A 49,263-nucleotide genomic window follows, 5' to 3' on the forward strand; every position below is an offset into this window, starting at 1 on the left:
TCGCTACGCTCCTCATCGGCTCAACCACCAACAGCCCGTGGCTGATTGAGTAGAGACCGAGCCGCCCTGCGCTCCTCATCGGCTCAACCACCAACGACTGCTTGCTGATTGAGCCGGGACCGAGCGAAGCGAGGACCCGAGTCGAAATCTCCGCAGCGTGGGCTGGGTGGTGATGTGTCAGCAGCTGCCGAGAGCCCCGCCCCGCAATGCGACCTCCGTCATGCGGAGGAGCGAGCACCCGGCGGCAGGATCACGCCGGTCGGCGGGTGTGGTGGTCGAGACCGGTCGTATTGCAGGAGTGGGCACCGTCGGAGTGGGCACGGACGCTTCCGTCCTCACCGCGGAGGCGGGTTGCGCCGCCGGGCGTGCGGTGTTCGTACCCCCGCGGGTCGTCGGGGCAGGTTCGGCTCCTTGTCGAGGCGGGTCCAGCGGTACCGTCCATCCCTTCTCGTACCCGTGGGCGGCGCCGATGACGACACCTGCCGCCACCGCGGGGAGGGCGACCAGTGTCGCGACGAGGGCCGTGCCCACCAGGGGTCCCACGACCAGACCGGTGGGCAGGAACGGGATGCCGAACAGCAGTCCGAGTCCACCGCCGACGACGGCCCCGACAGCGAGGGCCACCGGTGCTGCCACCGCGCCACCGATCACACCACCGACCACCGCGTCACCGACCATCTTCTCGGCGACCTTGTCGGCTCGCGCCTCCGGAACCCCGTTGCTGTGCAACACGTCCGAGATCCCCTGGACCAGGACTCCCGACGCCTCACTGACCTGCGTCGCCACTTGCGGGGACACAGCGCCCGGACGGTGCAGGCGGAGATTGCCGATCCGGATTTCGTCCGGGTTCGATGCCGGCGCCACCACGGTGACACGAGAAGCAGTCAGGTCCGGCGTCGGCCAGATCCTCACGGCAGAGGGGTCCGTGGATGCGACGAGCGTCGTCGCCGCATCGAGACGGGCGATCCCGTAGGTGACACCGCTCGCCGTTGCCACCGCGTCCGGCGGCGCGCCAGAGGGTCGGGCATCGGCGATGGCTGTGGCCGTCACCGTGAGGGACGCAGCCATCGCGCACCCCACCGCAGCGGATGTGAGGCGGCGGACGCGGTGATCCCCGGGACGGATGTGGCGGGCGGTGACCGTGGTGCCGGATCTGCTCATGGACGACCTCATTTCTCGATGGTGAAATGGCCATTTCTCCAAACGCTAGCCCCGCAAGGCGTGCTAGCGAGGCTGTTCGGCACCCATTCGCCGCTGGAGGATCTCGGCGATCGTGACGATTGCGTCGTTCTCGGTCATCGACAGGTGATCGCAATCGACATCGACGTTCGAGATGGCACCGCGCACGAACGGTTCCCACCCCGCGTGACCCAACGCGTCGGAACGTCGGTCACGGACCGCGGTGAAGAACTGCAGGTCGACGTCGACAACCGGGAGTTGCCAGTCGCCCGTCGCCCTAAGCAACAGGTTGTAGGCATCGGTCAGTCGCTGGATCGTCGCAGCATCCACCCCGAGTCCCGCGCCCAGATGCTCGGTGATCTGTGCGGCCGCCTGTTCTGCGGTGGCGTCGGAGCTCACGAAGTCGATACCGAGGACCGGACCGAGATTGCTGATCAGCTCACCTGCGGTGATCTCCACGATCTCCGACGTGTCGATCGCGTCGGCCTCCGCGTCGAGCATCGCCAGCATGGCGACCTCCTCACCCGCCGCCCGCATCTCGGCGGCCACGGCGTGCGCGATCACCCCACCCAACGACCACCCCAGCAAGTGATACGGACCTTCCGGCTGCACTGTGCGGATCTCGGCGAAGTAGCGCCGGGCTATCGCAGAAACCGTTGTCGGCCCGGGATTCTCACCGCCGATCTGTGGTGCCTGCAGACCGTAGACCGGCCGGTCGTCGGGGATCTGCCTGCCCAGCGTCTGATAGCACCAGGCCAGCCCCGACGCGGGGTGGACGCAGAACAGCGGCGGCTTGTCACCACCGGCCCGGATCGGCAGCAGGACATCGAGTCCGAGTCCGCCCGGAACACCGCCGGCAAGGTCGTCCCCGCCACCGCCACCACCGGCCTCGAATACCCTGCCGCCGTGTCGAATCCCGGCCTCGATGCGCCTGGCGAGGTCGGCCGGACTCGAGTCGGAGAGCATCCACCGGATCGGGATCTCGACGTGCAGTTCGTTCTTCAGCGAGTTGACCACCCGGACCGAGGTCAGCGAGTTGCCGCCCAGCGCGTAGAAATCGTCGTCGGCCCCGACCCGCGCCACCCCGAGCACGTCCTCGAAGGTGCGCGCGATCTCGCCTTCCAGTTCCGTCGTCGGCGCCCGGAACTCGTCGGTGCGCCGCGCCGTCTTCGGCAGACGGGCCCGATCCAGCTTGCCCGACGCGGTGAGCGGCACCGTGTCGAGCACCAGAACGGCCGTCGGCATCATGTACCCCGGCAGTGCCGTCGACGCGAATGCACTCACCTCGGCGGTGTCGACCGTGGCCCCGGCCGAGGGTACGAGATAGACGACGAGGTACTCGACCCGTTCGGTAGCGGTGACCGTCGCGACCGCCCGTGCCACGCTCTCATGCTCGGCGAATACCGCCTCGATCTCACCGAGCTCGATCCGCAGGCCACGCAACTTCACCTGGAAGTCGCTGCGGCCCAGGTATTCCAGCTCCCCGGTCGCACGACGGCGAACCAGGTCTCCGGTACGGTACATCCGCTCGCCGGCGACGAACGGATCGGCCACGAAACGCTCGGCGGTCAGACCGGGCCGTCCGAAGTAGCCCCGGGCCACCTGCGTACCCGACAGGTAGAGGTCTCCGGTCACGCCGGGCGGCACCGGGCGCAGCCGGGAATCGAGGACGTGGGCCCGGGAATTCCACACCGGGGTGCCCATCGGCACCGCCCCGTGGTCGTCCGTACCCACCTGATGCGACGTCGCATGCACGGTGAATTCCGTGGGGCCGTAGAGGTTGTGGAGTTCCACCGTCGGCAACGCGCGGCGGGCCGCGGTCACCACGTCCGGACCGAACGCCTCGCCGGCCACGAGCAGTGCCCGCAGCGAACCCAACGACCGCCCGGCCCCGCCCGCGGGGGCCACCGCATCGGCGAAGACCGCGAGCATCGACGGCACGAACGAGGTGATGGTGACCTGTTCGGCGTCGATCACCTCGGCGAGGTGGTCCGGATCGGTGTGACCGTCCGGGCGCGCGATCACCAGCCGTGCACCCACCGCCAGGGTCCCGAAGATCTCCCACACCGAGACGTCGAAGGTGGACGGGGTCTTCTGCAGCACCACGTCCGTACCGGTCAGGGCGTATTCGTCGCCGATCCAGCGCACCTGGTTGACCGCCGAACGATGGGAGATGGCAACACCCTTCGGCCTGCCCGTGGACCCGGAGGTGAACAGCAGGTAGGCCAGGGTATCCGGATTCGCGGCGGTGAGCCGGTCGCCGTCGGTCAGTGGCGAGTCGTCCAACCCCGACAACTCGATCCCATCCAGCGACGTCAGCACCACCACCGGGTCGGCGCAGCCGAGCATGTGGCCGATCCGGTCGGCCGGGTGATCCGGGTCGATCGGGACATAGCCACCGCCGGCGGCATGGACGGCGTACATCGCGGTGATCTGATCGAGGGAACGACGCATCCGGATCGCGACCAGGGCGTCCGGTCCGACCCCGCGGGAGATCAGCCATCGTGCGAGTCGGTTGACCCGCCCGGCGAACTCGGCGTAGGTCAGGGTGACGTCTCCGGCCGTGACGGCCGGACGGTCGGCGAACTGGGTTGCCGCGCCGGCGAACAGCGATGCGAGTGTCTCCTCGGGGTCGACGGGATGCTCGGTCGCATTCCACCGCAGCAGAGCCGCCTCGCGCTCCGCGGCGTCGAGGAGTTCGACGTCGTGGATCGACTGAGCGGGATCGGCCGACAGCGCGGTGAGGACCCGCATGAGTCGTTCGGCGAACGTCGACACCGTCGTCGGGTCGAAGAGATCGGTGGCGAAGGTGACCTCGCCGGCGATGCCGGCCGGCGCCCCGGTGTCGTCGTAGCTGTCCGACACCGTCACCTGCATGTCGAACATCGACATCCCGGTCTCGGATTCGACGGCCTCCACCGACAGCGCGGGCAGTTCGATCGCGGTGGTCGAGACGTTCTGGAACGCCAGCATGACCTGGAACAACGGGTTGTAGGCGTCGGACCGGACCGGGTTCAGTTCCTGCACGAGGCGTTCGAACGGGACGTCCGCATGGCCGAAGGCCGCCAGGTCGGTGTCGCGGGCGTCCTCGATCAGTTCGCTGAACGACATGCCCTCCCGAACCTGCGTCCGCAGCACGAGGGTGTTGACGAACATGCCGATCAGGTCGTCGAGTTCACGTTCGCCACGTCCGGCGTACGGGGTACCGATGGCGACGTCGTCGGTGACGGCGAGCCGGGCCAGCAGTGCGGCCAGTGCCGCATGGAACACCATGAACAGCGTCGCGTTGTGTTCCCGGGCGATCCCCTGGAGTGCGGCGTGCAGCTCGGCACCGACGACCAGCGGGACACCGGCACCGGCGAACGTCTGTGTCGCCGGGCGGGGTCGATCGGCAGGCAGCTCGATCAATGCCGGAGCATCGGCGAGTTGTTCTGTCCAGTAATCGATCTGGGCTCGCAATGTCGAGTGCGGATCGTCGGCCGACCCGAGGACCGCACGCTGCCAGATCGCGTAGTCCGCGTACTGCACCGCGGGCGGCACCCATCCGGGGGCGGCACCCTCCGTGCGGGCCACATACGCGGTCATCATGTCCCGGGCGAGCGGGGTCAACGACGAACCGTCACCGCAGATGTGGTGGATCACCACGGCCAGCACCCACTCGCCACCGCCGAGACCGTACAGCCGCACCCGCATCGGTACCTCGGAGGTGACGTCGAACGGCATCCGCATGAGTTCGGCGACCTCTTGGGCCAGAACGGTTTCCGATACCGACGACACGGCCATCACGACGCGGGCGGCGGCGGCCGGGAGGACGAGCTGGCCGGGCTCGCCGGCCACGTACGGGTACACCGTCCGCAGCACCTCGTGGCGGGTGACGACGTCGTCGATCGCCAGTTGCAGCGCATCGGGATCGAGTTCCCCGGACAGGCGCATCACGATCGGGATGCTGTAGGCGGAGGAATCGGGTTCGATCTGATTGAGGAACCACATCCGTTGCTGCGCATAGGACAGCGGGATCAGCTCCGGCCGATCCTGTGCGACCAGGGCGATCCGCCCGGTGTCGGTGTGGGATTCGGCCCGCGCGGCCAACTTCGACACCGTGGACGCCTCGAAGATCATCGAGACCGGCACCGTGGTGTCGAGTGCCGCCCCGATCCTGGCGACGACCCGGGTGGCGGCCAGACTGTTGCCGCCGAGTTCGAAGAAGTCGGCGTCGGCGCCGACACCGCCGGTGATACCGAGGACGTCGGCGAACACACCCGCCACGATCTCCTCGACCGGCGACGCCGGGGCCCGGTAGGCGCGGGTGGTGATCATCGGCGCGGGGAGGGCCTTGCGGTCGAGTTTGCCGCTCGGCGTCAACGGGATCTGATCGAGGACCATGACCGCGGCCGGCAACATGTACGAGGGCAGTGTCTCGGTGAGCAGGGCACGCAGCTTCTCCCCCACGACGACAGCGCCGGGCGCCGGCACCACATAGGACACCAGCCGCACACCGACGGCGTCGTCACGACGGGGCACCGTCGTCGCGAAGGACACGTCGGCGTGTTCTCCGAGCGCGGCGTCGATCTCCCCGAGTTCCACCCGGAATCCGTGGATCTTGACCTGGAAGTCGTTGCGGCCGATGAACTCCAGCACACCGGCGGAGTTGCGACGTACGACGTCACCGGTGCGGTAGACCCGCTGTCCGGGCCGGCCGAAGGGATGCGCCACGAACCGCGAGGCGGTGACGCCGGGCCGGTTCAGGTAGCCGCGTGCGAGGGCCGGGCCGGCCAGGTAGAGCTCACCGGCGACCCCCGCCGGCACCGGCTGCATCCGGGTGTCGAGCACCAGCGCCTGCATCCCGGCCAGCGGTGCACCGATGGTCGATCGCTCCCCCGCCTGCAGGGGTTCGGTCGCGGTGGCGACGACGGTGGTCTCGGTCGGTCCGTACAGCACCCGGAACTGCCGGGCTCGGGCCGGATCGGCCTCCAGCCACCGGCTCACCAGATCCGTCGGCACCTCGTCGCCACCGGACATCACGACACGCAGGTGGTCGAGCCCGTCGGGCTCCACCGAGGCCAGCGCGGCCGGGGTGACGAAGGCGTGCGTGACCCGTTGCGCCCGAAGCAGTTCGGCCAGTTCGTTGCCGCCGCGCAACCCGGTGGGTGCCACGACCAGCGCCGAGGAGGCGCTCACCGCGAGCAGGATCTCCAGCAGGGACGCGTCGAACGACGGTGAGGCGAAATGCAATACGCGGGAGATGGCACCGATCTCGGCATCCACGTGCAGCGATGACAGGTAGTCGGCGACGCCGGCATGGGTGACGGCGACCCCCTTCGGCACCCCGGTGGAACCCGAGGTGAAGACCACCCAGGCGGTGTTCGCGGCGCGCACCGGTTGCACCCGCTCGTCCTGCCCGATCGACGTCGCGGCGAGGCCGCCGATCCGGGCGGCCACATCGGTGTCGCCCGGCACGACCCAGTCGAGGGTGTCGGGGAGCACGGCGCGCGATGCCGATGTCGTGATCCCGAGCACCGCAGCCGAATCCGTGACCATCTGCTCGATCCGTGTACTCGGGTAGTGCGGATCGACCGGCACGTACGGCGCGCCGGTCTTCACCACGGCCCACCAGGCGACGACCGATTCCGCCGACCGTTCGATCGCGACCGCCACCGGCCGTTCCGGCGTCGCGCCGAGGGCGATCAGGTGGCGCGCCAGGCGATTCGACCGACGGTCGAGTTCGGCGTAGGTCAGGACCGTCTCACCCGAGATCACCGCTGCACCCTCGGGATTGCGTTCGACGGCCGCCGCGAACGCCTCCGGCAGCAGCGTCGGCGATGTCGCCGTCCGGGGACCGACCTGGGACAGCAGCATCGCGCGCTCGTCGGCCTCGAGCCAGTCGATGTCGCCGATCGGCGTCGACGCATCGTCGACGACCGCTTCGAGGACGCGGTGCAGGCGTCGGACGAATCCGGCCACCGTGTCGGCGTCGAAGAGGTCCCGGGCGAACATCATATTTCCCGAGATACCCTGCGCGACGACGGGTTTCCCGCTGGAGTCGGTTCCGTACCCGTCGGCGATCACCAGCTGCAGGTCGAACTGGCAGATCCCGGTGTCGGCCTGTGCGCGGGACACGGTCACCTCGGGCAACTCCACGTGCACCTTCGACAGGTTCTGGAGGGCGAGGGCCACACCGAACAGCGGGTGGTGCGCGGTGGAGCGCTCCGGATTGAGTTCCTCGACGATCCGCTCGAAGGGGACGTCGGCGTGCTCGAATGCCTGCAGGTCGGCCTCTCGCACCCGGTCCAGCAGATCGGCGAACGACTCGTCGCCGTCCACGCCGGTCCGCAAGGCCAAGGTGTTGACGAACATCCCGACCAGCTCGTCGAGCCCCGGTTCGCCGCGGCCGGCGACCGGCGTCCCGACCACGATGTCGTCGCCGCCGCTCAACCGTGCCAGCACGGTCACCAGTGCGGCGTGCAGGACCAGGAACAGCGACGCCCCCCGCGACCGCGCCAGGGTGAGCAGGCGGGAGTGCAGTTCCGGCCCGATCTCCACCGGCACCGAACCCCCGGCGAAGGTCGCCACCGCGGGTCGTGGCCGGTCGGTGGGCAGGTCCAGCACATCCGGCGCCCCGGCCAGTGATGTCCGCCAGAAGTCGAGCTGCGCACGCATCAGCGAGTGGGCGTCCTCGGCCGCACCCAGCACCTCGCGCTGCCACAGGGCGTAGTCGGCGTACTGCACCGACAGCGGTTCCCATCCGGGCGCGTGGCCGCCCAGGCGCGCGGCGTAGGCCGTCATCACATCGCGTGACAGCGGCACCATCGACTGTCCGTCACCGGCGATGTGGTGGACCACCAGCACGAGCAGGAACTCGCCCGTTCCGTCCGCGCCAGGACGGGAATCGTCACCGCCGCCGGGCGGTAGGTCGTCACCGATCTCGAACAGCGCCACCCGCATCGGCACGTGGGTGGTCACGTCGAATCCGCCGCGCACGAACTCGCCCACGGTGTCGGCGACCGCGGCCGGCGACACCGTCCGCACGTCCACGGTGATCGGGGTGACGCCGAGGATCTGTTGTCGCGGCTCACCGGCGGTGTCGGGATAGATCGTCCGCAGCACCTCGTGCCGTGCGGCCACATCGGACAGGGCGTCCCGCAGTGCCGGGATGTGCAGCCGTCCGGACAGCCGCAGGATCACCGGGATGTTGTACGCGGCCGAGTCCGGTTCCATCCGGTTCAGGAACCACATCCGCTGCTGTGCCGGTGACAGCGGCACCCGATCCGGGCGCGGCCCGGCGGTCAGGGGGATGCGTCCACCGCCGTGGAGCGAGCCCACCAGCACCGCCAGCGCGGCCACGGTGGGCGCGTCGAACACGGCACGCACGGGAACCCGGGTACCGACGACCTCGCCGAGACGGGCGACCACCACCGAGGCGCTCAGCGAATCGCCACCGAGGGCGAAGAAGTCGTCGTCGGCACCGACGCGCGGGACGTCGAGCACGTGCTCGAATGCCGCGGCGACCGCCGATTCCGTCGGGTTCGCCGGCGCCCGGAACTCGCTCGCGGCGAAGACCGGCTCGGGCAGGCGGCCACGGTCCAGTTTGCCGGTGCGGGTCATCGGGATCTCGTCGAGGACGACGACGGCGGCCGGGACCATGTACGCGGGCAGCTTCTCGGCCAGCGCTGCGCGCAGTCGGGTGCTCGACAGCGTCGTCCCCGGCGCCGCAACCACATAGGAGACCAGCATGTGTCCGGCCCCGGCACGGCTGCGGCCGATGGTGACGGCGTAGTCGACGTCGGCGCGGGCACCGAGGAGGGCGTCGATCTCACCCACCTCGACCCGTGTGCCGCGAACCTTGACCTGGAAATCGTTGCGGCCCACGAACTCCAGCTGGTGATCGGCATTGCGGCGGACGATGTCGCCGGTCCGGTACATCCGGTCGCCGGGGTCACCGAACGGGCAGGGCACGAACCGGGTGGCCGTGGTCCCGGGCCTGCCGATGTACCCGTCGGCGAGGCCGGGCCCGACCAGGTACAACTCGCCGGCGATCCCCTGCGGCACCGGCCGCATCCAGGTGTCGAGGACGGTGATGCCGACCGGGCCCACCGACGTGCCGATCGTGACCGGCCCACCCGGATGGAGGGGTTCGCTCGCGGTCGCCCAGATGGTGGATTCGGTGGGCCCGTACAGGTTGACCATGGTGCGGCCCGGCGCCCACCGGTCGATCAGTTGTGGCCCGACCGATTCGCCCGCGGTGGCCAGCACCCGCAGGGTGTCGAGGCCCGCCTCGTGGATGTCCGCCCCGTGGATGTCCGCCCCGTGGATCCCCGGCTCCGTCGGCACCGTGGCCAGCACCGACGGCGTCAGGACCGCGTGGGTGACGGACTCGCGACGGATCAGTTCGGCGAGTTCTGGACCGCCGTAGACGTCGGCCGGGGACACCACGAGGCGTCCGCCGGAGCCGTGGGCCATCAGCAGTTCGAACACCGAGGCGTCGAATCCCGGGGAGGCCACCTGCAGCACACGCGCGGCGGGGTCGACGCGGAGTACCCGGCGCTGTGCGGCGACGAGGTGGGCCAGTCCCCGATGGCCGACGCGCACACCCTTGGGGGTGCCGGTCGAGCCGGACGTGTAGATCACATAGGCGGTGTCGCCGAGGCGGATCGGACCGCCTCGTTCGGCATCGGTGATCGGCCCGGCCGGTTCGGCGTCGAGGATGCCGGCGGTGCGCTGCTGGTCGAGGAGCAGCCAGTCGACCGACCCGGGGAGATCGTCGCGCAGGTCGGCCAGGGTCAACCCCAGCGTCACGGCGCAGTCGGCGAGCAGGAAGCCGATGCGCTCGGCGGGCAGTCCGGGGTCGATCGGCAGGAACGGTACACCGGCCCTCGCCGCCGCCCAGATCGCGACGACCGCCTGCGGTGACCGCGGCAGCACGCAGGCCACCACGCCCTCCGGTCCGGCCGGGTGCCGCAGGAGGTACCGGGCCAGGCGGTTCGACCGCTCGTCGAGGTCGCGGTAGGACATCGTGGTGTCCCCGCTCCGCACGGCGATCGCATCGGGTGCACGGCGGGCGGTCGCGGTGAGAATCTCACCGAGCGTCGCCGGGTCCGGCACCGCCCGATCGGACGTGGCCGTCCGCGGCCACTCGACGCCTTCCACGGCCTGTGTGAGCATGCCCAGCCGGGTCCCCGGCTCGGCGGCGATGCGGGCCAGGTATTCGACGAACCGGTCGACGATCTCGCGGGCCTGCACGGCGTCGAACTCGTCACGGCGGTACCGCAGGGTGATCGTCAGTGCCGGACCGCGCTCGGGGCCGTCGGGTCCCGACCCGTCGGCCCGGCTGCGGGCGTCGAGATCCGGTGCGACGACGACGCTCAGCGGATATGGGGTGGCGTCGATCCCGCTGATGCCGTCGACACGGAGTCCGGCCGAGTCGACCAGCTGTTGCAGCGCCGCCGCGTGGAGCGGGAAGGACTGGAACGCCAGGGCGGTGTCGAACAGATCCGAGACACCGGCGGCACGATGGATGGCGGGCAGCCCCACGTAGTGGTGGTCGAGCAGCTGCGCATTGCGCTCCTGAACCTGGATCATCAACTGCCGCAACGACAATGCGGGATCTAGCCGGGCCCGGACCGGGACCGTGTTGAGGAACATGCCCAGCGCCTGCTCGACACCGGGCAACGACGGCGGCCGGCCCGATACCGCCGAACCGTGGATCACGTCGGTCTCACCGGTCAGCACCCGCAGGACCAACGACCAGGCGGTGGAGAGTGCGGTTCCGATGGTCACGGCGGAATCGGCCGCCACCGAACGCAATCGACCGAACTCCTCGGTCGGCAGCGCCACGACCACCTCGCCGACGGCGGCATCGGCCATCGCGGCACCGTCGCGCGAGACCCGGGTGGGAGCCTCGACATCGGCGTACGCCTCCGCCCACGCGGCGGTCGACGAGTCGTGATCCCGTCCGGCGAGCCAGACCAGGTGATCGCGGTAGGAGGGTGCGGGCCCGGCCACCGCGATCCGCCCCGGATCGCCGTAGTACTCGAGCAGTTCACGCATCAGCAGCGGCATCGACCACCCGTCGAGGATCACGTGGTGATTGGTGATATGCAGCACGAACGACCCGATGTCGCGACGGACCAGGGTGAACCGGATCAGCGACGGGACGCTCAGATCGAAACCGGTGGCGGCGTTGTCGGCGACGACACGCTCGGCGGTCTCGGTGGGGACGTCACCGACCAGATCGATCTCGCGGAACGCCACCTCGACGTCGGTGACCACGATCTGACGCGGACCCCGAGACGTCTCGGCGAACCCGACGCGCAGGATGTCGTGTCGATCGACGAGGGCCTGCGCGGCCCGGCGCAGCCGCGCACCGTCGACGTCGCCGGACAAGGCGATCGTCGACTGCACGGTGTAGTTGTCGCGGGCATCGGGATCGAGTGACGAATGGAAGTGGATGCCCGCCTGCGTCGGCGACAACGGCCACACCTCCGACAGCGTCGGATGGCGATGCCGGAGCGAGGCGAGATCGGTGTCGTCGATGTCGGCGAACCGTGGGTCCGAGGCCGATACCGACTCGGCGGCGACGGACGCGGCGTCAGTGCTGCGCAGTACCGCGAGTTCGGCGATCGCGGCCACCGTCTTGGCGCCGAACACATCACGCGGAGTGAGGGCGAATCCGGCCGCCTTGGCGAGGGCGACGAGCTGCATGGAGACGATGCTGTCGCCGCCGAGGGTGAAGAAGTTGCTGTCGGCGGTGACGCGGTCGAGCTGCAGGACCTCGGCGAAGATCTGCGCGATGAGCACCTCGGCCGGTGTCGACGGCAGCCGTCCGCCTTCCTCTTCGGAACGGAAGTCCCACGGGGGCAGTGCCTTTCGATCGATCTTTCCGGTCCTGGTGAGCGGCATCGACGCCAGTTCGACGATCGCCGCCGGCGACATGTACTGCGGCAGGGTGTCCGCGAGTCCGTCGTGCAGGGCCCCGACGTCCAGTGCCCGCCCGGGCGCACCGACCACATAGGACACCAGGACCGCCTGTCCCGCCGGTCCCGGCTGGACCACGGTGGCCGCCTGTGCGACCGCGGGATGCCGCCCGAGATGGGCGTCGATGTCCCCGGTCTCGATCCGCAGTCCACGGATCTTGACCTGCTGATCGTTGCGTCCGAGATAGTCCAGTTCGAGTCCGGACCGGCCACGCACCCAACGTACGGAATCGCCGGTGCGATAGATCCGTTCACCGGTCGCCGACCGCGGGTCCGCGACGAATCGCGACGCGGTGGTCCCCGGACGGGCGTGGTACCCCCGGGCGAGTCCGGGACCACCGAGGTAGAGCTCGCCGGCCACCCCCACCGGGACCGGCCGCAGCCAGGCGTCGAGAACCGACACCGACACGCCCCCGATCGGCTGTCCGATGGTCACCGGCTCCCCCGGGGCCAGGTCATCGGACCCGGTGGCCCAGATGGTGGCCTCGGTCGGCCCGTAGTGGTTCATCAGGCGACGGCCCGGTGACCACCGGTTCACGATGTCGGCGCCGGTGGCCTCGCCGACCACCGCGATCGTCCCCGGCGACGAAAGGCGCGTCGGGTCCATCGTGTTGAGCGCCGACGGCGTGATGATCGCATGCGAGATACTCTCTGCCCGAATGAGTTCCTCGAGATCGGTACCGCCGTACACATCGGGCGGAGCCACCACGAGGCCGCCGCCGTTGCCGTGGGCCAGCAGCACCTCGGAGACGCACGCGTCGAAGCCGGGCGACGCCACCTGCAACACCGTCGAACCGGCGCGCACCCCGAATGACTTCGACTGTGCGGCAACACGATCGGCCAGACCACGGTGGCTGACCAGAACAGCCTTGGGCTTGCCGGTCGACCCGGACGTGAAGATCAGGTAGGCGGCGTTGTCCGGCCGGAGCCCGTCGGTCGCGATCGCGGCGGTGACGGTATCGGCATCGGCGGTCCCCACCCGGCCCGGCCCTGGGGTGCCGGTGCGGGTGTCCGGATCGTCGAGCGCGAGCCAGTCGACACCTGCCGGCAGGTTCGGCGTGACGGCGGCCACGGTCACCCCGAGGGTGCAGCCCGCGTCGGAGATCAACTCGGCGAGCCGATGTGCGGGATTCCCCGGGTCGAGGGCGACGAAGGCGGCACCGGTTCGCGCGACCGCCCAGATCGCCACCACGAGTTCCGCCGAGCGCGGAACGGCGAGTGCCACGAACGACTCGGGACGTGCGCCGCGCCGGATCAGTTCGGCCGCCACCCGGTCGGATCGGAGTGCGAGTTCGCGGTAGGTGATCGTGGTGCCGTCGGCACACACGGCCACCGCATCCGGGTATCGATGGGCGGTGTCGGCGAGGATGTCGCGCAGCAGCCGGGCGGGCAGCACGCCGGCGGTCGACGATGGTGCACCTGCCGCCGACAGCTCGGCCTGTTCGTCGTCCCGGCAGGAGATCACCGCACCGACCTTGCGGCCGGGATCGGTGGCGATCTGATGCAGCATCCCGACGAAGCGGTCGAGCAGGGCACCGGCGCCCGCGGAGTCGATGCGGTCGACGGCGTACCGGACGGTGAGCACGTACCCGTCCGGTGTCTCGCTCTCGGACGCCCCGGTTCCCACGGTGCGGGGGCGCGGCGGGGTGACCTGGAGGCTGACCGGGTACGGGGTGGCGTCGTGGGCGACCAGATCGACCCACCGGAGCCCGGCGTCGGCCAGCGTCCGCCCGACCGCGTCGGTGTCGACCGGATAGGACTCGAGGACCGTGACGGTGTCGAACATGTCGGCGACACCGGTGGCCCGCTGCAACTCGGCCAGCCCGACGTGCCGGTGATCGAGCATCGCGGCCTGTTCGGTCTGCGTGCGTGCGAGCAGTTCGACGATGCTCTCGGCGGGATCGAGCCGGATGCGAACCGGGAGGGTGTTGATGAACAGTCCGATCATCCGCTCGATGCCCGGGATGTGGGCCGGACGGTCGGACACCGTGTTGCCGAACACCACGTCGGACCGACCGGTCATGGCCGACAGCACCAGCGCCCAGGCCACCTGGATGGAGGTGTTGGCGGTGACCCCGTGGGTGCGTCCGAGGCCGAGGATCGCATCGGTGGTCACCGGGTCGAGGTCGATCTCGATCTCCCCGACGTCGGTGGTGGCGGTCCCCCCGGGGGCACCGGTCAGCCGTGTCGGGCTCTCGATCTCGGCGAGCATCTCCTGCCAGGCATGCCGGGCGGCGCCGTGGTCGCGTGACTGCAGCCACTGCAGGTGGTCACGGAAGGACCGCGGCTGCGGGAGGTCGATCGGGTCGCCGTCGGCGATGTGGTGCAACAACAGTTCGTGGATCAACAGCGGCGCCGACCAGCCGTCGAGCACGATGTGGTGGTTGGTGAGCACCAGCAGATGCCGGTCGGCATCCCGGTCACCGTCGGCACCGCGCGCCACCCGGATGAGGTGGAAGCGCAGCAAGGGCGGGTGCGCGAGGTCGAACGGTGCCGCCGACTCCGCGACGAGCTGTCGCAGCCGACGCTCCCGCTCGGCGGGATCGTCGATACCGGTGACGTCGGAGTCCGTCCAGTCGACCTCGACGTCGCGCAGGACGAGCTGTCGTGGCCCGGCACCGGTCTCGACGAAGGCCACCCGGAGACTGTCGTGGCGGTCGAGGAGCCGCTGCGCGGCCCGCCGCATCCGAGCGGGGTCGAGCGATCCGCCGAGGGTCAGCTCGGCCTGCACGGTGTAGCCGTCCTCACGCGTGCGGTCCGCCTCGTCGAGGGCGTCGTCGTAGAGCGCGTGGAACAACAGACCGGACTGCAGCGCGGTCAGGGGCCACACGTCGGTCAGCGACGGATGCTCCTGCGTCCAGGCGTCGATCTCCGCCTGCGACGTCGTGACCAGGGCGAAGTCCGACGGGGTGTGCCCGCCGGCGTCGTCGGCCCGCACATGCCGGGCCAGCCCGTCGAGGGCCTGCACCCACAGGCCGGCGAGTTCCCCGACGTCGTCGTGGCGCAACACCAGTGAGGCGAACTCCCACGTCGCGTCGAGTTCGAGCCCGTCGGGTCCGGGTACGGCGATCGCGTTGATGTCGAGGACCGCGGGCAGCGCCATCAGCGGCGCGCCGGTGCCGACCAGGGAGTCGAACTCGCCGGATGGCGCCCAGGGACCCGTGTGCTCACGGGTCCCGGCCCGGCCGAGGTAGTTGAAGCTGATCTGCGGGTCCGGCCGCCCGGCGAGTTCGGCGCGTCCGACCGGGTCCAGATATCGGACCATGCCGAATCCGATCCCGTTGTCGGGCACCGCCCGCAACTGTTCCTTGACCTGTCGGAGCGCATGCCCCGCGGCGACCCCGCCGGCGAAGGCGTCGTCGATGTCGACGTCGTCGAGTTCGAGCCGGACCGGGAAACGGGACGTGAACCACCCCACCGTTCCGGTCAGGTCGGCGCCGGGTACGGCGGTCTCTTCCCGGCCGTGACCTTCGAGTGCGATGAGCTCGTCGATCCCAGGGGTGTCGATCCCGGCGGTCACGCCGTGGCGGTGACGCCACCGGGCCAGGGCCAGGACCAGCGCGGCGAGCAGTGCGTCGTTGGCGCCCCCGTGGAATCGGGCGGGGACGGTGGTGAGGACCGCCTCGGTGACGTCGGCGGGCATGCGCACCCGCACACATCCGGCGGTGTCGAGCACGTCGCGATCGGGGTCCAGCGCACGCTCCCCGAGGAGCCGGTCCCCCGCTGCGAGCACCTCGGTCCACCGATCGAGTTCGGCGGCGGTCCGCTCCGACGAGTGCTCGAGCAGTCCGTGGACCCACCGCCGTACCGACGTGGTCGGGTTCCCGAACCGGGGCTCGACGCCGTCGACGATCTGCTGCCAGGCCTGGGCGAGGTCGGTGAGGAGGATGCGCCACGACACGCCGTCGACGGCGAGATGGTGGATGACGAGCCACATCAGGTCCGGTTGCGTGTCGTCGGGATCGGCCATCCACACGAATCGGATCATCGTGCCGGTGCGGGGATCGAGCTCGTCGGCGGCGACCTGCAGGTGATGGTCGACCTCGTCCGCATCACGCCGGTCGAGCCACACACGGCTCAGCGCCTCGTCGACGTCCACCGTCCCCGGCGCGCGGACCTCGACGTGCACCTCTCCCGGCTGATCGTCGACGAGCTCCGCACGCAGGATGTCGTGATGGTCCACCAGTGCCTGCAGCGCGCGCACCAGGTCGGTGCGGGTGATCCCCGCGGGCAGTTCCACCAGGGCGGACTGGGTGAAGCGGTCGATCGGACCCCGCTCGAGCATCGCGCACATGATCGGCGACAACGGGATCGATCCGACTCCACCGCCGGCGAGTTCGGGCAGCCCCGCGTCGTCGGCGAGGTCGGTCGCCACGGCGGCCAGCGCCGCGACCGTCTTGTGCTCGAAGACGTCCTGGGTCGAGAAGGCCAGCCCACTCGCCTTGGCCCGGGCCACCAGCTGGATGGAGAGGATGCTGTCACCGCCGAGCACGAAGAAGCTGTCGTCGGCACCTACCCGGTCGACTCCGAGGACCTCGGAGAACAGCTGTGCCAGTGCGGTTTCCCGCGGAGTCGACGGCCGGCGTCCACTCGCCACGGAGGCGAAGACCGGGTCGGGCAGCGCCGTGCGGTCGACCTTGCCGAATGCGTTCACCGGCAGGGCGCCCATCATCGTGATGACCGCCGGGACCATGTGCGGCGGGAGGAATTCGCGCGCAAAGCGTTCCAGCTCGGTCGGGGTGACCTGCGCGCCGCGCACCGGCACCACGTAGGACGCCAGCACGGTCGCGCCGATGTTGTTGCGAACCGGGACGGTGACCGATGCCCCCACCCTGTCGTGTCCGGTGAGGGCGGTGTCGATCTCGCCCGGCTCGATCCGGTAGCCACGGATCTTCAGCTGGAAATCGGTGCGTCCCAGCAACTCCAGCGATACTGCCGGTGCATCACCGACCCAGCGGGCGAGGTCACCGGTCCGATACATCCGCTCCCCCGGGGCGCCGTGGGGATGGGCCACGAATCGGGCCGCGGTCGACCCGGGCATGTGGGCGTAGCCGCGCGCGAGCCCCGGCCCGGCCAGATACACCTCGCCGACGGTCCCCACCGGGACCGGCTGCAACAGCGGGTCGAGGATCATCACCGACACCCCACGGATCGGGCCGCCGGCGGTGAGAGCGGCAGACGGGTCGATCACCGCGCTCGACGCGGTGATCGTCGCCTCCGTGGGTCCGTACTCGTTGAGCATCGTGGCGCAGCGGGCCCACCGTCCGACGATGTGCGGCGCGCATTTGTCGCCGCCGACCACGACCGTCCGCAGGTCCGTCAGCGCTTCCGGCTCGACGGTGGCCAGCATGGTGGGGGTCAGGGTCAGGTGGGTGACGCGCTCCTCGGAGAGCAGGCGGGTCAGCTGGTCACCGCCGATCACCTCCGGGGGCACGATCACCAGTGCCGAACCGTTGGCGAAACAGGTGAGCAACTGTTCCATCGACGCGTCGAAACTCGGTGACAGCGCATAGGACACCCGCGAGGCGGGGCCCAGGCCGTAGGCAACGGTCCGGTCGGCGATCAGATCGGCGAGGCCGCGGTGGGTGACCTGCACACCCTTGGGCACCCCGGTCGACCCGGAGGTGTAGGTCATGTAGGCCACGTTGTCGGGGTGCACCGGCCGGATGCGGTCGGCGTCGCCGATCGCCGCCCCGTCCTCGGTTGCCGTCCCGTCCTCGGTTGCCGCCCCCTGCTCGGTTACCGCCCAGTCGTCGACGACCACCGTGCGCGCCGATCCCGGCAGCCGATCGATGTGGTCGGCGATCGTGATCGCCACATCCGCGCCGCTGTCGGCGAGGATGTGCTCGATGCGTTGCCGGGGCTGGGCCGGGTCGACGTGCACGATGCCGGCGCCGGACTTCGCGACCGCCCAGGCCGCGGTGACCGACTGCGCAGAGCGCCGGAGCACGATCGCGACGGCCGTCTCCGGACCACAACCCTCGGCGATCAGTCTGCGGGCCAGCCGGGAGGAGGCGCGGTCGAGTTCGCGATAGGTCATCGTCCCGGTGTCCGACGAGATCGCGACCGCCTCGGCATGCCGGCGGACGGTCTCGGCGAGGACGTCGGGGAGCAGTATCGGTGCCACCCCCGTCCCACCGTGCACGGGCAGCAGTGCCGCGCGCTCCTGCTCGTCGAGCAGTGCCAGTCGTCCCACCTGGCGATCGGTCGGACCGCCCAGGAACTCGTGCAGGAACATCAGGAAACGCCGGTGATGACCAGCGAGTTCGACCTGGGTGTAGATGTTCGGATTGCCCTGGAAGTCGATGTGCGTGCTGTCCTTGCCCGCCCCCGGGTAGATGTTGACGAACAGGTCCGAGGTGGGCCCCGACGTCAGCACGTGCAGCCGGCCGGTCACGTCACCGAGCACGACCTCGCTGTCGATCATCATCAGGTTGACCGCCGGACCGAAGGATGCCGTCTCGTCGCGCGCGATCCCCATGTCGGCGAAGATGTCCTCCTGGCGGTACCGCTGGCGGCGCAGGGCACTCAGCAGCTCGCCCTTCACCCGGGCGATCACCTCGTCGAGGGTGCACCCGGCCACCGGAACCCGCAGGGGCACCACGTTCGCGATCATTCCCCCGGACCTGCGAAGGACCGCCGAGTGCCTGCCCGAGACCGGAAGGCTCAGCAGGACCTCGGCGCTGCCGGTCATCCGGGCCAGGTAGGCGGCGAACGCCGCGACGATCAACGGGGTCACCCCACCGCCCTCGCGCGCGGCGTCGTCGAGGAGCCGGGCGGTGTGGTCGGGGATCGGGGTGCTCACGAGCGCCGGGTGCAGGGTGGGCTTACCGAGCCTGCCGGCGAGGCTGACCACCGGCGGTGCACCGGCGAGGTGTTCGCTCCAGTACTGCCGGTCGTTCTCGTGGCGGGTCGATCCGGGATAGGACGAGTCCTGCGCGATGATCTCGTCGAGCGGGCTCGCCGTCGACGGCGGCGCCGCCTCACCTCGGATACCGGCGTTGTACAGCTCGGTGATGCGCCGCACCATCGTGATCGCGGCGAATCCGTCGAGCGCGATGTGATGCGCACGCAGGTACCAGAGGTGATGGTCGACCCCGACCTGGTACACGATGCTCACCATCAGGTCGTCCACGAGCAGGTCCAGGGGTCGGCTGTAGTCCTCGAGCATCAGCCGATGAGCGGTCGCCACCGGGTCGTCCATGCCGCTCAGGTCGACGATGTACACCGGCGCGCCGTGCTCGTCGTCGACGTACTGCCGCGGTTCTCCATCGACCTCGATGAGGTGCAGGTTCCCGGAACCGAACTCCCGGCCGGTGGTCCGGCAGGCCACCTCCAGGAGCGCGGTGTCGAGCGCGCCCTCGATCTCCACGTATTGGGCCACCGAGATCGGCAGCTCTCCCGCGACGTGCTGGGCGAACCAGATTCCGCGCTGTGCGCTGGACAGGGGCAGGGACTCGACACCCGCCGGCATCCCGGGCGCAGTGCGCTCGTTCGGAATGAAATGCAACGGTGTGGTTGCAAAACTCTTGTCGGAAATGGTCACGTGACCTCCATACGCCGTCATTGAAGCGAAGTGGGTCCATGGAGAGGTGTCGACCCGTCGATAAAACGAGACCCTACCCGCGCCAATATTCACGAACAACGATTTTCAACGTCGCCGACTACGAACGGACTACAAACGATCCGACCTACCCAATTCGGACCCACCTGCCATCACGACGAACCGACAATTCGGAATTCGGAACGTCAGAGATGTTGTTGCAGTTCATATTTCAACCGAGCAAATCGAGCGGCGGCCTCGCCCCGACCCGACCCGAATACTCGGCCCCCGACCGAAACGGTGATGACAATTCTTGCACCACCGCACCAGAATTGAACTCCAACCCATACCGGTGGCCACCCTCCGGATACCACCGGAACCAGTGCATCGCACACTGTTACCGCACACCCACTCTCGCCGGGATCCAGTGTACTTACGGGTAAACCCCGAGATCTCCGGATTATCGATATCTCCGCTATTGCTTTACTAGCAGTACTAAACATATTTGGCGGCACCCCACAACGGATGTCCGCTTTTTCCAATCGAACCCACGAATCCTCGTCGGGATCCCACACCGAATTCAGTTGACACCCCGTCCGCTGTTCATAGGACACCCACAGCAGATCCGAAGGTGACCGCACCGCCTGCCGACATCCGACGACACCGAGCGGGCCCGTTCCCGCGCCCCGCCGCAGCGGCCGGGACACAGCAGAGGAGACGCGTCGGCACGCCGTCGATCGGCGACGACGTCGGCCGATTAGGGTGTTGTCATGGCAGGGCGCAGCATGGATTTCGACCCCATCGCCGAGGCGCGGGACAATTGGACCTCGGCCGGCTGGGGCGAGGTCGCCGACGGCATGGTGGCGGTGACGTCGGTGATGCGCGCACATCAGATCCTGCTCGCCCGCGTCGAGACCGCACTCCGGCCCTTCGATCTCAGTTTCTCGCGCTTCGAGCTCCTGCGGCTCCTCGCATTCTCGCGGCAGGGCGCGCTGCCCATCACCAAGGCCAGCGACCGCCTGCAGGTGCACGTCACGAGCGTCACCCACGCGATCCGTCGTCTCGAGGAGGGCGGACTGGTCACCCGGCTCCCGCATCCCACCGACGGCCGCACCACGTTGGTCGAGATCACCACGCTGGGGCGCACGACGGTCGAGGACGCCACCCGGACCCTCAACGACGAGGTGTTCGCCGACGTCGGGATGTCCGACGACGAGATGACCGGCCTGGTCGGGGCGATCCAGTCGCTGCGCAAGCACAACGGGGACTTCTGACGGGGACGCCCGAAGCAGACCGCCCGAGGGGTCGTCCACAAACCACAGCGCCCGCCCCGAGGTTCGGGACGGGCGCTTCGCGGTCCGAGGGTCTGTTACCGGGTCTGACCGCTCGAATCCGGAGCCGGACTGCCGGGACTCAGTGCAGTGCGGTGATGATCGCGCTGAAGTCCAGATCCGAGTGCTGCTCGGCGAACGCCTTGTACAACTGGGCGGCATGGGTACCCAGCGGGGCGCGGGAACCGGTGTCGGCGATGGCATCCATCGCCAGCCCCAGGTCCTTGTGCATCAGTGCGGTGGCGAAGCCCGGCTTGTAGTCGTTGTTCGCCGGTGACGTCGGCTGCGGTCCCGGGACCGGACAGTTGGTCTCGATGGCCCAGCAGTTGCCGGTCGCCCCGGTGACGACGTCATAGAGCGCCTGATCCGAGAGCCCCAGCTTCTCGGCCAGCACGAAGGCCTCGCCCACGGCGATCTGCTGGACGGCCAGCAGCATGTTGTTGCACACCTTGGCCGCCTGGCCGGCGCCGGTGGCACCGCAGTGGATGATCTTGCCGGCCATCGGATCGAGGGCGCCACGAGCGGCGGCGAAGGCCTCGTCGCTGCCGCCGACCATGAACGCCAGGGTGCCTGCCGTGGCACCCTTGACGCCACCGGAGACCGGGGCGTCGATCTGGGCGTAGCCCGATTGCGCCGCCTTGGCGTTGATCGCCCGGGCGTCGGCCACCGAGATGGTGGAGCTGTCGATGAACAGCGCCCCGGTGGGCGCGGCCTGCAGGATGTCGTCGTAGACCTTCTTGACCAATGCCCCGTTCGGCAGCATCGTGATCACGACCTCGGCGGCGGCGACGGCCTCCACCGCCGTCGGGAAGGTCTCGATCCCGTTGGCCTGTGCGGTCTTCACCGCCTCGGCGACCGGGTCGAACCCGTGCACCGTGTGTCCTGCCTTGACCAGGTTGGCCGCCATCGGCCCGCCCATGTTGCCGAGACCCAGAAAGGCGATCGTCGTCATTGCCGAAACTCCCCTAGTGTGTGTCGAATCCGTGTGATCACTTGCCCGCGAACCTCGACGCGATCGAGCGTCCGAGCACCACGCGCATGATCTCGTTGGTTCCCTCCAGGATGCGATGCACGCGCAGATCCCGGACGATTTTCTCGATTCCGTACTCGTTCAGGTACCCGTAGCCGCCGTGCAGCTGCAACGCCTGGTCGGCGACGGTGAAACACGCGTCGGTGACGTAGCGTTTGGCCATCGCGCACTGCTCCACCTTGTCGGCGGTACCCGCGTCGAGGGCCGACGCCGCATGCCACAGCATGAGCCGCGAGGTCTGCAGCGAGGTGGCCATGTCGGCGAGCGTGAACCGGATGGTCGACTCGTCGATCAGGTTCTGCCCAAAGGCCTTTCGCGACGCGACATAGGCGGCCGCCTTGTCGAAGGCCGCCTGCGCGCCACCGAGTGACGACGCCGCGATGTTGAGTCGGCCGCCGTTGAGCCCGTTCATCGCGATGCCGAACCCGATCCCCTCGGTGGCCCCGAGCAGGCTCGTGGCCGGCACCCGCACCTCGTCGAGGATGACCTGTGCGGTGGGTTGCGCATGCCACCCCATCTTGTGTTCCTGGGCCCCGAAACTCAGTCCGGGTGAACCGTTCTCGACCAGAAACGTGGAGATCCCCTTGGGGCCTGCGTCACCCGTGCGCGCCATGATCACGTACAGGTCGGAGCTGCCCGCACCGGAGATGAACTGCTTGACACCGGTCAGGACGTACTCGTCCCCCACCCGCTCGGCGCGGGTGGCCAGCGCGGCCGCATCCGATCCGGCACCCGGTTCGGTGAGGCAGTAGCTGGCAATGGTGTCCATGCCCGCGAGCCTGGGTACCCAGTGCGCACGCTGCTCCTCGGTGCCGTACCGGTCGACCATCCAGGTGCACATGTTGTGGATGGACAGGAAGGCCGCGACGGCCGGATCGGCATAGGCGAGCTGCTCGAAGATCCGCACCCCGTCGAGGCGGCGCAGACCCGATCCACCGACATCCTCGGAGCAGTAGATCGCCCCCATGCCGAGCTGCGCGGCCTCGCGCAGCTCGGCAACCGGGAAGTGGTTGTCGGCATCCCATGTCAGCGCGAACGGCGCCAGTCGTTTGGCCGCGAAGTCGGCGGCGGTCTCGACGATCACCCGTTCGTCGGCGTCGAGTCCGCCGGCCATGCCGCGGTCGGCGAAGGTCGTCATCGTCTGGACGCCTCAGTCCATCGTCGGGATGACGAACTCGGCGCCGTCCTTGATACCCGACGGCCAGCGAGACGTGATGGTCTTGGTCTTGGTGTAGAACTGGATCGACGCCGGACCGTGCTGGTTCAGATCGCCGAAGCCCGACCGCTTCCAGCCACCGAAGGTGTAGTACGCCACCGGGACCGGGATCGGCACGTTCACACCCACCATGCCCACCTCGACCCGTGCGGTGAAGTCACGGGCGGCGTCGCCGTCGCGGGTGAAGATCGCGACACCGTTGCCGTACTGGTGATCCGACGCCAGCGCGAGGGCCTCCTCGTAGTCGGCGGCACGCACGATCGACAGCACCGGGCCGAAGATCTCGTCGGTGTAGATGACCATGTCCTTGGTGACGTGGTCGAACAGGGTCGGGCCGATGAAGAAGCCGTTCGACAGGTCGTCGTCGTCGAAGGTCTGCTCGTCGGCGACGCGCGCACGGCCGTCGATGACCAGTTCGGCACCCTCCTCGACGCCCTTGCCGATGTAGCCCTTCACACGTTCGAGGGCGGCGGCGGTGACCAGCGGGCCGTAGTCGGCCTTGGGATCCAGGCTGTGTCCGACGCGAAGCGCGTTGACCTTGTCGATCAGCTTGGCGCGCAGCCGCTCTGCGGTCTGCTCGCCGACCGGGACGGCCACGCTGATCGCCATGCAGCGCTCGCCGGCGCTGCCGTAACCGGCGCCGATGAGGGCATCGACGGCCTGGTCGAGGTCGGCGTCGGGCAGGATGATCATGTGGTTCTTGGCGCCACCGAAACACTGCGAACGCTTGCCGTTGGACGCCGCGGTCTCGTAGATGTACTGCGCGATGTCGGAGCTGCCGACGAAGCCGAGTGCCTTGACGTCCGGATGGGTCAGCAGCGCGTCGACGGCCTCCTTGTCGCCGTGGACGACCTGGAAGACACCGTCGGGCAGGCCCGCCTCGGTGAACAGTTCGGCCAGGCGCACCGGCACCGACGGGTCGCGCTCGGACGGCTTGAGGATGAAGGCGTTACCGCAGGCCAGGGCCGGTCCGGCCTTCCACAGCGGAATCATGGCGGGGAAGTTGAACGGGGTGATCCCGGCGACGACGCCGAGCGGCTGGCGCACCGAGTGCACGTCGATCCCGCTGCCGGCACCCTCGGTGAACTCGCCCTTGATCAGGTGCGGGATACCGATGGAGAACTCGATCACCTCGATGCCGCGCTGGATGTCGCCGAGCGCGTCGGGATGGGTCTTGCCGTGCTCGAGGGAGAGCAGGGTGGCCAGCTCGTCGGCGTGCTTGTTCACGAGGTCGACGAAGCGCATCATCACCCGGGCCCGGCGCTGCGGATTCCAGGCGGCCCATTCCTTCTGGGCCTCCTTGGCGGTGGCGACCGCGGCGGCGACCTCGGCGGTCGTGGCCAGCGGGACACGTGAGGCGACCGCGCCGGTGCTCGGATTGAAGACGTCTGCGTGCCGGCCCGCGTCGACGGTCACCTTGGCGCCGTTGAGGTAGTGCGGGATGGTCGGAAGGGAAGATGTTGCGCTCACCGCGAGATCACCTGGACTTCTGTCGGAGATTTCCTGACTGACAGAGCTAATACTAGGACATCCAAGTATTTCTGGGAAGGGGCGGATCCCGGCGGAGTGGCCGCTTAGGATACCCTCATTACCGTTTGCCTCGACTTTTCCCTCAAAGGAGCACCACATGGCCGTCGTCATCCTCTACGGCACCGAGACCGGCAACTGCGAACTCGTCGCCGATGCGATCTCCGACGTTCTCGCCGCCGACCACGATCCGTCGATCTACGACATGAGCGAGTTCGCGGTGGAGGATCTCGACCCTGCCGACTTCCTGGTGGTCGTCTGCTCCACCTACGGCGAGGGCGAGCTGCCCACCGGCGCCGAGCCGTTCGTCGACGAACTCGAGAGCGTCGCCCCCGACCTGACCGGCCTGCGGTTCGCCGTCTTCGGACTCGGCGACACCGTCTACGGCGAGACCTTCAACCGCGGCGGCGAGATCATGGCCGAGAAACTCGGCGCACGCGGTGCCACCCAGGTCGGCGAGCACGCCCGCCACGACAACTCGTCGCCGGTCAAGCCCGGCGTGCAGGCCACCGAGTGGACTCGCGGACTGCTCGCGGTGATCGAGACCGCGAACGTCTGAGGGCCTCCCGGGTCAGGGTCTGATCGACACACCGTCCCCGGCCACCCCGGCCGGTCCCGAGCGGACCGCCGGGGCCGGCAGGTGGCCGCAGCGGACCGCCGACTCCTTGGCGAGTTCGACCACCGAACGGATCATCACCGCGAGCACGATCCCGAGGAACAGCGCGGTGGGCACCGACACCTTGAGGTTCTCGCCGAGCAGGATCACGCCGAGCACCATGGCCACAGCAGGTTCCATCACGTTCATCGCGGGGAACGACGTCTGCAGGTCGCCTGCGCCGAAGCCCTTCTGCTGGGCGACGACCGCCGTCGTCGCGACCACCACGAACAGGTACACCTCGGGGTGCAGCAGCATGTGCGCCGGATGATGGATCAGCTGGTAGACGATCGTCTTGACCAGCAACGCGCTGACGCCGAACAGGGTGCCCGCCGCCAGCCCGTAGAACAGCGCCCGATAGTGCGCGCTGGATCGTCGTGCGCACAACACGCACAGCGCCACCAGGGCGATCACGCACGCCACACTGATCCAGATGACCAGGTCGTCGGGCCGTCGCATCGACGGCTCGGGTCTCGCGATCACCAGGAACGTGCCCACACAGATCACGAGCACCCCGCCCCACACCCACTCCCGCGCCGCCGGGTGACGGTGATCGGCCCACGCCTCCAGCGGCAGGGCGAACAACACCGCCAGCACCACCAGCGGTTGCACCAGCAGGATCGAGCCCAGTCCCAGGGCCGCGGCCTGCAGGGCAAAACCGCAGATCGCGATCCCGGCCCCCAGCCACCATCCGCAGGTGATCGCCCCGGACTCGCGGGACGAACGTTGCCGGAGGACGGTTCCCGACGCGATCAGCAACGCCGCGAGAACGGCGAGCAGCGCGGGAACCCAGGAATGCACGCACACCAGGCTAGAACAGAAATCGGTCACACAAGCGCGTCAGGACACCCTGATCTGTGCCGGATTGTTTGGGACCTGGCGATAATCCACCCATGACCCGCACCCTGATCCTTCTGCGTCACGGCAAGTCCGCCTACCCGGCCGGAGTCGGTGATCACCGACGTCCGCTCGCCGACCGCGGTATCCGGGAGACCGCGTTGGCCGGACAGTGGATGTCCGACGAGGGCCTGAGCGTCGACGCAGTGCTGTGCTCGACGGCCACGCGCACCCGCCAGACCCTCGAATGCACCGGCATCACCGCGCCGACCACCTTCCTCGACGACATCTACGGCGGCACGCCGACCGACATCTTCGAATCACTGCGCATCCATGTCCCGGCCGATGCGTCGACGGTCCTCGTCGTCGGACACGAACCGGGAATGCCCGCCACCGCGCTCACCCTCGACCCCGACGGCGACATCCCACGGTTCCCGACGTCGGCGTATGCGGTGGTGACCGTGGGCAGCGAATGGCCCGAGATCGGCCTGGGCCCCGACCCGCAGGCCCAGCTGCTCGGGGTGCGCATCCCCCGCGCCTGATCGCACCCGGAGCGTCGTCCGGGCCGGAGGCTCCCATCCCCGTGCCCCCCCTGTGTGCTCCTGACGGTGTCCCTCATCCCGGTGTCCCCCATCCCGGTGTCCCCCGTTCAGAGGGCATTCGCGGCGGTGTCCCGCGTTCGGGGGTCCGCCGCGCGGGTGACATCTCCGACCTTTCGGTATCGTGGTTTACGATATTTCTTAATTCGATATTCCGTCATCTACGGTGTGCGGTATCGACATGTCGATACCGCGCGATCCCGACTCCTGGAGTACCCCGTGCCGCTCACCGGTCAGCCGAGCCTCGACCAGCCGCTCTACGAGATCAAGGCCAATCTGTTCAAGGCGCTCGCCCATCCCGCGCGCATCCGCGTGCTCGAAGTGCTCAGCACCAACGACGCCCCCACCCCGGTCAGCGAACTGCTGTCGATCATCGACATCGGGCCGACCACCATGTCGCAGCACCTCGCCGTGCTCAAACGCCATCATGTGGTGCGCGGCGAACGCACCGGCAACGCCGTGTTCTACGAGCTGGCGCACCCCAAGATCTCCGAGCTGCTGGTGATCGCCCGCACCTTCCTGGCCGACACCCTGCAGGCCCACCGCGAGCAACTCGACGCCATCTCGTCGCTGCCGCCGGTCACCCGGCCGTGACCCCGACAGCTGCTGCCGGGGTGGCCACGACCGCCCGGCGCCTGCGTCGGCTGCTGCCCGGTCCCGGCGACTACGCGGGTCTGCGGTCGTCGTGGAAGATCGACATCGTCTCCGGCATCACCGTCGGGGTGGTCGCCCTACCGCTCGCACTGGCCTTCGGCATCTCGTCGGGCGTGGGGGCGGCCGCGGGGCTGATCACCGCGGTCGTCGCGGGCCTGGTTGCCGCGATCTTCGGCGGCTCCCACGTGCAGGTGTCGGGTCCCACGGGTGCGATGGCCGTCATCCTGGCACCGATCGTCGCCGATCACGGCCTGGGCAGCATCGCCCTGGTGTCGGTTCTCGCCGGGCTGATCGTGATGATCGCCGGGGTGGTCGGCCTGGGCCGCGCGGTGACCTTCATCCCGTGGCCGGTGATCGAGGGCTTCACCTTGGGTATCGCGGTCATCATCTTCTTGCAGCAGATCCCCGCGGCCTTCGCGTCGGCCACCCCGGCCGGGGAGCGCACCCTGCCCGCGGCGTGGACGGTGATCGTGCACGCCGACTGGGCGGACGCCGCGGCCACTCTCGGAGTGGTCGCCGCGGTGGCCGTGCTCATGGCCGTCCTCCCCCGCATCCACCGCGCCATCCCCGAGTCGCTCACCGCGATCGTGGTGGTCACCCTGGTGGTGCACTTCGCGCATGTCGACGTGGCCAGTATCGGCGAGCTGCCGTCGTCGCTGCCCGCGCCGGCGCTGCCGCATCTCGACCCCGCGGCCCTGCAGTCGTTGCTGGGTGCCGCGCTGGCGATCGCCGCGCTGGCCGCGATCGAGTCGTTGCTGTCGGCGCGGGTGGCCGCGACGATGTCGCCGACCGGCCCGTACGACCCCGACCGTGAACTGACCGGCCAGGGCCTGGCGTCGATGGCGTCGGGTCTGTTCGGCGGCATGCCCGCCACCGGCGCGATCGCGCGCACCGCGGTCAACGTCCGCTCCGGCGCCCGTACCCGGGTGTCGGCGATCGTGCACGCCGTGTTCCTGCTCGGCGTCGTGTACCTGGCCACCGGTCCCGTGGCGACCATCCCGCTCGCCGCGCTCGCCGGGGTTCTGATGGTGACCAGCTTCCGGATGATCTCGGCGTCGACGATCCGCAAGATCCTGCGGTCCACCCGCTCCGACGCGGCGATCTTCGTCCTGACGGCGGTCGTCACGGTGTGCTTCGACCTGATCGAGGCCGTGCAGATCGGCATCGTCGTCGCCGCGTTCTTCGCCCTGCGGCAGGTGGCGCGCCGGTCCAGTGTGACCCGTGAACCACTGCCCGGACCGCCGCAGCCCGGTGACGAGCACATCGCCCTGCTGCGGCTGGACGGGGCGATGTTCTTCGGCGCGGCCGAGCGTATCTCGACGACGATCAGCGAGGGTGCCGACGCGGCCCCGGTGTCGGTGGTGGTGATCCGGATGTCGCACCTGGGGATGCTCGACGCCACCGGTGCGCACACCCTGGCCGAGATCGTCACCGACCTGGAGTCCCGTGGGATCACGGTGATCATCAAGGGGGTGCGGTCCGAGCACCTCACCCTGCTCACCGGAGTGGGAGTGATCGACTCGCTCCGGCACGAGAATCATCTGATGGATTCACTCGACGATGCCGTCGCGCACGCCCGCAGGCATGTGGCCCTCGCCGCCCGACCGGACTCGTCAGGCTAGGATTTGTCCATCCTGCCCGGCGATCCGGGCGCGGCCATCGGGAGCACACCGACCTGAACGGCCGGGTGTCACCGACCGAAAGGAACAGAAGCATGCGGTTGTCCGTCGCGGAGCGACGCCGACTGACCATCGAGGCCACGCTGCGGGTGATCGCGACCGAAGGCGTCGAGCATGCGACCACCCGGCGGATCGCCGAAGAGGCCGGCGTCCCCCAATCCGGTCTGTTCTACGCCTTCGACAACCGTGACGAGCTGCTCGCCGCCGTGGTCGAGCACGGGATCAACGAGGAGTTGGCCGCACTCACCGCCCGCGTCGAGGCGCTCGAGGCGCAAGGAGCGATCGACGACCTGCGTCCGGAGGACGTGGCCCGGGCCGGGATCGAGGCCTTCGCCACCGACGTCGTCGAGAACCCCACCCGCGAGTACGCGCTGCTGTCGCTGGGCCTGTTCGCCCGCCGGACGCCCGGCCTGGAGCCGCTGGCCATGCACCTCTACAAGGGCTACAACGAGCTGGTCATCCGGATGCTGCACGAGTTCGCCAGGATCGGCGGCTTCCGCTGGTCGGCGCCGGCCGAGGAGATCGCCCCGACCGTCATCGCCGTGACCGACGGCCTGACCATGGGCTACGTGATGACCGCGGACAAGGCCTCGATGGATCGCACCATCGACGCCTTCGTGCGGATGATCAGCACCTACGTCGAACGCTGATCAAGCGTCGGCCGCATCCCCACACGATGATCCAGCCCGCGGCCGCATCCACCACCGATGATCAAGCGCCGGCCGCATCCCCGAACGATGATTGAGCCGGGACCGAGCAACGCGAGGACCCGAGTCGAAATCCCCGCAACCCACGCAGAGTGGTGACACCCCCGACGCGGTCACGTACCCGACATCGGCCGACAGGGGATTCGACACGTCTCGGATCGTGCCACTCACCCGCCCAGTACCGGTGCCACGGGTACGCAGGGCACAGGTCGTGGGTGCGCCGGGTCGAGTGCGTTGAGGACCATGGCCGACGACCGCCGGTTGGCCACGATCGACATGTGGTCGGAGTGGTCGATCGGGCAGCCGTCCTGGACCACGATGTTGCGTACCGACGTTCCCGGCGGACCGGCCAGGATACCGACGTCGTACGGGGTGACGATCTCGTCGTCACGGGTCACGATGTTGGTGTACTGCACACCCGACAGGTAGGGCGTCGGTTCGCGGACCGCGCGATTGAAATCCAGATCTGCGGGCGGTGCAACACAATCCGGGCATGCCGGCCGGGTGGGTTGCGGAAGTCCCAGCAGGGTACGGAATTCCGCGATCGCCCCGCCGCGGGCGTCATCGTCGTCGGGACCCTGCCGCCAGTATGGCGCCAGTGACACGTAGTGGGCGACGTGCCCGCGTCCACCGAGGTATTTCAGCCAGTACGTGGGGATCTCGGTGCCCTGCGAGTGTCCGACGATGTCGACCTGATCGCTGCCGGTGGCGGCACGGACGTGGTCGATGAATTCCTTGAGCTGCCAGGCACTGTCGGGTTTGGGGCCGAGACCGCCGAGCACCGACACCGGCCACACGTCGCCCAGCGCCCCATAGGTGGGGGCATAGACGCAGTAGCCGGCATTGGCGAGGACTGGGGCGAGGGTGCCCCAGTTGGTCTGGCGCCCACCCCCACTGCCGTGGACGAGGATCACCGGCCGCGGATGCTCCCGACTCGGGCGGCAGTCGAAGTCGTTGGTCCCGGGCAGTGAGCCGCCGGGGTGGGCCAACTCGGCCTGGATGCCGGACAAGAAGGAATAGGTGACCGGTTGCGGGGCGGCGTTCGCGCGTGCCGGGGTGGCACTCAGCGCGGCCACCACGGCGATCAACGCGATACCGAACCATCGGGTCATGACGTGGCCTCCCTGTTCTGCTCGTCTACCCTGTTCTGCCCGTCTGCCGGAACCAGGTCGAGGCGCACGCCGAGGAGCCGGATCGGGCGTCCCTGCTCGAACTTCGTCAGCAGACGGGCGACCTCCGGGACGACGGCGTCGCGGTCGGTGGTCGGGGCGGTGAGCTTCTTCGACTTGGTGCGGGTGTAGAACGTCGAGGTGCGCACGGTGACGGCGACCCGGAACGCCACACGCCCTTCGGCACGGACCTGTTCGAGGAGTTCATCGGTGAGTTCGGTTGCGGCTGTCGCAGTCTGATCGGGATCGGTGAGGTCGGCCGGAAAGGTCCGGGATTTGGAGTGCGACTTGGCCTCCCACTCCTCGACGGTGATGGTGGCGTCACCGCCACCACGGCACAGCACATACAACCAGTTGCCCTGGTGCGGCCCGAACCGCTCGATCAGGGCCTCGCGGGGTGTGGCGATGAGTTCGTCGACGCTGCCGATGCCCATGTCGGTGAGTTTGTCGGCGGTGCGCGGTCCGACGCTCCACAGATCGATGGGTGGCGCCGCGCCCATCAGCGGAATCCAGTTGCGGGCGTCGAGCAGGAACACCTTGGGCGGCAGGTCGAGGGCCAGGCCCGATGCAACACCGGTGACATCGCGTTTGGCGAACCCGGTGGCCATCTTGGCGCGCTGCTTGTTGTCGGAGATCCCGACCCGACTCGCCAGGCCGCACCGCTCCGCGACGGCCGCCCGGATGCCGGTGGCGATCTGCAGGATCTGTGTGTCGCCGATCTGGTCCGGCGCCGCGCCGTCTGCCCGGCCGGACGCGTCCAGGTCACCCACACCGGCGTACGCCTCGTCCCAGCCCCACACCTCCACCGGATGTCCGAAGCCGCGCAAGGTGTCCATGACCTGTGCCGACGCCGCGTCATAGGCGGGCATGTCGAGCGGGAGGTACACGGCGTCGGGCAGTTTGCGGTAGGCACTGCGCAGCGGCATCCCCGCGCGCACACCTTGTGCGCGGGCCTCATACGACGCACAGGTGACCACCTTGCGCGCCTCGGTGGGATCTCCGTTGCCGCCGACGATCACCGGCTCGCCGACGAGGTCCGGACTGCGCAGACGTTCCACCGCAACCTGGAACTGGTCGAGGTCGATGTGCAGCAGCCACCGGTATCGGTGTGGGCTGAGCTCGCTCACATCGGCCAGGATACGTCGAGGGCCCGACACCGGTGCCGAACCACCACGCTGGTTCGGCGGATTCGGGAGACATGCCCTAATACAGTTCCGGCCGGCGGTCGGCGAGATAGGTGTGCCCGGCCCTCGAGCGGTCCAGTTCGGCGCGATCGCAGCTGCCGTACAGCACTTCCTCGTCGCGGTCGCCCTGCACCATCACGGTGCCGTCGGGTCCGACGAGTTCACTGAGCCCACCGTAGGCGAGATCGGCTTCGGCACCGACATGGTTGGCATAGGCGAGGAACACCTGATTCTCGAGTGCCCGGGCGGGCAACAGGATTCGCTGCACCTCGTCGTAGGCCGGCATGTTGGCGGTCGGTACGCACACCACATCGGCGCCACGCACCGCGAGGCTGCGCACCATCTCCGGGAACTCCACCTCGTAGCAGGTGAGCAGCCCGAGAGGCCAGCCCCCGAACTCGACGACGGGCGGCGGTCGTGTGCCGGCGGTGACGGCACGGGCGTCGATGTCACCGAACAGGTGCGTCTTGTGGTGGGTGGCCAGGTGGTGCCCGCCGGCATCGACGAGCCTGATCGCGTTGTACACCGACCCTTCCGAACCGTCGGCATCCTCCCCATCCGCCGGGCGGTCGAGCTCCGCGCACCCGTACAGCACGGCGACGCCGTACCAGGTGCACAGTTGGGCCACCCGCGTCGCGATCGGCCCGGCCGCGGTATCGGCGCGGGCCCGCGCCTGCGCGGCGTCGAGGTGGTAGCCGCACACGAACATCTCCGGGGTGATCAGCACATCCGCACGTCCGGCGACCTCGACGAGCACCGATTCGAGACGGGAGAGGTTGTGCTCCACCACATCTGCGTCAGAGATCGTCGGATCGTCGATCGGTGCGCACTGCCACAACGCCAGTCGCAGCGAGTCGGTGTGCGAGTTCATCTACCCGCCCTCACTTCCCGATGTCGATGGGACCGAGCCGGTCGTAGACGTCGCCAGGACCCGGATTGTCGGGGTGGGTGTGCCCGCCGAGGTGCGTCATCACTCCCCACACGGCATTCAGTCCGGTCTGCACGGCACCCTCCACCCAGGCGGGCATGAACGAGACGTCGTCACCGGCGATGAAGATCCCCTGTTCGTCGGACGGGAGGGTGTGCTGATCGTGGAAGTGCCCGTACATGCGCGTGTTGTAGCGGTAGTGCCCGGGCAGGGCGCCCTTGAAGGCGCCCAGGAAGTGGGGGTCGTCCTCCCAGGAGACGGTGATCGGGCGTCCGACGATGTGCTGGGCGATGTCGAGGTCGGGGTAGATCTTGCGTAGCGCCGAGAGTGCCAGTTCCACACGGCGTTCCACCGCGTGCGGCAGCACCTTGAGCGAGTCGCTCATCCACGTGTACGAGAGACAGATGACGCCGGGCCGGTCCGGGCCGTTGTCGAAGAGGTAGGTGCCGCGGGTGAGACGGTCGGTCAGTGTCATGCTGAGCACGTCGCGGCCGGTCACCGGGTGCCGGTCAGTCCAGAACGGACGGTCGACCATGACGAAGGTCTTGGACGACTGCATATAGCGGGTTCGGTCGAGCGCCATCCACAGATCCTGGCTGAACAATGCTTCGTCACAATCGATCTCGGTGGACAGCAGCCACGCCTGGCAGGTGGCGATCACCGCGGGGAACTCGCGGGTGTCGCCCCAGCGGTCGGTGACCTCGATCCGGTTGGGGCCGATCCGGCGCAGGGATCTGACTCCGGCACGCGGCGCCCCGTGATGCAGCGACGACAGACTGGTTCCGACCGGCCAGTGCGTGATCTGTTGTGGCGCATGGGTCCACAACCGGCGTGGCACCTGTTCGGCACCGCCGACGACGAGGTGCTGGTCGGTGTCGCAGTTGGTGAGCACCACTCGCAGGATCTCCAGCATCGAGTTGCCGAAGTCCGAATCCCACCCGCCGGTGCCGAATCCGACCTGCCCGAACAGCTCCCGGTGCCGGAAGGTGAGGGAACCGAATTCGGTTGAGGTGGAGAGGAAATCGTAGAAGCTGCGATCGTCCCACTGTGAGACCAGGGCATTCCAGCGCCGTTTGAGTTCGGCGACGTCCCGGGTGGCGATGGCCTGCTGCAACCCCGAGAACCCGGCGATGCGTTCGAGAGCGGAGTCCCAGGCCTCGGAGATCTCGCGGTAGACCGGCGGCAGGTCGTCGAGGGTCCGCGCGTACAGCGTCTGACCACCGATGTCGATGACGGTGCTGCCCGCGGCCTCCGTGAGCGGATTCGGGAACGGGGCGTAGCGCAGCCCGAAGGTGTCGACGTAGTGGAAGAACGTGCGCGACGAGATCGGGAACCGCATGCCGCCGAGTTCGGCGATCTCCGGTTCGCCCTCGACGAACGGTTCCGACCGCAGCCGTCCACCGATCCGGTCGGCCTCGTACACCACCGGCTTCAGACCCATCCGCATCAACTCGTAAGCGGCAGTCATCCCGGCCATCCCGGCGCCGATGATCGCGACCTCGGTGCCCAGCGCGTCGTCGGGGACGGCACCCAGGCCGGCCGGGTGGGTCAGCCAGTCGTCGTAGGCGAACGGGAAGTCGGGGCCGAAGATCGTGATCGGCGCGTCGGGCTCCATCTCCCGAGCCTAGGGCCTCGCGGCCGGTCGCGACGGGTCGTGATGCGGATCACGTCACCGGCGGGAACCGCCCGGGGCCCGGAAGCGACCACTCTTCTCGACAGCCCTTTCGAGGAAAGCAGGATCGACGACGTGGTCACAGCCCCGCCGACCGACGACACCCCCGCTGCGGACATCCCCGCAGCGGATGCCCCGGCCTCCGGACGACAGCGAGGTGCCGCCGAGCGCTGGCGTCCACTGCTGCTGCGCTGGCATTTCTACGCAGGCATCCTGATCGGCCCGTTCCTGCTGATCGCGACCATCACCGGCCTGCTGTACGTGTTGATCCCGCAGATCGACCGGGCGGTCTACGCCCACGAGCTCACCGTCGACCATGTCGGGTCGGCGACGTCGCCGCTCGGCGACCAGGTGGCCGCCGCACGTGCCGCCCATCCCGAGGGCACGATCGCCTCGGTGACCCCCGCCCCGCGCGCCGGGGACACCACGCGGGTGGTGCTCTCCGTCGACGACGTGCCGCAGGACCGCTCCCGGACGGTGTTCGTCGACCCCTACACCGGCGAGGTGCGGGGTGCTCTGACCACCTACGGCGACTGGTTGCCGGTGCGGGCGTGGTTCGATGACCTGCACCGCAACCTCCACCTCGGCGAGGTCGGCCGCAACTACAGCGAGATCGCGGCGAGCTGGTTGTGGGTGGTGGCGCTCGGTGGTCTGGTGCTGTGGATCGGGTACCGGCGCCGCACACACAAGGCCGATCGCCTGCTCCTCCCCGACCGTGACGCACCGAAGCGTCGCCGCACGCTGAGCTGGCATGGCGCGGTGGGTGTGTGGATCATCGCCGGTCTGCTGGTGTTGTCGGCGTCGGGTCTGAGCTGGTCACGCTATGCCGGGGAGAGCATCTCGGAGTTGCGGACGGCGATGTCGTGGACCTCGCCGTCGGTGTCGACGTCGGCCGGCGCCGGTTCCGGTGAGCACGCCGGCATGGCGGGCATGGCGGGCATGGCGGGCATGGACGGGATGGATGGCATGTCCGCCCCGGCGGCGCCCACGGTGACCGACGCCGACTACACGCGGGTGCTGCAGACCGCCGACGCCGCCGGACTGGTCGGCCCGCTGGTGATCACCCCACCGGCGACGACCGATGCTGCCTGGTCGGTGGCGGAGAATGCGCGCGGCTATCCGAGCCACTACGACGCGATCGCGGTGGATGCGCAGACGTTCGCGGTGACCGACCGGGCGGACTTCGCGCAGTGGCCGCTCGCCGCGAAACTCACCAAGTGGGCGATCAGTGCCCACATGGGCCTGTTCGGGATCATCAACCAGATCGTCCTGATCCTGTTGGCGATCGGTCTGCTGACCGTGATCGTCCGCGGCTACCTGATGTGGTGGCGGCGCCGGCCCGCGGGCGGTGGTCGGCCGAAGGCCCCCGGACGTGGCGCGCTGGGTTCGCTGCACCCGGCCGAGGCGGTGGTGCTGATCGCCGCGGTCGCGGTGATCGGTTGGTATGTGCCGTGGTTCGGTATCCCGCTGGCCCTGTTCGTCATGGTCGATACGGTGCGGGGCATCGCGACTTCACGTCGGGTCGAGGCCGGGAGCGGCAGCCGGTGATCGACGGTCTCCTGCTCCGCTGGGTCGTCACGATCCTGTTCGGGCTCGCCGCCGCCCAATGCCTGTATCTCATCGTGGTGCGGTCGATGCCGTGGCGCTCGTACGTCGGGCATGCACTGCATCTGATCATGTCGGTGGCGATGCTGGTGATGGCGTGGCCGTTCAGCATGGACTGGCCGACCACCGGCCCCATGGCATTCTTCATCCTGGCCGCGGTGTGGTTCCTGGCGAGTCTGGTGTTCCCCGGCTCGGTCCGGAACTCCGACGAATGTGGGTGCGTCCCGCCGGCGACATCGGGGTTCGGGCGCGCCGCCGCGGTCTATCACGCAGCCATGATGGGTGCGATGGCGTGGATGTATGCCGTGATGAACGGCGGGTTGCTGCCCGGCCACGATTCGACCATCACCCATCAGGCGGGCCCGATGGTGGCACCAGGAATCGTTCTGGTGCATGATCATTCGGATCATGGTGGTGGTGACATGCCCGGTATGACCGACATGCACATGGTCGCCCAACCCGGCTATGTGACGCCGGTGAACTGGGTCCTCGCCATCGGCTTCGCACTCGCCACCGTGGTGTGGCTGTACCTGTATCTCGATCGTCGCCGCAGGCCCGGCGCCCCCGACGACGTGCTGTCCTTTGCCGGCGACCTGTGTCAGGTGTTCATGGCGGCGGGGATGTCGATCATGTTCTTCGTGATGGTGGTGTAGCGACGGGGCGGTAGGCGGCGACGGTCGGCACCATTCACGGTACGGTGACCAACACCTCACCGGTCACCACGTTGCGCCACACCACAATCCGCCCCGGATACAGCGTCGGCACCCAGATCCCCACATGCTTGAACTGATGACACGGAACACACAACGGGATCAGATTCTCGGCAATCGTCCACCCACCCGAACGAGGATCGACATGATCGAACGGCACCACATGATCGAGCTGACATTCCTCGGCCACCCGATTACAACACGGCGCACGACAACGCCGATCGGTCAGCAAGACCTGACGCCGTAACGGCTCACCCGGCTGATAGACCAACGCCCCCGGCGGCGGAACCGCCAACCCACCATGCCCAGCCGGATCTACCGGCGAAAGATGTTCGATCTCCACCACATTCGGCGGCCGAGACCGCACCACCAACCGCCCCGCAGCCACCAGGTGCCCCGGCGCCACCGTCCCCGCCCGACGCGGCCGACCCTTCCGAACCCCCTGAGCGACAACCACACCAGAAGCACGATCGAACCGCGCCTCCCGATACAAACCCTGCCACGTGCCATCCGCTGCGATCGTGCGCGCCAGATCCGGATCGATCACCCCATACCCCGGGATGAACGGCACCATCTCCCCCACCACACCCGCCAAGGTCGGCGCATCCACCACTACCTCGACCACCGCCCGCACCGGAGCCACCACGAGTTCGGTCGACCGCACAGGCGAATCGGCATCGGTATCGGCATCTATGTCGGTGTCGGTGGCGGCGTCCGAGCCCGTGCCCGGATCTCCGCCCGGATCAGTACCGGCATCCGGCCGCACCGTCGTCGGACACCCCGGATCACCACACCCACACACCAACCGGCCTTCACCACGCACCAACGCCGTCAACGCCGCAACCCGACGCTGACCCGGCAACCGCGGATCACCCGGACACAACCCCGACACCAACCCCGCAATCCGATCCTCGAGCACCACCGCATCCTGCACCGGAACCATCGCATCGATCGTCGACTGACCATGGCATTCCTTACGGATACGCACATCCTGCTGCTTCTCGAACTCGCGACGCCGCTCGGCCGCACCCGCAGGATCCAGCGAGATCAGCAGCTTCTCCAACTCCTCCCGCAACCCCGACCCGGTGATCGCCGTCACCGCCAACCCGAGCGCGACCTCGACGGCCTCGGCCAGATCGGCCTCGTCATCGAGTGAGACCAGCGCCTCGGCAACGATCCGGGCCTTGTGCTCGGAGAGCACACCCTCGACAAACGCCGACCGCACCCGCGGCAGACCATCGAGCATGCCGCCCAACGAGATCCACCGACCCGCGGTGGTGACCGGCACCTCGAACCGCAACGCGACCGCCCGCAACGCCGCCTTCTGCGGCAGCTCGGCCACATTCAGGCCGTCACACAGCTCCATCACCTGCGCATAGGTCTGCCGCGCCAACGCCGTCGCCGCCAGGATCTTGCGCGCCCCGGCCTGCCGTTCCAACCGCATCGCGGACTGCCCCGCCCGCACCAACCCGGAAGCATCGGCCTGCGCGATACGCGTCAGGTCGCCCTCCGGGTCGGCGTAATCGAACATGCTTTCACACTAGCGGCGGGTACCGACAAAACCGCCAGACCGCACACCCGGCGCCGGTGGAGGTCCGGAGTGCAAGGGATACTTGTCGCTCGGAAGACCCCGCTCGAGGCGACCGGGGACGAGGAGCAGGAGGCAGGACGATGGAGCACGTGCCCGACTCGGTGACACCGCTGTGGGCCACGGCCGGGGCGTTGATCGTGGTCTTGCTCCTCGCGTGGATCTTCAGCGCCATCGCCCGCTGGCTGCTCCGCGGACGCGCCACCCTCGACGGCACCACCGCGATCGTGTTGTCCATCGTCGGCAGCGCGCTGGGACTGTTCATCGCCGGCGCCATCGACCCGCGGCTGCGGATCTGGAGTCCGCTGCCGGTGATCGTCGCGCTCCTCGGATCGATCCTGGTGATCGCCGTGTACGGGGCGATCGCCACGCACCTGCAGCGCGACCTGCGGATGAGCATCCCCGAGCTGATCGCGGCGGGCGAGTCGGCACAGGTGGAGTTCAAGTCGTCGGCCCGCATCAACATGCGGACCGGGGCCAAGGATCCCAAGATGGAGCAGGTGATCGTCAAGACGGTGTCGGCATTCCTCAACGCCGACGGCGGAACACTGCTGATCGGCGTCGACGACGCCGGTACGCCACTCGGACTCGATGCCGACTACGCCACGCTCAAGACACCCGACGCCGACCGCTTCGAGTTGTGGCTGCGTGACCTGCTGACCACGGCGCTGGGGCAGACCGCCGCAGCGGCCGTGGAGGTGTCGGTGGAGGATGTCGAGGCGATCCCGACCGCCGAAACCCCCGACAACCCCGGAAGCCCCGACTCCCCGACAACGCGGCCGGTCTGCCGTGTGGTCGCCGGACCGTCGCCGCGACCGGTGTACCTGCGGCCCGGCAGGAACACCCCGCCCGAGTTCTGGCTGCGTACCGGCAACTCGTCGCGACAGCTCGGCGTGGACCAGGCCAGCGAGTACATCGCCCACCGGTGGCCGATCGGTGCGGGCGCGGCCCTGGCCGCACAGGCCCGGGCCGCGGTGCGGCTCTCGGCCGGTGGCCAGATGTGAGCCGACGGACCGGCGTTCACCCGCCCGACCTCGCGGCACCGGCGATATTGCTGATCATCCCGGTGAAGATGATCCCGTGGAACGGCAGTAAAGAGTACCAGTAGGCTTGCCCGGCAAGGCCTTTCGGAAAGAAGACGGCTCGCTGACGCAGCCTGGTGTGCTGTTCGTCGGCGGCTTCGAGATGCCATTCGAGCCAAGCACCGCCGGGTGTGCGCATCTCCGCACGCAGTCGCAGCAGGTGCGGGCGTTCGATGCGTTCGACTCGCCAGAAGTCGAGGGCGTCGCCGGTGTTCAGACGCTGCGGGTGTCGACGACCGCGCGTCAGTCCGACGCCCCCGGTCAACCGATCGAGCCAGCCCCGTATGGTCCACGCCAGCGGAAACGAGTACCAGCCGTTCTCCCCGCCGATCCCTTCGACGACCTTCCACACCAGGTCGATCGGAGCATCGCAGACGATGCTGCGGGTGTCGGTGTGCACGATGTTGCCCGCCCAGTCCGGGTCCGACGGCAGCGGATCGGCCGGCGCGCCCACGGGAGAGGCGTTCGCCCAGGTGGTCTCGACGTCGCCGTTCTCGATCCGGGCCAGGGCCAGGGCCACGGCGTCGCGGTATCCGGTCGTCCCGCCCGGCGGTGGCGGGATGACGGCGTCGATGTCGTGTTCGGTGGTCACGGCATCGGTGCTGAGGGACTCGATCAGGGCCCGCCCCAGGGCGGGCGGAATCGGGGTGACCAACCCGATCCACAGACCCGCGAGTTTCGGTGTGAGAACCGGCAGGACGAGTATCCGGCGTGGGTGCAGGCCTGCCACATCGGCGTAGATCTGCATCATCTCGCCGTAGCGCAGGACGTCCGGGCCACCGATGTCGTAGGTGCGATTGCACTCCAGCGGCGCGGTGGCGGCGGCGAGCAGGTAGTGGAGCACGTCGCGCACCGCGATCGGCTGGATGTGGTTGTCGACCCACCGCGGTGTGGTCATCAGTGGCAGTCGGTTCGTCAGGTGCCGGATCATCTCGAACGATGCCGACCCCGATCCGATGACCACCCCGGCCTGCAACGCCACCGTCGGCACCCCGGAGCCGATCAGGATCTCGCCGACCTGGCGTCGGGAGCGCAGGTGCATCGACAACCGGTCGGACTGCTCGTGGAGGCCGCCGAGGTAGACGATGCGTCCGACCCCGGCCTTGCGCGCGGCTTCGGCGAGGTTCTCGGCCGCCCGGCGTTCCGCGTCGATGAACGCCCCGCGCCCCATCGAGTGCACGAGATAGTAGACGACGTCGACGTCACGGCAGGCCGCGTCGAGCGACTCCGGGTCGGTGAGGTCTCCGCGGACGACGTCGACGTCGGCCGTCCACGGCACGTCACTGATCTTGTCGGGGTTGCGGGCGAGGGCCCGCACCCGGTGCCCGGCGGCGACGAGACGCGGGGTCAGCCGGCCACCGATGTAGCCGGTGGCGCCGGTGACGAGGATTCGCAGCGGGTTGTCGGTGGGAGTGGTGTCTGTCACGGTATCTCCTGGCCGTGCGGACGTGCCGATGCCAGGGCCCCGGGGAGATCTCGCCCGTGGGGGTCGACAGGCCGACTGGATGGCACGCGCCGCGTGGACGATTCGTCTCTTCGGTGCACACCTGGGTGTTCGTCGCCGACGAGGGCTCGGATGGGCGTGCCGGTCTTCCACAGCGTGCCGGACCACCGCCGGGACTCCCACGACGGCGCGGGGTCGGGCTGCGCCGACGGTGGGCGGCCGATCCGGTTACATTGGTCGGGCACACCACGACGCTTTCTCGACCGGCATCGCCGGAGGACTGCCGTCCCCGACCGGTACAGGAGAGCGAGACGTGGCACCCATCGATGGCGTCGACGAGCCGGCGACGATCCCGCCTCACTCCCCGGCCAGATGATCAGCCCCCATTTCGTCTGGCTCGGTGCGGCGATCTCGCTGATCGGCAGCCTCCGCTATGCGGTGCTCACCCTGCGCGGCAAGGTCATGCCCAACCGCGTGACGTGGTTCCTGTGGGCATTCGCCCCGCTGATCGGATTCGCCGCCCAGATCGCCGACGGCGTCGGCCTCCCCGCGGTGTTCCTGCTCGCCGTCGGACTGGGACCGGCGCTGATCCTGATCGCGTCGTTCGCCGCGCGGTCGGGGTACTGGAAGATCGGACCGTTCGACCTGCTCTGCGGCGGCGCCTCGGTGATCGCCCTGGTCCTGTGGCTGACGTTCGACGATCCGTTGCTCGCGGTGATCGCGGCGTCGACCGCCGACCTGCTGGCGGGTCTGCCGACCATGCGCAAGGCGTGGATCAGCCCCGAGACCGAGCGGCCCGTCGTGTTCCTCGCCGGCATCGTCAACGGCCTGATCACCCTGCTGAGCCTGCAGGTCTGGGAACCCATCACCGTCATCTTCCCGGTCCAGATCACCCTGATGGGGCTCACCTGCGCCACCATCATCCTGGTGCGCGGGCGCGTCGCAGGCGGTGATCCGACAGTTCGACCGCTCGACACCGTCGATCAGGCCGATGGCTGATCGAGGACCGATCCCGTCCGCAATCGGCGACATCCTGGGTTGACGGCATCACCAGCACCGACACCCAGGGAAGGAACCATCATGGACTGGACACTCGAGGTCGCCATGCTCCCGGTCACCGATGTGGACCGCGCCAAGGATTTCTACACCCGCATCGGCTTCCGTCCCGATCACGACCACACCGTCTCCGACGAGGTTCGCTTCGTCCAGATGACCCCGCCGGGATCGGGCTGCTCGATCGCCTTCGGCACGGGCATCGTCGACGGCGCACCCCCCACCACCGGCGTGCACATGCTGTGCGTCTCCGACATCCACGCAGCCCGCAGCCAGCTCCTCGACGCCGGGGTGGAGGTCGGCGACGTCGACGTCCAGCCCTGGGGACAATTCGTCTACTTCGCCGATCCGGACGGCAACCGCTGGAACGTGCAGTATCTGCCGTATCGGTACGAGCAGTGACCGCTGCCGACACCGATCGGTTCAGCGTGCACTGCGGAACCATCCGCGAGCCCGGGGCCGATCCCCGGACGTGATCATCGCCGGGACCCGGTGCAGGCTCGGCCACGCGTCACGGGGTAGACCCGGGGCGCCGATCGCGGCGAACACCGCGCCGGGTTGCACCGACACACCCGGCCGCAGGTCGACGGCGGCCAGCACCCCGTCGACCGGGGATGCCAGCGTCAGCACACCCTGCGCCACCCTGATACGGGCCAGCGGCTGACCGGTGCGCACGGACTGCCCTGTGGCACAGAGTAGTTCCTCGACAATCGCCCCGGCCTCGACGAGCGGCGCGGTGATCCGATGCCCGACCGGCGCGGGGTGTGCGGACGCCGCGACCGGCAGGGCGATCGACGCCGCGGTGGGTACACGCGGCGACTCGACGGGCGGCGGCGGGGGCGGGGATCCCACGGGTACCGGCGACACCAGACCGCCCTGCGCGACAACCGTTCTCGGATCGTCGTACTGCACCACCCGGCCGATCCCGGCCAGCGCCGAGGCCACCGCGGGGATCGCGCTCGTCCCGCCGATCGGGAACAGGACCGGTTCGCCGTCCACGTCGGTGAGTGCATCGGTGACCACGTCGACGATCCGGGTGACGATGGGTGCGACCATCTCCTCGAACTCGCGACGGGTCAGCAGCAGCGACCGGTCGACGCCGGGGAGCGCCACCGACGTCTGCGCCGTCTCCGACAGTGCCTCCTTGGCGGCGCGGACACCCTCCGCGAGGGCGATCTCCCGCCCCGCCGTCCGGATCTGTTCGGGCAGAGCAGGATCGAGATGTTCAGCCTCCTCGAGCACCCAGTCCATCATGCGGCCGTCGATGTCGCGGCCGGCCACCGCGGCCCGCCCACTGTCGGTGACGACGACACCGCCGGCGGTGTCGGCACGTAGCACACCGACGTCACAGCTGTCGGCACCGATGTCGACCACACACGCCGGCCTGTCCACCGCGACCTCGGTCCCCCGATACGCGTGGTACCACGCGGCGGCGAGGGATTGGGGGACGAGCCGGATCCTCTCGCGCCGGACACCCGCCCGCTCGGCCGCGGCCCGCAACACACCGGTGCGCCGTCCGGCCCACATGTCGGGATGGGTGAGGATCACCGTGCCGAAGGTGTCCCCCGCCGCACCCACCGCAGCCCGTTGCACGTGGGCGAACACCGCGGCGAGCACGTCGACGACGGCCCAGTACCGGTCGCCGAGTTCGATGTCGGACTCGGCGATCCGTGATCGCGGCGACTCCTCGACCGCGTCCGGACGGCGGTCCCGATGGCGCAGCGCATCCTCGCCGACCACGAGCGTCTCCCCGTCCGCGAACACCGCGGTCGGCATGGTCGGTCCGGTTCGGCCCAGTTGCACGGGGGTCGGCGCGTCGCTGCCGACCCGATAGGCCGCGGCGACGCCGGTGGCACCGAGGTCGATGCACAGCGCCGGCCTGCGCTCGGAGTCCATCGCCTCACTCTGCGTCATCCCACCGGACGCCGCAACACCGTGATGATGTTCTTGCGCACCGTGTCGACGGTGCCGATCCGGGCACGCACGTCGGCCGCGGTCTGCTTGCGTTCCTCGGCGGACTTCTTGGACTCCGCAGCGGCGTCGTTGATGATCCTCGCCGACTCGGCGAGGGACTTCTCCAGGACGGCGTCGTAGGCGATCCGCAGGTCACCGGCGGCCTGCGCGTTGAGCGCCTTGAGCTGAGAGCGGACGTCGCCCTTCATGTCGTTGACCGCCTTGGTCAGCCACTTGCGGTGGTTCTCCTTGCCTGCGCGGGCCGCGCGGAACCCGAGGACCACGCCCGCCCACACCGGGAAGGCGACCATCCCGACACCGGGGATCAGCGCCAGCGGGCCGCCGGAGGCCATCACGCTGAACAGCACCGGGTCGAGCAGGTTCTTCCACGGCGAGACCTTCTTCTCACCGCGCAGTTGCAGGTCGTCGGTGGCCTCGGCGAGACCGTCGAGGACCGACGAGCGCAGTTCGGTGTCGGCGAAGAGGTCGTCGGCGATGTCGGCGATCCCGTCGACGTAGGCCTGCCCGACCCGCCGGGCCACCACCTCGAGGTCCACCACCATCTGCCCGACCAACTGCTGCGAGGCCCGCGGCACGGCATAGAAGTGCAGCCGGTCGATCTGGGCGATCCAGCGGTCCTGGAGAACGTCGAACTCCTCGCGCAGCATGTCGTCGGCGCGCACCGACAGCGCGGCCAGATCCTGCTGCAGCCTCGTCGTCCACTCGCGTTTGTGGTCCTTGAGCGCGGTGAGACGCCTGCGTTCGGCCTCGATGTCGGCGGCCACCTCGGGTGCGGCGCGTGCCGTCTGCAGTTCGACGAGCAGCCTGGTGCGGACGGTGTCGAGCCCGGTGAACGCGACCTGCAGCGCGTTGCGTTCCGGTGCGGCAGATGTGCTGCGCACCAACGGTTTCAGCGCGGCGACGAGATCGGGGATGCCCGACGCCGCGAGTGCTCGTGCCGCGCGGTCGGGGTCGGTGATCCCGGCGGCCTGCCCGGCGATGCGGGTGGACACCCCGATGATCGGCGCGTGTGCGAAGCGGGGTGCGTGCCGGGCGATCAGATCACGGTTCTCGGTGACGATCGCACGCCACTGGCGCATCACGAGGTCGGTCTTGGTGACCACGATGACCACCGCCGACAATTCCGCACCCAACCGGGACAGGAAGTCCAGCTCGGGGGCGCTCAACGGTGCGGTCGCATCGCACACCATCACCAGCACCCCCGCACCGCGGACCGCGGCGACCGCGGATGCGGCGTGTTCGGGGACGAGCGATCCGGCACCCGGGGTGTCGACGATGACCGTTTCCGGCAGCAACGCCGAGTCGATCCCCACCCGCGCGGACACCACCGGCAGCGCCGACTCGTCGGCCTCGCCCACGCCCGGACCGTCGACGGTCACCCAGTCGGCGAGGTCGGCGGCGTCGATGCGTCGTGTTTCGCCGGGGAACTCGATGTCGGCGGCTCCGACCGGCAGTTCGTCGGTGGCCGGGACGAAACGCACGTGCACGCTGGTGGCCAGCTCGACGTCGACCGGCGCCAGGCCCGGCTGCCCGACAAGTGCGTTGACCAGGGAACTCTTGCCTCGGCTGACCTCGCCGACCACCACCACTCCCCCGTCCGGCGGCGGCAGGGCGCGCACGCGTTCGGCGCGGTCGGCAACCTCGATCTCGCCGTGTTTGCGCAAGAGGGTGAGTGCCGACTTCAGGACGGCGTCCGCGCTGTCGGCTGCGGGCTTCTTCGCGACGTTCACATCCACCGCTGCCATCAGGATCCCCACATTCCGCGTCGCACCAGCTGATAGGTCTGCTCCAGCACCAGCATCGCCTCCCGTTCGGCCGAGGTCCGCGCGGTCGGACGTCCGGTTCGGTGGGCCACCGCGCGGGCGCGGGCGGCGGCGTCGACGTCGGCGGGGCCCGCGGTGGGCGGCAGACCCAGCAGGATACGTGGATCACGCACCGCCACAGCATGCCCCAATTCGGCCGACACCCCACTGCCCGGATGCCATCGTGACAGCGCCTCCAGTGCCGACACCTCGCGGAGTCGGTGGAGTTCGGGTGCGAGCTCGGCACGTTCGAGGGCCGTGCGGATCGCCGCACCGGAACCGTTGCGCACCAAGGCCTCCTGCCGCGCGAAGATCTGCAGGTCGGCCAGCAGGGTGCGGGCCTTGAGGACGTCGCCGACGGCCACGAACCGCCGTCCGATCGCCTGCCGGAGATCGGCGATCCCCGAGACCCGTTGCAGCCAGGCACAGTACGCCTGCGCCCCGGATGCCGCCGCCTCACCGCCGGCCTGGATCGCATACGTTCCGACCAGTTCCTCGAGGCGGCCCAGCACCTCGACGTCGAGACCCGGCGGCGCGGGCTCCGATCCGTCGAGGACGGCGAAGAGCTCCCAGTCCTCGAGGTCACCGCGGCGGGCGATCTGCGCGGTCTCCCGTTCGGTGACGCCGCAGATCCCGGCCTCGGCCATCAGCCCCGACACCGGAACCACCGCGCCGGCGGTGGCCGGGAACCGCCGTTGGATGCGTCGGGCGATCTCGAGCGCCTTGAGCATCGGGTTGTCGGCGGCGATGAGGTCGGCCTGCGAGATCACCAGGATGGTGTTCTGCGCCGACGCCCCCGAACGGCGGAGGATCTCCACCTCGTCGGCCTTGGGGCCACCGACATCGTCGAGCAGGAACAGCACCACATCCGGTCGCGGCAGCCTACCGGTGCCGGCGAAGACGCGGCGGGTGGCCGTCTCGGCGGTGTCGGTGAACCCGGACAGCCCCGGGGTGTCGATCACCTGGAAGTGGTCGCGGAGCAGCCGGGACGGGGTGTGGGCGACGGCGTGGTCGATCTCCGACGACGGGCGGCCGAGATCGCCGCGCATCTGGCCCGGGAACTCGGTGACGGTGCCGTCGAGCCCCACCACCTCGACCCGCGACGGTGAGCCGGCCCGGTACAGCGTGGCGACCTTGGTGCACTCGGTGCGGTCGGTGGGGGCGACCCGATCCCCGACGAGCGCGTTGAGAAGCGTCGACTTGCCCGAGCTGACCCGGCCGGTCAGGGCGACCGTCAGCGGTGCGTCGAGTCCGGCACGCAACGTTGCGACGGCTGCGTCGTCGCCGGTGATCGTGGCGACCTCGTCGAGCAGCACGCCCAGCCTGCCGCGAAGAGTCGTACGCTCGGCCACCGACCCGCCTTCCGTGTCGAGAGTTCACCGGCCGGGAACTTTTTCGTGCCGGCCGGACTCCAACAGGGTATGACCGCAGACGTGGGAGGGACACGATGAGCGCGAACACCGACATCGACGCCTGGATCGGCGAGCACGACCCGGTGACCGGCCTCGACGTGCCCGCCGACGTCTGGGGCACCGCACTGTCCGCGGCGTTCGATCCCGATCACGAGGCCGACGACTCACTCACCGAACCGGCCGGACCCGATGACACCGACGGGTCCGAAGCGATTGCAGCCGAAACCGTTTCGATCGACGACGACCATGACGACGTCGCTCCGGACGCCGGATGGCCGACCGATACCGACGCGCTTTGGGACGAGGTGTCCGTCGATCCCACGGATGTCGACGACGACCCCGACACCGGTGATGACCTGGACTTCTGAGTCCTTCCACCCCCCACGTTCCCGGGTATACAGTTTGCCGACAATTCGGGCGCGAAGCCTGGGTACGGGACCGATGACGTCCCTACGATGAGCGCGTGCGCCCGATCCCCGGCGACCTCACCGAGGCCGAACTCCTCGCCCGCGCCCAGACCGGCGACGCGGCGGCTTTCACCGAACTCGTCGGTGCCCATCGCGACCGGATGTGGGCGATCTGCCTGCGCACCACCGGCAATCGCACCGACGCCGAAGACGCGCTGCAGGAGGCACTCGTCGCCGCATGGCGCGCCCTACCCCGCTTCCGCGGCGATGCACGGTTGTCCACGTGGCTGTTCCGGATCGCCTCCAATGCCGCGCTGGCGCAGATCCGTAAACGGTCCGACGCCGACGACATCGACGACGTGGACTTCTCCGCGGACGTCGACATCGCCGGGCAGATCGTCGTCGCCGACCGGATCGCCGACGCCCTCGCCCAGGTGCCCGACGCCTACCGCGCCACGTTCGTGTTACGCGTCTACGGTGACCTGTCCTATGCCGACATCGCCGAGGCCCAGGGCATCGGTCTGCAGACGGTGCGCAGCCGTATCTCCCGCGCCCGCACGATCCTCGCCGACCTACTCGCCGATCTGCGATGACCCGGCGGTGTCGGTTCTCCGGATGACTTGGCCGACACCGGGAACATTCCCCGCCCCGCGGCCCTCCAACCAGACAGAAGCACCAACAACCCAACCCCGAAGGGAACAACAATGAGCAGCCAGCCCGTGGACCTGAACGACGACGGCATCGACGACGCGATCGCCTACGACACCGACGGAGACGGCATCATCGACGTCGTCGAGGCCGATGTGGACGGTGACGGCATCACCGAGACCCTGATCAGTGACACCGACGGCGACGGCGAGGCCGACCTGGTCGAGACCGACACCGACGGAGACGGTCTCACCGATCTCGCCGAGATCGACACCGATGGCGACGGCGAGACCGACGCGATCGCCCTGGACATCGACGGAGACGGCTTCTATGACACCGCCGTCGACGACGAGGGCAACGTGACCGACCTCGAGGACGACCTGCCGTCGGCGGACTCCGACCTCTGAGTCGACACGGGTGGTCTGGCCCGCGACGAGCCACGGAGATTTCGACACGGGTCCTCGCGATGCTCGGTCCCGGCTCAATCAGCGATCCGGCCAACGCTGGTTGAGCCGACGAGGAGCGCAGCGACAAGTCGAGTCGAAACCCCCGCCGGCCGACGACGCCGACGCAACCACCCCAGAGATTGCCACCCCCAAGCACAACCGACAGAGGTTTCGACACAGGTCCTCGCGACGCTCGGTCCCGGCTCAATCAG

General features: G+C 69.1%; 29 protein-coding genes. 14 read left to right on the top strand and 15 right to left on the bottom strand.

The features are described 5' to 3' along the window. Positions 1–177: 177 nt before the first annotated feature. Together ACWDUA_RS21125 and ACWDUA_RS21130 are read right to left on the bottom strand one after the other, a co-directional pair. Complete coding sequence (locus ACWDUA_RS21125) at positions 178–1,161, bottom strand: hypothetical protein (protein WP_449752972.1); 984 nt, start codon at positions 1,159–1,161, stop codon at positions 178–180. Between the two features lie 63 nt (positions 1,162–1,224). Continuing rightward, on the bottom strand, positions 1,225–19,695 hold the full coding sequence (locus ACWDUA_RS21130) for an amino acid adenylation domain-containing protein (RefSeq protein ID WP_449752973.1): 18,471 nt from the start codon (positions 19,693–19,695) through the stop codon (positions 1,225–1,227). A gap of 767 nt (positions 19,696–20,462) precedes the next feature. Between ACWDUA_RS21130 and ACWDUA_RS21135 the strand changes: the two genes are divergently transcribed. Next, positions 20,463–20,966: a MarR family transcriptional regulator gene (locus ACWDUA_RS21135; RefSeq protein WP_449752974.1), complete on the top strand. Its 504-nt coding sequence runs from the start codon at positions 20,463–20,465 to the stop codon at positions 20,964–20,966. A 139-nt stretch (positions 20,967–21,105) separates the two neighbouring features. On the opposite strand, the gene mmsB is transcribed toward ACWDUA_RS21135, so the two are convergent. The 3 genes from mmsB to ACWDUA_RS21150 are packed head-to-tail and all read right to left on the bottom strand — an operon-like array spanning position 21,106 to position 24,739. After that, the gene (gene mmsB / locus ACWDUA_RS21140; RefSeq protein WP_449752975.1) at positions 21,106–21,975 is read right to left on the bottom strand and encodes a 3-hydroxyisobutyrate dehydrogenase; all 870 of its coding nucleotides are present in this window, start codon (positions 21,973–21,975) and stop codon (positions 21,106–21,108) included. Between the two features lie 37 nt (positions 21,976–22,012). Further along, the gene (locus ACWDUA_RS21145) at positions 22,013–23,191 is read right to left on the bottom strand and encodes an acyl-CoA dehydrogenase family protein (protein WP_449752976.1); all 1,179 of its coding nucleotides are present in this window, start codon (positions 23,189–23,191) and stop codon (positions 22,013–22,015) included. Positions 23,192–23,203: 12 nt separating this feature from the next. Beyond that, on the bottom strand, positions 23,204–24,739 hold the full coding sequence (locus tag ACWDUA_RS21150; protein WP_449752977.1) for a CoA-acylating methylmalonate-semialdehyde dehydrogenase: 1,536 nt from the start codon (positions 24,737–24,739) through the stop codon (positions 23,204–23,206). A gap of 157 nt (positions 24,740–24,896) precedes the next feature. On the opposite strand from ACWDUA_RS21150, the gene ACWDUA_RS21155 reads away from it, so the two are divergent. After that, the gene (locus tag ACWDUA_RS21155; RefSeq protein WP_449752978.1) at positions 24,897–25,355 is read left to right on the top strand and encodes a flavodoxin domain-containing protein; all 459 of its coding nucleotides are present in this window, start codon (positions 24,897–24,899) and stop codon (positions 25,353–25,355) included. A gap of 12 nt (positions 25,356–25,367) precedes the next feature. Here ACWDUA_RS21155 and ACWDUA_RS21160 read toward each other — a convergent pair whose 3' ends face one another. Beyond that, entirely contained in the window at positions 25,368–26,252 is an 885-nt protein-coding gene (locus ACWDUA_RS21160) for a DMT family transporter (protein ID WP_449752979.1), read from the bottom strand. Between the two features lie 92 nt (positions 26,253–26,344). Here ACWDUA_RS21160 and ACWDUA_RS21165 point away from each other — a divergent pair, with 92 nt between their 5' ends. The 4 genes from ACWDUA_RS21165 (at position 26,345) to ACWDUA_RS21180 (ending at position 29,870) form a co-directional block, all read left to right on the top strand. Then, positions 26,345–26,830, top strand: a complete 486-nt coding sequence (locus tag ACWDUA_RS21165; protein WP_449752980.1) for a SixA phosphatase family protein — start codon at positions 26,345–26,347, stop codon at positions 26,828–26,830. A gap of 276 nt (positions 26,831–27,106) precedes the next feature. Then, positions 27,107–27,481, top strand: a complete 375-nt coding sequence (locus ACWDUA_RS21170; protein WP_449752981.1) for an ArsR/SmtB family transcription factor — start codon at positions 27,107–27,109, stop codon at positions 27,479–27,481. Between the two features lie 41 nt (positions 27,482–27,522). Next, the gene (locus tag ACWDUA_RS21175; RefSeq protein ID WP_449753009.1) at positions 27,523–29,163 is read left to right on the top strand and encodes a SulP family inorganic anion transporter; all 1,641 of its coding nucleotides are present in this window, start codon (positions 27,523–27,525) and stop codon (positions 29,161–29,163) included. 92 nt (positions 29,164–29,255) lie between these two features. Beyond that, on the top strand, positions 29,256–29,870 hold the full coding sequence (locus ACWDUA_RS21180) for a TetR/AcrR family transcriptional regulator (protein ID WP_449752982.1): 615 nt from the start codon (positions 29,256–29,258) through the stop codon (positions 29,868–29,870). A 224-nt stretch (positions 29,871–30,094) separates the two neighbouring features. Here the strand turns inward: ACWDUA_RS21180 and ACWDUA_RS21185 are convergent, their stop codons facing one another. The 4 genes from ACWDUA_RS21185 to ACWDUA_RS21200 all read right to left on the bottom strand — a co-directional run bounded on the left by ACWDUA_RS21185 (position 30,095) and on the right by ACWDUA_RS21200 (position 34,823). Then, on the bottom strand, positions 30,095–31,039 hold the full coding sequence (locus tag ACWDUA_RS21185) for an esterase/lipase family protein (protein WP_449752983.1): 945 nt from the start codon (positions 31,037–31,039) through the stop codon (positions 30,095–30,097). Beyond that, complete coding sequence (locus ACWDUA_RS21190) at positions 31,036–32,223, bottom strand: DNA polymerase IV (protein WP_449752984.1); 1,188 nt, start codon at positions 32,221–32,223, stop codon at positions 31,036–31,038. The genes ACWDUA_RS21185 and ACWDUA_RS21190 overlap by 4 nt, the downstream gene beginning before the upstream one ends. Before the next feature lie 76 nt (positions 32,224–32,299). Next, positions 32,300–33,151, bottom strand: coding sequence for a carbon-nitrogen hydrolase family protein (locus ACWDUA_RS21195; RefSeq protein ID WP_449752985.1), 852 nt, complete (start codon positions 33,149–33,151; stop codon positions 32,300–32,302). Between the two features lie 10 nt (positions 33,152–33,161). Further along, positions 33,162–34,823 (bottom strand): flavin monoamine oxidase family protein, encoded by a 1,662-nt coding sequence (locus ACWDUA_RS21200; protein ID WP_449752986.1) that lies wholly within the window; start codon positions 34,821–34,823, stop codon positions 33,162–33,164. Between the two features lie 42 nt (positions 34,824–34,865). Here ACWDUA_RS21200 and ACWDUA_RS21205 point away from each other — a divergent pair, with 42 nt between their 5' ends. Then, positions 34,866–36,428, top strand: a complete 1,563-nt coding sequence (locus tag ACWDUA_RS21205; RefSeq protein WP_449752987.1) for a PepSY-associated TM helix domain-containing protein — start codon at positions 34,866–34,868, stop codon at positions 36,426–36,428. After that, positions 36,425–37,138 carry a DUF5134 domain-containing protein gene (locus tag ACWDUA_RS21210; RefSeq protein WP_449752988.1) on the top strand — a complete coding sequence of 238 codons (714 nt, stop codon included), beginning with the start codon at positions 36,425–36,427 and terminating at the stop codon, positions 37,136–37,138. The genes ACWDUA_RS21205 and ACWDUA_RS21210 overlap by 4 nt, the downstream gene beginning before the upstream one ends. A 34-nt stretch (positions 37,139–37,172) precedes the next feature. On the opposite strand, the gene ACWDUA_RS21215 is transcribed toward ACWDUA_RS21210, so the two are convergent. After that, positions 37,173–38,726 (bottom strand): DUF222 domain-containing protein, encoded by a 1,554-nt coding sequence (locus ACWDUA_RS21215; RefSeq protein ID WP_449752989.1) that lies wholly within the window; start codon positions 38,724–38,726, stop codon positions 37,173–37,175. 140 nt (positions 38,727–38,866) lie between these two features. Here ACWDUA_RS21215 and ACWDUA_RS21220 point away from each other — a divergent pair, with 140 nt between their 5' ends. Then, positions 38,867–39,787 (top strand): RNA-binding domain-containing protein, encoded by a 921-nt coding sequence (locus ACWDUA_RS21220; protein ID WP_449752990.1) that lies wholly within the window; start codon positions 38,867–38,869, stop codon positions 39,785–39,787. Between the two features lie 16 nt (positions 39,788–39,803). On the opposite strand, the gene ACWDUA_RS21225 is transcribed toward ACWDUA_RS21220, so the two are convergent. Continuing rightward, positions 39,804–41,291, bottom strand: coding sequence for an SDR family oxidoreductase (locus ACWDUA_RS21225; protein ID WP_020793359.1), 1,488 nt, complete (start codon positions 41,289–41,291; stop codon positions 39,804–39,806). A 390-nt stretch (positions 41,292–41,681) separates the two neighbouring features. On the opposite strand from ACWDUA_RS21225, the gene ACWDUA_RS21230 reads away from it, so the two are divergent. Further along, positions 41,682–42,308: a hypothetical protein gene (locus ACWDUA_RS21230; protein ID WP_449752991.1), complete on the top strand. Its 627-nt coding sequence runs from the start codon at positions 41,682–41,684 to the stop codon at positions 42,306–42,308. An 81-nt stretch (positions 42,309–42,389) separates the two neighbouring features. Further along, a complete protein-coding gene (locus ACWDUA_RS21235) occupies positions 42,390–42,764 on the top strand; it encodes a VOC family protein (protein WP_449752992.1) in 375 nt (124 codons plus the stop codon). A gap of 21 nt (positions 42,765–42,785) precedes the next feature. On the opposite strand, the gene ACWDUA_RS21240 is transcribed toward ACWDUA_RS21235, so the two are convergent. Genes ACWDUA_RS21240 through ACWDUA_RS21250 form a run of 3 tightly spaced genes read right to left on the bottom strand, consistent with a single transcriptional unit; the run spans position 42,786 to position 47,490 of the window. Further along, positions 42,786–44,276 carry an Hsp70 family protein gene (locus ACWDUA_RS21240; RefSeq protein WP_449752993.1) on the bottom strand — a complete coding sequence of 497 codons (1,491 nt, stop codon included), beginning with the start codon at positions 44,274–44,276 and terminating at the stop codon, positions 42,786–42,788. Next, a complete protein-coding gene (locus ACWDUA_RS21245; RefSeq protein WP_449752994.1) occupies positions 44,273–46,081 on the bottom strand; it encodes a dynamin family protein in 1,809 nt (602 codons plus the stop codon). The genes ACWDUA_RS21240 and ACWDUA_RS21245 overlap by 4 nt, the downstream gene beginning before the upstream one ends. Further along, positions 46,081–47,490: a GTPase gene (locus ACWDUA_RS21250; protein WP_449752995.1), complete on the bottom strand. Its 1,410-nt coding sequence runs from the start codon at positions 47,488–47,490 to the stop codon at positions 46,081–46,083. The genes ACWDUA_RS21245 and ACWDUA_RS21250 overlap by 1 nt, the downstream gene beginning before the upstream one ends. Positions 47,491–47,585: 95 nt before the next feature. Between ACWDUA_RS21250 and ACWDUA_RS21255 the strand changes: the two genes are divergently transcribed. The 3 genes from ACWDUA_RS21255 to ACWDUA_RS21265 all read left to right on the top strand — a co-directional run bounded on the left by ACWDUA_RS21255 (position 47,586) and on the right by ACWDUA_RS21265 (position 49,012). Continuing rightward, on the top strand, positions 47,586–47,918 hold the full coding sequence (locus tag ACWDUA_RS21255) for a hypothetical protein (protein WP_449752996.1): 333 nt from the start codon (positions 47,586–47,588) through the stop codon (positions 47,916–47,918). Positions 47,919–48,013: 95 nt separating this feature from the next. Then, the gene (locus tag ACWDUA_RS21260; RefSeq protein ID WP_449752997.1) at positions 48,014–48,550 is read left to right on the top strand and encodes an RNA polymerase sigma factor; all 537 of its coding nucleotides are present in this window, start codon (positions 48,014–48,016) and stop codon (positions 48,548–48,550) included. A 111-nt stretch (positions 48,551–48,661) separates the two neighbouring features. After that, complete coding sequence (locus ACWDUA_RS21265; protein ID WP_449752998.1) at positions 48,662–49,012, top strand: hypothetical protein; 351 nt, start codon at positions 48,662–48,664, stop codon at positions 49,010–49,012. Positions 49,013–49,263 lie beyond the last annotated feature (251 nt).

The organism is Gordonia sp. NPDC003376 (assembly GCF_053589235.1).

Coding starts and splice junctions, on each gene's coding strand:
- ACWDUA_RS21230 (WP_449752991.1), top strand. CDS start 41,682: ATGATCAGCCCCCATTTCGTCTGGCTCGGTGCGGCGATCTCGCTGATC.
- ACWDUA_RS21235 (WP_449752992.1), top strand. CDS start 42,390: ATGGACTGGACACTCGAGGTCGCCATGCTCCCGGTCACCGATGTGGAC.
- ACWDUA_RS21180 (WP_449752982.1), top strand. CDS start 29,256: ATGCGGTTGTCCGTCGCGGAGCGACGCCGACTGACCATCGAGGCCACG.
- ACWDUA_RS21185 (WP_449752983.1), bottom strand. CDS start 31,039: ATGACCCGATGGTTCGGTATCGCGTTGATCGCCGTGGTGGCCGCGCTG.
- ACWDUA_RS21255 (WP_449752996.1), top strand. CDS start 47,586: ATGAGCGCGAACACCGACATCGACGCCTGGATCGGCGAGCACGACCCG.
- mmsB (WP_449752975.1), bottom strand. CDS start 21,975: ATGACGACGATCGCCTTTCTGGGTCTCGGCAACATGGGCGGGCCGATG.
- ACWDUA_RS21125 (WP_449752972.1), bottom strand. CDS start 1,161: ATGAGCAGATCCGGCACCACGGTCACCGCCCGCCACATCCGTCCCGGG.
- ACWDUA_RS21155 (WP_449752978.1), top strand. CDS start 24,897: ATGGCCGTCGTCATCCTCTACGGCACCGAGACCGGCAACTGCGAACTC.
- ACWDUA_RS21265 (WP_449752998.1), top strand. CDS start 48,662: ATGAGCAGCCAGCCCGTGGACCTGAACGACGACGGCATCGACGACGCG.
- ACWDUA_RS21220 (WP_449752990.1), top strand. CDS start 38,867: ATGGAGCACGTGCCCGACTCGGTGACACCGCTGTGGGCCACGGCCGGG.
- ACWDUA_RS21205 (WP_449752987.1), top strand. CDS start 34,866: ATGCGGATCACGTCACCGGCGGGAACCGCCCGGGGCCCGGAAGCGACC.
- ACWDUA_RS21215 (WP_449752989.1), bottom strand. CDS start 38,726: ATGTTCGATTACGCCGACCCGGAGGGCGACCTGACGCGTATCGCGCAG.
- ACWDUA_RS21240 (WP_449752993.1), bottom strand. CDS start 44,276: ATGACGCAGAGTGAGGCGATGGACTCCGAGCGCAGGCCGGCGCTGTGC.
- ACWDUA_RS21145 (WP_449752976.1), bottom strand. CDS start 23,191: ATGACGACCTTCGCCGACCGCGGCATGGCCGGCGGACTCGACGCCGAC.
- ACWDUA_RS21165 (WP_449752980.1), top strand. CDS start 26,345: ATGACCCGCACCCTGATCCTTCTGCGTCACGGCAAGTCCGCCTACCCG.
- ACWDUA_RS21245 (WP_449752994.1), bottom strand. CDS start 46,081: ATGGCAGCGGTGGATGTGAACGTCGCGAAGAAGCCCGCAGCCGACAGC.
- ACWDUA_RS21200 (WP_449752986.1), bottom strand. CDS start 34,823: ATGGAGCCCGACGCGCCGATCACGATCTTCGGCCCCGACTTCCCGTTC.
- ACWDUA_RS21135 (WP_449752974.1), top strand. CDS start 20,463: ATGGCAGGGCGCAGCATGGATTTCGACCCCATCGCCGAGGCGCGGGAC.
- ACWDUA_RS21195 (WP_449752985.1), bottom strand. CDS start 33,151: ATGAACTCGCACACCGACTCGCTGCGACTGGCGTTGTGGCAGTGCGCA.